Here is a 57,671-nt window from a genome sequence, read left to right as displayed (position 1 = left end):
ATCAGGATGTAGCCGATGACCCTGATGTCGAGGCCCGCGACGTCGAAGTCGAGCGCGAACGCGAAGATCGCACCGATCGCGATGATTGCGATGCTTGATCCGATACCCATGACCTGTTTCCTCGGCAGGAGACGTGACTGGTTGCGTGCCAGTGTCCCGGCGACAATACCCAAGATCTTGCACCGATGATCGTACGCCGGTCATTTTGGGTGGCGCCGTCGTACCGCCGGCCGTCAGCACCTCCATCGTCCGCAGCGGGACGCCCCATCGCACCGTGGCGCACTGCAGCGTCCGGCGCGAACAGCCCGGCGAACGCCGCTGGGCGATGCCGGCGCGGGCGAGGCGGTTGGCCGCGCCCCTCGCGGACGCTGCGGCGTCGTTGGCGATCACGTTGCCCAGCGGCGGCCCACGAGCGCCAGCGTGCCCACCCGCATGACGGTGCCGCGGGCGACGGTACGTCGCCGACGTCACTGTGAAGGCGTCATGGCGCAGGCCGTCGACCACGGGACTGGCAGGACGTCACCCGTGGTGCGCACTGTACCGCCGCGGCGGGTGGTGCAGCGAGGACGACCACGGGCGCCACGGCGACGACGGTGCTGCAATGGCGTCATCAGCCGAGTCGCGTCGCGGCGCGACGGGCCCCTGGGACCGACGTCCTGGATCTGTCGACCGGTACGGGCGGGCTGCGCGTGCCGTCCGGCCGGTCTCAGAGGCGGCGCGTAGACTGCCCTGATGGTGCTGCGCCCCTTGGTCGTCGCCTTCGACGTCAACGAGACGCTGTTCTCGCTTGATGGGGTTGGACGGGCGCTGGACGAGGTCGGCGCTGCCGACGGCACCCTCCAGCGTTGGTTCTCGCAGGTGCTGTCCGACGGCTTCGCCCTCACCTGCGCCGGTGACTTCGTGCCGTTCCGCGAACTCGCCCGGCACACGTTGGAGCGGATGCTCGATGACGACGAGGTGGCCGCGACGGTGCTCCGGCGGTTCGCGCATCTCGACCCGCATCCGGACGTGCGGCCGGCCCTGGAACGCCTGGTCGACGCTGGTGTGCCGGCGGTCACACTGACGAATGGCCATGCCGACATGACCGCGCAGCTGCTCGAGCGCGCTGGTCTGCGCCACCTCGTCGCATCGTGCCACGACGTCGGCGAGGTGCGGCGCTGGAAGCCCGCCCCGCTGCCCTACACCCACTGTGCGCAACGCAACGAGGTCACGCCCGAGCGCATGGCGATGGTCGCCGTGCACTCGTGGGACGTGCACGGCGCCCGCCGCGCAGGCCTGGTCACCGGCTACGCCAGCCGTCACGAAGGCGGCACCGTCACGGCCTTCGAGGCCGCCGATGTGAACGCGGTCGACCTGCCTGGCGTGGTCGAGGGGCTGCTCGCCCTACCGTTCCGCTGACGGGCCCGAGCTCGGAAGGGTCTGCGGGATCCGCAGATCCTCCGGTCACGCGGTCGCCGGCAACTGCGAGTCTGACGTCGACTCGCCGAGGCGTTCGAGCTCGCCGGCGATCAGCTCCGCGCGGCGGAGCTCGGCCTCCAGCACCGCTTCGAGCTCACCGAGTTGCTCAGCGACGGTGGTCAGCCGCGACGAGGCGGACAGGGAACGGGACAGGCCCCACAGCTGGTGGGTGTAGCTGAGGGCGTTGCCGAGTGATTCCCGTAGATCCTCCCGGTATTGCTCAGCGCACCTGACGGCGGCGGGCGGCCGTGGTGCGCGGTTTTCGATGCGCGTGGGCTCGATCCCGCAGCGTGGGCATGTCGGGTGCTCCTGATCGCGCTGGAACCAGTTGGGGCACGGGAACCATCGGGCGCATGACGGGCACCGGCCCCAGATCTCGGGCTTCGTCATTCGCAGACTCCCCTTCGACTTGCGTTCGATGACACGTGCAATTGGTTTGATGGGCAATGTACCTATGGACAACCACCCCGACCACCCCCAACATGGTTGTGTCACGGCTGCATTGCCGAGCGTGAGACTAGCCTAGAATGGCCACAGCGCGCAACCATAGCATTACTCAGATGATCAACTCCACGACACGGGCCGTTCGCTGATCGCGGGCAGATTGCGAATGCAGCGAACCGCTGCATCGCCGCCCACGACCGCCACCGCCCTCGCACCGGGAGTGGACAGATGACAGCATCGGGAGCATCCCCAGCAGAGCTCGGATCCCGCGATGTGACGGTGCGACGCGCCGGACGCGGGGACGTCCACGCCATCGCACAGCTGTGGGAGCGCGCCGACCTCCCGCCGTCGCCACGTGGGTTCCGCAACGAGATCGCCCGCCTCCGCCGTCGAGATCCGGAGCTCGTCATCATCGCATTGATGGATGCGCAGCTCGTCGGCGCAATCGCCGGTTCGTACGATGGCCGGACGGCCGTGCTGTCCCGACTGGCGGTGGAGGAGCGGTTCCGGCGTCGCGGCGTGGGGCGGCGATTGGTCAACGCACTGCAGCGGCAGCTGACCGAGCTCGGTGCCCACACCGACGAGCTGATCGTCCTGGACGGCAGCGATCGTGCCGATGCGTTCTGGCGCGCGCTCGGGTTCGAACGTGGCGTCACCGCTGCCTACGTGGTGCGCGAGCGGGAGTGACTCGGGTCAGACGCTGCGAGGGCTGGCCGCGAGCAGCGACCCGGCCGCCGCGTCGCCCGTCACCTCGACCTCAGCGCCGTCGCGGCCTACCGCGTACAGCAGCAGCTCGGCGACCCGACCGGTGATCGTGACATCCGCGGCGGCGTCGGTCGAGGTCGCGAACGGCAGCCTCCGCCGCGACTGGAGCCGGCGGCGCCGCCGCCCGTCGGTGAGCTCGATCACGACGTTGGCGTCGACCGAGAGCGTCCTCAACGCGAAGCGCCGCGCAGCACCCCACAGCAGGCGCTCCAGCCCGGGTCTTGGCGGTGGCGTCGACAGGCCGGCCCCGCCACGGCGGACATCCTGCTCATGGATCCAGTCCTCGACGACCTGCGTGCCCTCGAGGGGAGCGACCGTCAGCGGCCAGGGCGGACCAGCCCGCAGCGCCCCGATCAGCGCCTCCCGCCCGCGTGCCTTCCACGCGGCCCGCCGGCGATCGGTCAGGTCGGCGAACGGTCCGCCGAGGACGAGCCCGGGACCGGTCCACGGCTCACGCTCACGGACGATCAGGTGGGCGGTGATGTCAGCGGCGTCCCAGCCGGCGCACAGCGTCTCGGCCGTCCACTGCTCGAGGGTCAAGCTGGACAGAAGGTCGCACAGCTCACGGCGGCGCGTGGTGGCGGACTCGGTCATGACCTCTCTCGGATCGCTGCAGATCGACGGCGTGGCAGCGGATGGCGATGGTAGTCTGTCGCCTCGCCGCGCACTGCCGTGCGCGCCGCGGTGGAGTCGCATAGCCCGGCCTAGTGCGCCGCACTCGAAATGCGGTAGGGCGGCAACGCCCTCGTGGGTTCGAATCCCACCTCCACCACGGGGCCTGCCCGCCCGCCGCCGTTGGGACGAACCGGTGAGCACGCTGACGCACCGCATCTGGATGGACGAGGCGCTGGCCGAGGCCCGTGCCGCCGAGGCCCACGACGACGTGCCGGTGGGGGCGGTCGTGGTTCGGGACGGGCAGATCATTGCCCGCGCCCACAACGAGCGGGAGCGCCGGCAGGACCCGACCGCGCACGCCGAGATGCTGGCGTTGCGGGCAGCTGCCGAGGTGGTCGGGTCGTGGCGCCTGGAGCGCTGCGTGCTGTACGTCACGCTGGAGCCGTGTGCCATGTGCGCCGGCGCGGTCGTCCTCGCACGGGTGCCGATGCTGGTCTACGGCGCCTCCGACCCCAAGGCCGGTGCCGTTGGGTCGCTGATGGACCTCGCGCGCCACGAGCGGCTCAACCACAGCGCCACGGTCGTCAGCGGCATCCGGGCGGACGAGTGCGCCGGCGTGCTCACGCGGTTCTTCCACCGTCGGCGACGCGCCACGGCGGCGACGCCCGGCGTCGACCGCCGATGAGCGGCGAGCCCACGACCGTGTTCGAACGGGTCGGCGGCGAGGCGGCGTTCCACGCCCTTGTGGAGGACTTCTACGCGGCGGTGGAGCAGGACCCGGTGCTGCGTCCGCACTACCCCGACGACCTCGAGCCCGGCACGCGGCACTTGGGGCAGTTCCTTGCTCAGTACTTCGGTGGCGGTCCCATCTACTCGCGGCGTCACGGACACCCCCGGTTGCGCATGCGGCACGCGCCGTTCGTGATCACCGAGGTCGAGGCCCTGCGCTGGGCGCAGCTGATGGCGGGCGCGATCGGCCGTCAGGGCTGGCCCGATGACGCGGCCCGGGAGGTCCTCGCGTACGTCGCTCGCGCCGCGCCACACATGATCAACACGATCCGCGACCCCTGACCCGGACAGCCGACCTGCGGCAGTAGACTGCCCGGCAGCCGACACTGATGGCGGGGAGGGCGTCGTCGTGCAACCGCCTCCGACCATGGAGCAGGTGCGGGCCGGCGCCGACCCCGTCGTGTGGACCCACGTCAGGCGCGCGATCGCGCGTCGAGGTGCGCGACTCGATCATCTTCCGCGCCGGCGACGTCGGCCTGGGTTGGCGCATCGCCGCCCGGACGCTGGCGTCGCGGCGCTGATGTGCGGTGCGACCGGCGACCGTCGGCAGCGCGGGCTACGTCCGGCGAGAATCACATGAGCACCGGTCCGTGGTTTCCCCGACGAGAGCCACGTGTCCCGTCACAAACGCAGCGGGAGCCATGCGACCAACGGGTCCGGGCGGGAGCCCCCAGCGGTCTCGGCGCACCGACGATCGTAAGCCGATCGGCGGGCGTCGCAGAGCGGAGCCGGAGGGATTCGAACCCTCGAGGGCGTCACCGCCCTACGGCCATTCCAAGACCGCGCCATAGGCCAGACTAGGCGACGGCTCCAGCAGAACTCGGACTCGGCGGGCAGTATAGCGAGCGAGGTGGTTCACGCTTCACGGGGAGCTGCATGGCCGAGCGCACACGACCTGGACCTGGTGGGCTGGTCGTCGGTGCGCGCTGGACCTTGTTGCACGTGCATGGGGTGCCGCTGCGCGTCGGTCCGTCCCTGCTCGCCTTGATCGGGCTCTTCACATTCTGGCTCGCGCGGGACTTCATGGCCCGTCCGGCGTTCGACGGTGAGCCGGTCGGCGCGTGGACGACCGCCGCTGCGACGACGCTGCTGTTCATCGCGTGCATCTTCGCCCACGAGGTCGGCCACGCCGTCACCAGCCTCGACCGCGGCGTCGACGTGCGCAGTATCACGCTGTTCCTGCTCGGTGGCGTGACCGAGTCGGTCGGTGAACCGCGGACGGCGCGCGACGAGATAGTGATCGTCGGGATCGGCCCGCTGATCAGCCTCGTGCTCGCCGCGGTCTTCGGCCTGGTCGTGCGGATCCTGCCGGACTTCTCGACGTTCGAGCTCGTCGCCGGTTACCTCGCGTGGCTCAACGGTGCGATGGCCGTCTTCAACCTGGTGCCCGGCTACCCGCTTGATGGCGGGCGCCTGCTGCGGGCGGTGCTGTGGCTGGCGACGTCCTCCCGCAACGGCGCGACCCGGATGGCGGCAAGGGTCGGCCAGCTCTTCGCCGGGTTGCTCCTGCTGGGCGCCGTCCTGTCGGTGACTGGTGTCCCCGAGCTGCCCGTCCGACCGCTGTGGGCGGCCGCGCAGGTGCTGGCGTCATTCGGTCTGTGGGGCGGGCTGATCGGGATCTTCCTGCTGCAGTCCTCGATGCAGGCGTACGCCGCCGCCCAGCACCGCGAGGCCCTCGCGCGCCGCCGCGTCGGGGACCTCATGGGCGCCGTGCCGCCGACCGTGCCCTCCGGCGCGCGTCTCGCCGACATCGGACCGCGCCTGCAGCAGCGCCCGTCGGTCCTCTGGCCGGTCGGGCAGCCGCTGCTCGGTGGCGTGAAGCTGAACGATCTCGACGGCGTGCCCGCCCGAGACTGGGACCGGACCAGCGTCGACGACGTCGTCGTCGCCGACGTGTTCATCGACCACGACACGCCGACGGACGAGGCCCTCGACCAGCTCCTGCGATCGCGCGACCGCATGCTGATCGTGGTGCGCGACGGCGAGCCGGTCGGGCTTCTGACGACGAGCCTGCTGGCCGACGCCGTCGGGTGACCGGATGGGACGGCACGGACGTGGTGACGGGGTCACCGCCGACGCTCGGGACGTCGCTATCCCTTCCTGGCTGCGGACGTGGTTCCTGCCGTTTTCGATCGCACTGCTCGTCCTGGCTGGGTCGGTCGTCCCGCTGCCCGCATACATCGAGTTGCCCGGGTCGGCGATCGGCGTCTCCCGGTGCGTCATGATCGCCGAGCGTCCGGACGCGACCGTCGACGGCGACTTCCTGTTCACGACCGTGGCACAGCGGGACGCGACGCTGTTCGGCCTCCTGCTGGCCGGCCTGCGCGACGACCAGGGGGTCGTGAGCAAACGTGCGCTGCTGGACGGCAAACGCCGCGACCGCTATCTGGAGCGACAGCGCCAGATCTTCGTCGACGCGACCGACCGGGCGGTCGTGGTCGCGTTGCGTGCAGCGGGGCTGCCGGTCGAGGTCACCGGCTCCGGCGTCGACGTCGCCGAGGTCATCGACAACTCGCCCGCGGAGGGGGTGCTGCGCGCCGGCGACGTGATCACGGCCGTCGACGGCGCGCCGGTGATGACCGACGTCGAGCTCGTCGAGGCGATCGACGGCACGGCGCCACTGGACCTGCGCGTGCTGCGAGACGGCGAGGAGGTCGTCGAGGAGGTGGCGCCCGCCCTGCGTGACGTCGGCGGTGAGCAGCGGCCGGTGATCGGCATCCGCATCACGACCCACGCGCCGCACGTGCAGTTGCCGTTCGAGGTCGACGTCGCCTCGGGCGAGGTCGGCGGGCCCAGCGCGGGCCTGATGACCGGCCTGGCGATCTTCGACCTCGTCGACGACGACGACCTGGCCGACGGCAGGCGGATCGCCGGGACCGGGACCCTCGCGCTCGATGGCACGGTCGGCACGATCGACGGCATCGACCTCAAGGTGGCCGCGGCGGCCCGCGAGGGTGCCGACGTGTTCGTTGCGCCGGCTCCGCAGGCGGCCGAGGCTCGCGCGGCGCTACCGCGCGGCAGCCCCATGACGGTGGTCGCAGTCGACACGTTCGACGACGCCCGCACGACCCTCGCGGCCGGGTCGGCCATCGCCGCCGCCGACCACGCACCACCGGCTGCATCCTGTCGCTACCTGCCCGACGCCTGACGCCTCCGGACGAGCTCCGCACCCGGACCGGCAGGGTCACCCCCGTCGAGTCCCGTCCGGTGGGCGGTGGCCGCAGCCTCGCCGCGGCTGCTCACACCGAGCTTTGCCAGGATGTTCGACACGTGCGCACTGGTCGTCTTACGGCTGATGAACAGCACGCGGCCGATCTCCGGGTTGCTGCGGCCCTCTGCGAGCAGGCGCAGGACCTCCCGCTCCCGCGGTGTCAGCCCGAACGGGGTCGCGCCCAGGGCCTGCCCGAGGGCGATGTTCGCGCGCCGGCCAATCCGCTTCGCCTCACGGCACAGCAATGAGAGGCCGGCGGATTCGGCGTCCGTCCAAGGCCGCTCGAGCTGCGTCGCGGCGGCGTCACGGTCCTCGAACAGCAGGGCCAGTGCGTGGCGGATGCGGGTCTGCGTCGCCGCCGTGACGAAGCCGAGCGCATCGAGCCGGCGCTCCGCCTCGGCCCAGCGATCGGCGACGTCCGCGGCGCCGTGCAGGGTCGCCCACTCGGCGTCAGTGGTCGCGGTGAACGCGGTCCACAACGGGCACGCCACGGGTGGCCCCCCGCCGGCTGCCTTCCAGTCGTTCGTGGATCTCGGTCGCCGCGCCATGCGATCGTCGTCGAGCAGGGAGGCGGCGTGCAGGCCCAGTGCGTACAGCCCTCCGCCGTGGCGGCGGACGCCATCGGCGCGTTCCACCGCGTCGAGCCCGGCGCGGACCGCTGCCAGGGCGCCGGCGGGTCGTCGCGGGCCAAGGCGAGCTCGGCGACGAGCTCGCTGCGGGGCCCTCCATCTGGGAGCCCGCGGCGATGCCGTGGTGCAGCGACGCGATCACCGCGAGTGCGTCGTTGACACCATCGAGCTCGTCGGCGAGCAGCAGGGCACAGGCCTCACGCTGGCGGACGTGGACGTCGCTGATGTCGGTGCCGACCAGCGCCACAGCGTCGCGCACATGGGCCCGCGCCTCCTTGAGCCGTCCGAGACGCAGCAGGAACTCGGCCATGTTCGCGTGCAGCCATGTCCCGCGCGTCCGCAGGATCCCGCGGTCGGCGGCCCAGCGCAGGCCTTCCGCGCCGACCGCGAGGGCCTCGTCGATGCGCCCCAGGTTGAACAGCACGTCCGCCTCGTTGACGTACAGGCGTCCGCCTTCGAGCAGCCCGTGCTCCCGGGCGAGGCGGCGTGCGTCGGCGAAGGCGGCGAGCCCACCGTCGTCGTCGCCGAGGCCGGCGACGACGCCCTTGGTGATCAGGGCCTGCAGCTGTTCCCTTGCGCGCCCACCTGCGCGGCGACCTGCACCGCCTCCTCGATCGGGCCGACCGCGTGCTCCAGCCGCGGGAGGAGTGCCAGTGCGATCGCCTGGGCGCTGAGCAGGCGGGCGCGCTCGGCCGACGGCTCTGGCGGCATCAGCGCGACTGCGCGCTCGTAGGCGTCGAACACGCCGTCGCGGCCTGCGGCGTGGCGTGCCATGCCAGCCCACATCCAGGCGATGGCGGCCGTGCGCGGCGCGGCCTCGTGGTCGATGTGCTCCAGCGCCTGCCTCGCGTACCGTTCGGCGCGGGCCGAGTCGTTGTTGTGCCAGGCGGCCGCCGCCGAGTCGATGAGCACGTCGGCGAGCGTCGTCCCCGTGCGTTGCGCTGAATCGGGCACGCATGTCCACAGCTCGAGGACCTGCTCGAGATGGTGCTGCTCGTCCGCGAACGCCGCGACGCGGCGGGCGTGCGCCGCGGCGTCACGCGACGCCGTCAGCGCGCGGGCCTGATCCCGAGCGGCGAGGTGGTGCCACGCCAAGGCCGCCGTGACCCCTGCGTGGCCTGCCAGGTCCGGGCGGTCCTGGAGGATCATGGCGATCTCGGCGTGGATCGCGACCCGCTCACCGGGGAGGAGGTCGGCGTGGACCGCCTCCTGCAGCGGCGCGTGGCGGAACGCCGACTCCGTCCACGCCGACGACGAGGACCTGTGCGGCGACAGCGTCGCGCAACGCCTGCAGCAGGCGGTGCTCCGGGAGCCCGAGACGGTCGGCGGCGACGCGGGCGAGAAGCTCGTGGTCCACCTCGCGCCCGGCGGCGGCCGCGATGCGGACCACCGCCTGGGCATCGGGCGGCAGCTCGTCGACCCGCGCCACCAGCACGTCCGCCAGGGCTTCGGGGCAGTGCGCCGGTCGTGCCATCGGCGGTGGCCAGGAGCTCCTCGACGAAGAAGGGGATGCCCTCGCTGCGGGTGTGCACGTCGTCGAGCAGCGCCGTGCCCGGCAGCTCGCCGACGATCGCCGTCGCCAGCTCCGCGACCTCCGAGCGGTCCAGCGCGCGGAGCGGCACGGGCACGACCCGGGGTGCGCGCTGGAGGCGGGCCAGCAACGGCCACAGGGGATGGCGGCGTGTCAGCTCATCGGTGCGGTACGCCAGCGGCGACGCGCGGTCGGGGTGTCGGCCACCAGCCGGCGTAGGGCCTCCACAACCGCCCCGTACGGCAGCGAGGCGGCGCCGAGCTCGATGCACCGTCCGGTCACCATGCGTGCACCGGCCTCGGCGACGTGCTATGCCCACTTCTCCAGCAGACGCGTCTTGCCGATCCCCGCGTCCCCACCGACCAGGAGCGTCGTCGGGTGTCCCTGCGGTGGCTGCGGTGGATAGTCGTGCATCGGGTCCTCCGATCGCTCCGTCGGAGACCACGGTGTGTCTAGGCACCCCTGTCCCGCCTCGGGCACCTGCCCCCTTTCGGGTCGCGGTGGTGTCCCATCCGACGTCCCGCCACCCGCCGGTCGGCGTCGGACGGACGAGCATCCGCTGCTATCATCCGGGGTCCGCCGTGGTCGGTACCGGGCGGACGAGGGGTGCGGTCCCGTGCAACGTCGCACCGTGAACCTGGTCAGGGCCGGAAGGCAGCATCCATAAGCGGCTTGTGACGGGTGCTGCGGGCCAGCCGCATCCGTTCGTCCGTCCGGTAGCGACCACGGCGTGCGCCAAGGCTGATGCCGCGGCCGTCCGGCGACGCCCCACCGACGAGGTGCCATGGCCCACGTCTCGCTCTACCGCAAGTACCGGCCGCAGACCTTCGCGGAGATCGTAGGGCAGCCCCACGTCACCGAGACGCTGTCGCAGGCCATCACCGAGGACCGTCTGCACCACGCATACCTGTTCACCGGTCCACGGGGCACTGGGAAGACGTCCACCGCCCGCATCCTGGCCAAGGCGGTCAACTGCGCGCAGGGCCCCACGCCGTACCCGTGCAACGCCTGCGACCAGTGCCTGTCGATCACCGACGGGTCGAACGTCGACGTCATCGAGATCGACGCTGCCAGCCACGGCGGTGTCGACGACGTTCGCGACCTTCGTGAGCGGGTGGCCTTCGCGCCGGCCTCGGCGCGCATGAAGGTCTACATCGTCGACGAGTGCCACATGCTGTCGACGGCGGGCTGGAACGCGTTCCTCAAGACGGTCGAGGAGCCACCGGCCCACGTGCTGTTCGTGTTCGCTACGACCGAGCCCCACAAGGTGCTCGCAACGATCCTGTCGCGCACGCAGCGCTTCGACTTCCGACGCCTGTCGGCGGCCCTGCTCAGCTCCCACGTCGCCGAGATCGGTGAGCGCGAGCAGATCACCTTCGACACCGGCAGTATCGCGCTCATCGCCCGTGCCGGCGACGGCAGCGCCCGCGACACGCTGTCGGTCCTCGAGCAGGTCGTGTCGTTCACCGGGCCGAAGGTGACGATCGAGGGTGTCGCCGACGTGCTCGGCACGACCGACGACGACCTGCTGGCGGACATGGCGGCCAGCATCGCAGGCGGCGACGTCGCCTCGCTGTGCCGGCTGGTCCAACGCCTGGCCGACAGCGGCCACGACCTGCGGCAGTTCGCCCGGGACGCCACCGAGCACCTCCGGTCGCTGTTCCTGGTCCAGACCGCGCCCGACGCCGACCTGGTGCCGGGAACGCCGGAGCGGCTGGAGCGGCTGCGCGCCCAGGCCGACGCACTAGGGCAGATCGAGCTGCTGCGCGCCGTTGACCTGCTGGCGGAGTGCCAGGCGCAGATGCGGCGCGGCAACACGCGGCTGCCGCTTGAGCTGGCCCTGGCCAAGGCGGCCCTGCCCGAGGCGGCGGGCGACGCCGCCGCGTTGGGGGCGCGGCTCGACCGTCTCGAGCGACGCAGCGGGGTCGACGACGTCCCGCCCGCGCGACCGCCCGCCACCCGGTCGGCCGACGCCGACGGGGTGGCGGTCGATGCGCCGACGACGACGCAGGACCCGGCCCCCGAGTCGGTCGCGGCCCCGACGCCGTCCGCCTCGGCCACGGCGCGCGCGGTCCCGGCCGACCCGCAGGCATCCTCGCAACCCACCGCGTCGGCAGCCACGCCTGACGCAGCTGCTGCGCCGACGTCGTCCGACACATCGGCCGAGGTGTCCGCCGGCGTGTCGTCCGGTGGCGGCACCGTCGACCTCGACCTGCTCAAGCAGTCGTGGCCGGCGGTGCTCGACCGTGTCAGGCAGCAGAAGGTCCGCTGGCACGCGCTGATGTCGATGAGCCGCCCCGTCGCGGTTGACGATCAGACGGTCACGCTGGAGTTCCGCCCGGGCCACCAGTTCCACGCCGGCGAGTGCGGTGGCGCCGAGGGCCAGCGCGTCATCGGCGGCGCGATCCACGACGTGCTCGGGCTGCGGGCGCGACTGCACTGCATCGTCGCCTCCGACGATGCCGAGGCGGGACCGACCGCGCACGAGGCCGAGGCGGCCGAGGTCGCCGAACGCGAGGCGATGGAGGCGGCCGGCGACCTGCCCGACGAGGAGGAGTTGCGCCAGCAGGCCATCGAGACCCTGCGGCGCAACCTCGGCGCAACGGTCGTCGACTTCGGCGGGAGCGGTGCGGGGTAGGCTGGACGCAGCCGCGCCGGCCGCCGCGCCGGATGGCACGACCGGTAGCCGAACGGTAGGGCAGACGTCATGAACCAGATGCTGCAACAGGCGCAGGCACTGCAGCGCAAGCTCGCCAAGGCGCAGGAGGAGATCGCCGAGGTCGAGGTGACCGGTACCGCCGGCGGTGGGACCGTCAACGCGGTCGTGACCGGGACAGGCGACCTGACGAGCATCGAGATCGCACCCGAGGCCGTCGACCCGGACGACGTCGAGATGCTGCAGGACCTGGTGGTCGCGGCTGTCAACGACGGCCTGCGCCGCGCCCGCGAGCTGGAGCAGGAGAAGCTGGGCAGCCTCGCCGGCGGGCTCGGCCTGCCGCCGGGGCTGATCTGAGCGTCTACGAAGGTCCGATCCAGGACCTGATCGAGGAGCTGGGCCGGTTGCCGGGCATCGGGCCCAAGAGCGCGCAGCGCCTTGCGTTCCACCTGCTGCAGGTCGACATCGACGACGCCGAGCGGCTCGCCAACGCCATCCGCATCGTCAAGGTGAAGGTGCAGTTCTGCCAGCGCTGCTTCAACGTCAGCGAGCACGAAGAGTGTCGGATCTGTCGCGACGCCCGGCGTGACCCGACGGTGCTGTGCGTGGTCGAGGAGCCTCGCGACGTGCTGGCGATCGAGAAGACCGGCGAGTTCCGCGGACGCTACCACGTGCTGGGGGGCGCCATCTCGCCGATCGACGGCATCGGGCCCGAGCAGCTGCGGGTGCGCGAACTCGTCACCCGCATCGGCACCGAGGACATCGCCGAGGTCGTGCTGGCCACGAACCCCAACATCGAGGGCGAGGCGACCGCGAGCTACCTGTCGAAGCTGCTCAAGAGCATGGAGCTGCGGGTCAGCAGGATCGCGTCGGGCCTGCCGGTCGGCGGTGACCTGGAGTACGCCGACGAGATCACGCTCGGTCGCGCCTTCGCGGGGCGCCGGGCCCTCCAGTAGGGTCTGTCTGCCGGTCCCGGCTGGCATTCGGCCGCATCTGCATCCCGGGTCGCGGCGTTGCGGCTCGCATGTAGATGACCCGGTGTTCGTCGCTCACCACGCCGTGCGACCGCGCGGCTTCTCTGGTGCCGTGCCGTGGGCTCCCTCAGCCGCCGCTGGGAGTCGAGCGTCAGCGAGACGACCAAGCACACGACCGGTCCGAGAGCAGATCTTGGCGACGCCCACCGACGCCAAGTCACGATGTGGCGATTGGTGGCTCCCCGTGCTGCGTGAGGCAATTGAAGGTGCTGTCATGCTAGATGAAGCAGCGGCCGGCGCTGCCCGGATGTGCCCGTTCCTCTGTGTTCGGGCCTGTTGGTGCCCGCAGATCGGCGTTACCGTGCACGACGTGGTCGGTCGACGCTGCGGCGCTCGGCGAGCGTGGCGGCTGGTGAGCGAGAGGAGCCAGGCATGAGCCAGCTCGTGCGTCCGTTGGAGGAGTTCGGTCAGGACGACGTCGGCATCGTCGGGGGCAAGAACGCCTCGCTCGGTGAGATGCTGCGCAGCCTGAAGGAACAGGGTGTTCGTGTGCCTGAGGGTTTTGCGATCACGGTGGACGGCTACCGCACGTACGTCGCCGACAACGGCATCACCGAGCTGATCGCCAAGGCCGTCGACGAGCTCCGGGAGGACGAGCGGCGCGTGCGCGAGGTAGGTGACCGGCTGCGCCGCGCCGTCGGCCGTGGGCATTTCCCGGATGATCTGGCCGACGAGATCCGCAGCGCGTACGACGTGCTGTGCGAGCGCTACGAGATGGCTGAGGTGGACGTCGCGATCCGCAGCTCGGCGACCGCCGAGGATCTGCCGGACGCCAGCTTCGCCGGCCAGCAGGAGACCATGCTCAACGTCACCGGGCACGACGATGTGCTCGACGCGGTGCGGTTCTGCTACACGTCGTTGTTCACCGACCGGGCCATCGTCTACCGCGCGCGTCACGGCTTCGACGACCGCGAGGTCGCGCTGAGCGTCGCCATCCAGAAGATGGTGCGCGCCGGTCGGGCGTGCTCGGGTGTGGCGTTCACGCTGGAGCCCGACACCGGCTTCCCCGACGTGGTCGTGATCAACGGCTCGTGGGGGCTGGGTGAGCACCTGGTGCGCGGCAACGTCGAGCCCGACGAATGGGTGGTCTTCAAGCCGGCGCTCGACGGGACGACCTCGGACGGCAAACCACGGCGACCCATCATCGACCGGGTCCGTGGGTCCAAACTGTCCAAGGAGGTCTACGCCCGCGGTGAGGCTGCGGCGACGAAGGTGGTCGACACGCGCCGGCGCGAGCGGGAGTCGTTCGTGCTGTCCGACGACGAGGTACTCGAGCTCGCCCGGTGGGCGCGGGCGATCGAGCTGCACTACGGCAGGCCGATGGACATCGAGTGGGCCAAGGACGGCGAGTCCGACGAGCTGTTCGTCGTGCAGGCCCGACCCGAGACCGTGCAGTCCCGGGCCGGCGCGTCGGTGTTGACCAGCTACCGGGTCCAGACCGACGCCACTCCGGTGGTCACCGGGATCGCCGTGGGCGGCGCGGTCGCCAGCGGGACGGTCCGGCTGCTGGCCAGCCCCGATGACGCCGACGACTTCTCCGACGGCGACGTGCTGGTGACCGAGATGACCGATCCCGACTGGGGTCCACTCATGGCACGCGCGAGCGCCGTCGTGACCGACCGCGGCGGCAGGACTGCACACGCGGCGATCATCAGCCGGGAGATCGGCATCCCCGCGGTCGTCGGCACCGACGACGCGACGAGCGTGCTCACCGACGGCGACGTGGTCACCGTGTCGTGCGCGGAGGGCGACGCCGGGCTGGTCTATCCGGGCGAGATCGCCTGGACCGAGGAGACGCTCGACGTGTCCGACCTGCCCGAGACCGAGACCAAGGTGATGCTGATCCTGGCGTCACCCGGCGCCGCGATGCGCTGGTGGCAGCTGCCGTCCGACGGCGTCGGGCTGGCGCGCATGGAGTTCATCGTCAACGACCACATCCAGGTCCACCCGATGGCCCTGGTGCGCTTCGACGACGTCGAGGACAAGAAGGTGCGCACGCACATCGAGAAGCTGACGATCGGCTACGACGACCTGCGCGCCTACTTCGTGGACCGGCTTGCGCTGGGGATCGGCCGTATCGCCGCGTCCCGGTACCCCGACCCGGTCGTCGTGCGCACCAGCGACTTCAAGAGCAACGAGTACGCCGATCTGATCGGCGGGCGGCAGTTCGAGCCGGAGGAGAGCAACCCGATGCTCGGGTGGCGCGGCGCCAGCCGGTACTACACGGAGGGTTACCGCGAGGCGTTCGCGCTCGAGTGCCGTGCGCTGAAGCGCGTCCGGGAGACGATGGGTCTGGACAACGTCATCATCATGCTCCCGTTCGTGCGCACGCTCGAGGAGGCGGACGGCGTGCTGGAGGTCATGGCCGGCGAGGGTCTGCGCCGCGGCGAGGACGGGTTGAAGGTCTACGTCATGTGCGAGATCCCGGCCAACGTGCTGCTGGCCGACGAGTTCGCGGACCGGTTCGACGGGTTCTCGATCGGCAGCAACGACCTGACGCAGCTCATCCTCGGCGTCGACCGCGATTCTGGTCACCTCGCGCACCTGTTCGACGAGCGCAACCCTGCGGTGCGCAGGGCGATCAGCATGGTGATCGAGGCCGCCCACGCCAAGGGCCGCGTGGTCGGGATCTGCGGGCAGGGTCCCAGCGACCATCCGGACCTGGCCGCGTTCCTGGTCGAGTCCGGGATCGACTCGATCTCGGTCAACCCCGACGCGTTGCTCGCCACCCGCCAGAACGTCGCCAAGATCGAGACCGAGCTCGGCTGACCACCACGCCACCACCCCGAACTTCGCCACACCACCTCGGGTTTCGCTACACCACCTCGAACTCCGCGACACCACCTCGAGGTTCGCGCCCCACCTGCTGGCGCGGAGTTCGGGGTGTGGGCGGAACTCGGGGTGGTGTCAACGCGGCTGGGTGGGGGCTGCCCGGCGGTCCTGGGCGCGCAGGTGGTCGAGCACCCTCGGCAGCACGTCGGCCAGACCGGCGTCGACGCGGAGTACCGCGTCATCGTCACCGCGCGTCGGCCCACGGTTGACGATCGCGACCGGCGTACCTCGCCCGCGGGCGCGGATGATGAAGCGATACCCCGACATGACGGTCAACGACGACCCGACCACCAGCACGGCGCGGGCCGCGTCGACCATCGCGAAGCAACGGTTCACCCGGTCGCGCGGGACCGACTCTCCGAAGAACACGACGTCCGGTTTCAGCACACCGCCGCAGGTGGTGCATGCCACGACCCGGAACCCCCGCTCGGCGTCGGCGAGCAGCTCCGCGTCGCCGTCGGGTGCGATCCGGGTGGGCGTCGCCGCGAAGTCCGGGTTGGCGGCGTCCAGGCGTTGCCCGAGCTCGCGCCGTGACCGCCGCACGCCGCAGCCCAGGCAGACGGTCCGCGCGAGGTTGCCGTGCAGCTCGACGACGTTCTGGCTGCCCGCCGCACCGTGGAGCCCGTCGACGTTCTGTGTGATCAGCCCCGACGCCCAGCCGTGGTGCTCGAGCCGGGCGACGGCGAAGTGCCCGGGGTTGGGTCGGGCACGCCGGACGTGGCGCCAGCCGAGCTGGCTGCGCGCCCAGTACCGTCGTCGCGCCGTCGGGTCGGAGACGAATTCGCGGTAGGTGATCGGCGCCGTCCGCCGTTGCGCACCGGTCGGCCCGCGGTAGTCGGGGATGCCGGAGTCAGTCGAGATGCCCGCTCCACTGAGGACCACCACGTCGCCGTCGGCGACCAGCTCCGCGAGCTGCGCGATCTGCCCGTCCACACCCCGAGCTTGTCACGCAGCCCGCCGGTTCGCCGCATCGCGACGGTGCGGACGCGGTGACCGGCGCGCGGTGACCGTTGGGCGTGGAGCCCGATCAGTGCCCGATGTCCAGCACGATCCGTACCGGTGACGTCTGGGTTGTGACCACAAGGGGGCGCATGTCGTCGATGCGACCGCCCAGGCCAGCGTGCTCTCGACGTTACCCGTCTTCACGGTCTCTGTGACAGTCATGGGTGCTGGCCTGGACGCCCGACAGGCGGCGGGGACGTGGAGACCTCGACCGGCTGCTCGCCGCTGAGGTCGACGCCGGAGGCCGGCGAGGAGAGGAGTGTCACCGTGGCGTCGCCCGCGGTCCTGATGCGACGACCGGACCCCCCGACTCCGCCACGGGCGGTCGGCGTACGCCGCGCGAAAGACCGGTGCCGGGCCGTCGAACTCCCACACGACCCGGTCGAAGCCGGTGTGCGTGCCGGTGCGGACGTGGGTGAGGTACGCAACACCCGATCCCCCACAAGGGAAACCGGTCGATGTCACCGGCTCCGTCGAGGACAGGCCGGGACGGCCACCGGGCCGTCGGTCGACACGTTCGGGACGGCCACCGGGCCGTCGGTCGACGCGGTCGGGACACCGGGCCGTCGGTCGACGCGGTCGGGACGGCCACCGGGCCGTCGGTCGACACGGCGCCTGCGCTCGCGGCCGCCGTCGGCGTGGCCGCCAGCGGACGGGACGGCCACCCGGCCGTCGGTCGACACGGCACCTGTGCTCGCGGCCGTCGTCGGCGTCGGCGTGCCAGCGGTCGGGGCGCCCGACGCCTCGGTCGTGGCCCGGCGGAGCCGCCGTGGGCGGGCCGCGGGATCCGCTGAGGCGGTGGACAACCGCCCCGTTCGCCTTCACTGCCGTCCAGCCTCGCGGACCGGTGGAAACGGTGCCGCATGGTTAGCATTGTCGGGACGCCGCCGAGCCATCGCCGGCCGGCGTCGCTCGACGGTGGGTGCAGTGGATCGACCAGGGTCTGGACAGTCGTGTGATCGTAGTGCAGAAGTACGGGGGGACGTCGGTCGCCGACACCGACCGGATCCGCCGTGTGGCCCAGCGCATCGAACGCGCGGCACAGGCCGGCAACCAGGTCGTGGTGGTCGTGTCCGCGATGGGGCAGACCACCGACGAGCTGGTGCGCCAGGCCAACGAGCTCAGCCCGGCGCCGCCCGGACGTGAGCTCGACATGCTGCTCACCGCAGGCGAGCGCATCTCGATGTCGCTGCTGGCGATGGCGATCCATGCGCGCGGCCTGACCGCCCGCAGCTTCACCGGGAGTCAGGCGGGGATCATCACCGATGCCGTGCACGGGATGGCCCGCATCCTCGACATCACGCCCGGACGCATCACCGATGCACTCGACGACGGCCACGTCGTGATCGTCGCGGGCTTCCAGGGCGTGTCCCGCGACTCGAAGGACGTCACGACGCTGGGACGCGGCGGCAGCGACACGACGGCCGTCGCCCTTGCCGCGTCACTCGGCGCGCCCGTCTGCGAGATCTACACCGACGTCGACGGCGTGTACACCGCGGACCCGCGCATCGTGTCCGACGCCAGGCGCCTGCGCGAGACCTCTCACGAGGAGATGCTGGAGCTCGCCGCCTGCGGCGCGAAGGTCCTCCAGGTGCGCAGCGTCGAGTATGCGCGCAACCACGACGTCGACATCCATGTCCGCAGCTCGTTCAGCTGGCAGGACGGCACCTGGGTGCGGAAGGCATCGACCATGGAACAGCCCATCATCTCCGGCGTCGCCCACGACACCAGCGAGGGCAAGCTGGTCATCCGCGGCGTGCCCGACAAGCCCGGCGTCGCGGCACAGATCTTCACGGCCTTCGCCGACGTCAACATCAACGTCGACATGATCGTGCAGAACGTCGGCGACGACGGCACGACGGACATCTCGTGCACGCTGCCCAGCGACGAGGGGCCGCGGGCGCTCCAGCTGCTCGAGCAGGTGTCGTCGGAGATCGGCGCGCGGCACGTGAGCTTCGACGAGCAGATCGCGAAGGTCTCGCTGGTCGGGGCCGGTATGAAGACCCACCCGGGCGTGGCGGCGGCCATGTTCCGCGCCCTCAGCGACGCCGGCGTGAACATCGAGATGATCTCGACGTCGACGATCCGCATCTCGGTCGTCGTGCGCAGCGACGACGCCGAGATCGCCGTGACCGCTATCCACGAGCACTTCGGGCTCGGCGGCGAGTTCGACTCCCTGGGCGAGTCGCTCGTCCGCTAGCCCACGACAAGGACACGACCATGGGACGCACGATCGCGGTCGTCGGCGCCACCGGCGCCGTTGGCGAAGATCTCCGCCGCCTGCTCCAGCGCCGCAGCGTCGCGCACGACGACATCGTGCTCGTGGCCTCGGAACGCTCCGCGGGCCGCCGGCTGGCCTTCGGGGACCGCGAGATCACGGTCCGGGCGCTGACGGAGCCGGACATCTTCGCCGGCGTCGACATCGCGCTGTTCTCCGCTGGTGGAGGGCGGTCGCGCGAGTACGCGCCGCAGGCCGTCGCGGCTGGCGCCATCGTGGTCGACAACTCGTCGGTGTGGCGCATGGACCCCGACGTGCCGCTGGTGGTCACCGAGGTCAACCCCGAGGCCGTGGACGGCATGCGCAAGGGCATCGTGGCCAACCCCAACTGCACGACGATGGCCGCGATGCTGCCGCTGAAGGCGCTCCACGACGCCTTCGGACTGGTCGGCATGGTCGCCACCAGCTACCAGGCTGCCGGCGGCGCCGGGCAGCAGGGCATGGACGAACTGCTGGCGCAGGTGCCGACGCTGCTGGCCGAGCCGGAGCTGCTGCGCCGCGACGGCGCCGCGGCGGCGAAGCTGGTCGAGCATCGCGTTCATGCCGCGACCCTGGCGTTCAACGTCGTGCCGTGGCTGGGCTCGCGCGCCCAGGACGGCTACTCCGACGAGGAGATGAAGCTGCGCAACGAGTCCCGCAAGATCCTGGGGCTACCTGATCTGACGGTCTCGCCGACGTGCGTGCGGGTGCCGGTGATGGCCGGCCATGCGATCCAGGTGCGCGCGTCGTTCTCGTCGGAGATCGATGTCGACCGGGCCGTCGCGGCGCTGCAGGCGTTCCCGGGCCTCGAGGTGTGCGACCTGCCTACGCCGCTGGAGTGGGCGGGACGTGACGAGGTCGCCGTCGGGCGCATCCGTCGCGACCTGGCCGACCCGCACGCGTTGAACTTCTTCGTGGTCGGCGACAACCTGCTCAAGGGTGCGGCCCTGAACACGGTGCAGATCGCCGAGCTGCTGATCGAGCGAGGCATCGTGTAGCCGCGGGCGCGCCGAGGTCCTCAGCCGCTCGCGCACCGGCACGGGGTCGAACCGCACCGTGGACAGCCGTCGGCGTAGCGTCGCGCGGCCTCGTCGAGGTCCACGCCCACGAGGTCGGCCAGCGACGTCAGCCAGGCCAGCACGTCGGCGAACTCGACGAGCCGGTCGTCGTGGGTGCCGCGGAACACGGCGCGCGACAGCTCACCGCACTCCTCGACGAGCCACGCGAACGTGCGTGCGGGACCACGCGCGCGGTCGCGGGCGCCGTACGTGACGCGCATCTGCTCCTGGAACGCGGCGATGTCCATGGGCGGGCAGGGTACCGCGGACCGGTCAGGTGCCCACCTCCACCTGCTCCTCGGCGTAGGTCTTCATCTCGCCGGACTGGTAGGCGTTCCAGTAGTCGCGCAGGTCCTCTCGGATCTCAGGCGTGTAGAGGATCAACGCGAGGATGTTGGCGATTCACCGCCAGGGAGCACTCGACGAACTTCGTCGACATGCCGAAGAACGCCGCGATCACCATCCAGAAGGTCGCGCCCGGTCCGCCGAGAGACACCGCGACGGCGACGCCTGCGATGGTTGCCGAGCCCCACGGTCGCCGACAGCGCCGTCATCAGCGCCCGGAAGTGGGTCGTCTCACCGGGGTCGCTCGGATCGTAGGTGCCGCGCGTGACGTCGATCGAGTGGCGGAACCCCGGCAGGTTGATGAACCTGTTGTAGAAGATCGCGCCACCGACGAGGAGGATCACGACCAACGGACGCGGGGTCTCGCCGATCGTCGGCCCCAGAACACGACGGTCGCCGCCTGTTCGGCGAACGGTCCGAGCGCGTCGTTGATCGCCTTGTCGACGCCGGTCGACTCAGCAGCGCTCGCGGCGGGCGCCAACAGCAGCGGCCACCCGAGCGTCAGCAGCCCGGCTCTCCACGCACGGCTCATCACGCGCCCCCGTTCGCACGACTGGTGGAGTCCTTCCCCGCGGCATGCGCTCTAAAGGCCTGATCCCACAACATTGAGCGACCGGGCGCGGCCACCTGCTGAGATGGGGTGGTGTGATGGTCGGGATGCCGGGATTTGAACCCGGGGCCTCCACGTCCCGAACGTGGCGCGCTAACCAAGCTGCGCTACATCCCGTGCGCGTACAGGGTAGCCCGCCGCGACATCCGACTCAAAGCGCGTCGAAGGCCATCCGGCGGCCCACGAGGTCGAGGATGCTGGCCTCGGGACGGCAGGCGAACCGCACCGGCGCGAAGCGCGACGTGCCCAGGCCTGCGGACACGTGCAGCCACATCCGGTCGGTGTAGCGGGTCGCGCCGCGCGCCATGTCGAGCGGCAGGTCGCAGTTGGTGGTCAGCGCACCGACGAAGGGTACGCGCACCTGCCCACCGTGCGTGTGGCCGGCGAGGGCAAGGTCGAGGCCCTCCCCCGCGAAGCGGTCGATCACGTCGACGTAGGGCGCATGCACGACGCCGAGGCGCAGCGGCCCGTCGCCCGCGTGGGGTGTCCAGTCGACCTGGTCGGGACTGTCCGCGCCGATGTGCGGGTCGTCGAGGCCAACGACGTCGATGTCGCCGATCGCGGTCCGCACGGTGGTGCGCTCGTTGCGTAGCACGTGCCAGCCCGCCTCCTTGAGCCCCACCACCAGGTGCTCGGTGTCCAGCCGGACACCGGGATGCGTGCGGGTGGGGCTCACCAGGTACCGGAGCGGGTTGCGCAGCACGGGGCCGTAGCGGTCGTTGGATCCCAGCACGGCGACGGCCGGTCGGTCGGCACCCACCGCGCCCAGGAGGTCGACGGCGTCGTCGATGGCGTCCGGGTGCCCCACGATGTCGCCCGTGACGACGACGAGGTCGGGTCCGTGCGCCAGGCTCTGGTGGATGAACCGCGCCATGCGGCGATCGCCGGCAACGAGGTGGAGGTCGGACAGGTGGAGCACGCGCAGCGTCGACGCGTCAGCTCCGCGCAGCACGGGAAGCGTCCGGTGGCGCAGCACGAACCACCTGCGCTCGGCCAGCCCCCATGCAGCACCAACGACCGCGAGGGTGGCGGCGGTCTGCAGCAAGCGCTTCATATGGTCAGCCTCGGGGCGGGTCCTGCTTCGGGCCGTTGCCGGTGCCGGGCCGTTGATCCGGGAAGGGGAAGGGCCAGTCGTCCGGGATCTGGTCGTCGATGTCCGGCGGCAGTGGCACGTCCGGCGAATCGTCGGGCGGCGGTGGCTCTGGCTCCTGCAGGATACCCAGTCCATCGGACACCGAGAGCTGGATCGTGCTGCCGAGGACGACCTCGCCCCCCTCGTCGGGGCTCTGTGCGACGACGATCCCAGCTTCCGCGTCGCCGGGTACGTCAGTGACACCCACGAGGAACCCGGCGCCGGTCAGGGTCTGCGTGGCCTCGTCGACGTGCGTGCCCACGACCGACGGCACCGCAGCCGTGGGAGGCGGTGGCGGTGCAGGGAAGTCCTCGAGCGGCAGACCCAGCTCGGCCGTCGCCTCGGTCATGAACCGTTGCCAGAGCATCGTCGGGAGGCAGCCACCGGTGACCTCGCCGCACAGAGGGTGGACCAGCGTCTCGGGGATCTCGTGGCCCACCCAGGTCGCGACCGACAGCTGCGGGATGTAGCCGACGAACCACGCGTCCTTGCCGTTGGTCGTCGTCCCGGTCTTGCCGGCCGCCGGCCTACCGATCTGGCCGTGCGTGCTGGCCGTGCCGTTCTCCAGCGGTCCCCGTAGCAGGCTGGTGGCCTGGTGCGCGACGTCTTCGTCGAGCGCCCGTTCGCAGTTGCCGTTGCGCTTGCGCAGGACCTTGCCGTCGCGGTCCTTGATCAGCCGGACGGCGTGTGGCTTGCAGCGCACGCCGTCGTTGGCCAGCGTGCCGAACGCCGACGCCATCTCGCTCGGGTAGACCTCCACCGAGCCCAGGACGAGTGAGCAGACGGGATCCAGCTCGCTGTCGATGCCCATCCGGTTCGCGGTCTCGGCCAGCGCCTCGGGCCCCCCGGCGATGTCCATGAGGTGCAGGAAGTAGGTGTTGCTCGACGTCGCGGTCGCCTGGGCCATCTGTTGGAGCCCGAGATTCGCGTCACCGTAGTTCGTCACGTCGTACCGGGGGCACTGGGGCGACTGCGACGTGAAGGTCGGCTGGGAGTCGAAGGTGTGGGTGATCGGCACGTCGTGCTCGAGCGCCGTCACGAGCTCGAAGGCCTTGAAGGTGGAGCCCGGCTGGCGTCCGGTGCCGCCGAGCCCGGGCACGGCGGGGTTGATGGCGGTCTGCTTCGGACCGTCGCCGTAGCGCTTGGGGCCGACGGCGGCCGTCAGCAGGTCGCCGGACTCTGGATCGATGGCGACAATGGACGCCATCGGGTCGGTCTTGGGCTGGTCCAGCATCCCACGGATCGTGCGCTCCGCGATCCGCTGCAGACGCAGGTCGAACGTCGTGCGGATCCGTAGCCCCTCGGTGAGGACGGTGTTCCAGCGCTCCTGGGGCGTGTCGCCGAGCCGTGGATCGGCCTCGAGCTCGCGGCGCAGCACGTCGACGAGGAAGGGTGCACTGTTGCCCGCACGGTCCTTGATGCGCAGCGTGAGCTTCGCGCGACTGGCCTTCTCGGCCTGCTGCGGTGTGATCGAGCCCTGCTCGACCATCTGCTCGAGCACGACTGCCCGGCGCGCCCTGGCGTTGCCCGGATAGTCGTCCGGGTTGTTGCGCTCCGGCGCGCGGATGATGCCGGCGAGCAGCGCCGCCTGGGCGAGGTTCAGCTTGCGGACCGGCGCGCCCCAGTAGTACTCGGCGGCGGTCGCGATGCCGTACACGCCGTTGCCGAAGTAGGTGTCGTTGAGGTACATCTCGAGGATCTCGCGCTTGTCGCGCTGGCGCTCGAGCTGGCTGGCGTAGACGGCCTCGGTGATCTTGCGGTTCAACGACTGCTCGGCGCCAACGACCCGGTTCTTGACCAGCTGTTGGGTGATCGTGGAGCCACCGCTGTTGATCTCACCCGAGCTCGCGTTGCGGACCGCCGCGCGCGCGATCGCGCTCCAGTTGACACCCTCGTGCTCCCAGAACGCCTGGTCTTCGGTCGCCAGAACGGCGTTGATCAGGTGCTCGGGCACGCGTTCGAGGTCGACCGAGCGCCGGTTCTCGACCTGCAGCGTCGCCAGGCGCCGGCCCTCGCGGTCCAGCACGACGCTGCGCTCGGGAGGGTCCACAAGCTCGTCGGACAGCGGGGGCAGTCCCAGGATGCGGTCGGTCGCGGCGTCGACGGACAGCGCGAGCGCGATGAGCGCCGGCACCGTCAGTAGGAACAGCAGGACGGCGCCGAGTACGAGCATGTGGCTGCGTGCGGACGTATGTCGTCGCCGCCGCGGTGGGCGCTGCTCCGGCGGCAGTGGCGGTCGCGGAAACACAGGCTCCGCCGGCGGCGGAGCCTGTTGGCGCACGGGTGGAGGCTCGTACGTCTCGGATCGCATGCGGGTGGTCAACCGTCCGTAGGGCGCACGGTCGCGGGCAGGATCATAACGCCTGCGCGGCTGGTCCCGACGTGGCGGGATGGGCAGGATGCCGAGGCGTCAGGCGATTCCCATGTCCGGCCCGCGCACGGTTGCGGCGGCGATCAGGGGCGGCCGGCGCCGACGTAATCCGACCGGTCCGTCGAGACGACGCGGACGGTCAGGCCGGATCGCGGCGCCTCGACCATCTGTCCGTTGCCGACGTACATGGCGACGTGGTGGATCGGGCTGCCGAAGAAGAGCAGGTCGCCCGGCTGCAGCGCGCTACGCGACACGCGCGAGGTGGCGCTGTACTGCATGCTCGAGCTGTGCGGCAGCGAGACCCCGGCCCGCTGCCGAGGCGGCGCTGGTCAGCCCGGAGCAGTCGTACGAGCCCGGGCCCGAGCCGCCCCACGCGTAGGGCTTGCCGACCTGCGCCAGCCCGACTGGACGGCGGCGCCCGTGCTGCCTGAAACCGCGGGTGCGGGTGCGGGTGCGGCGGCCGGTGATCCGCTGTTGGCCTCGTCGTCGGCAGCGCGGGCGCGGGCGGCGCTCTCGAGGCGCTCGACCTCGGCGGACAGCTCGGCGACCCGGCCCTCCTCGGCCTCGACCCGCTCCCGGGTCTCGTCGCAGCTGCGCTGCGCGGCGGCATCGGCCTTCTCGGCCCGCTCGCGCACGGTCCGCAGCACGTCGCCATCGGCTGTCAACCTGTCCTGGGTCGCGGTGAACCGCTCGAAGGCCGTCGTGCGAGCCTCCTGGGCGATGTCGAGCCACGTCACACGCTCGGCGAAGTCGGTCAGGCTGTCGGCCGACGTCGGCAGCTGGGCCAGCTGCTGCCCGACGGAGCGGTCCTTGTAGAGCTGCGCGACCACCTGCGCACGTTCGTCGCGGACCGACGCCAGGCGCTTCTCGGTCTTCTCGTACCGCCTGCGGTTGTCCGCCACAGCGCCCTTGGCCGACTTGCGCTGCTCGCGGCGCAGGTTGCACTCCTCGATCTGGATCGCGAGCTCACGGCTGAGCTCGTCGAGGCGTTCCTGCGCACGGGCGAGGCGCTGCCTGGGCGTATCTGCGCCTGCAGGCTGCACCACGAGCAGCACCAGCAGGCTGCACAGTGCCATGACAGAAGTAGAACGTCCTCGCATGACCCGCCACGTAGGTGATGTGCTGGGGGACAGCACTCACGTTCCCGCATCTGGCGCGCGCCGGCACCTGTCCGCAGGGTGTCCGGCAGGGAACGTGCGGGCGTCTCAGGCGCCGTCGGTGCCGACGAGCCGTCCTGCCACCCAGCGCAGGCCCTCGACGTCGTGGACATCGCTGTCGGCCAGGGGCACCTTCACGAGCGTCCCGGGGTCGAGGCCGTGCATGGCGGCGGCGATGGCCTGGTGCTGGCGGGCCGCGACGTCACGCGCGTCGAGTGCGAGGTCGAGCAGTTCGGCGGTCGCCCGCTCGACGTCGTCGTCGCGGTCCAGCCCCGCCGCCACCTCCGCCACGCGGGCGCGGTCCGTCGTTCCCAGAGCTCCCGGTGGCGCGACGGTCACCCGGTTGACCACGACACCTGCCGTGGGCATGCCGTCGCGGGCCAGGCGGCGCAGGAAGAAGCCCGCCTCCCTCAGTGCCGGCGGCTCCGGTGAGCTCACGACGACGAAGGCGGAACTGGGTTGCTGCAGGAGGCGGTAGACCGACTGCGCACGGGTCTTGAAGCCGTCGTACATGCCCTCGAAGGACTGGAAGAAGTCGGCGAGGTCCTCGAGCACCACGGCGCCGGTGATGCGTGACGCGGCGCGCATGAACAGGCCGGTGCCGACACCGACGGCCCGCGTGGCGAAGCGGCCGGCGGTCAGTCCCGGTGTCAGGAACATCTTGAGGAACCGGCCCTCGAGGAAGTCGGTCAGACGTCGCGGGGCATCGAGGAAGTCGAGCGCGTTGCGGGTGGGCGGCGTATCGATGACGATGCAGTCGTACCTGCCGGTCTCGTGCAGGTCGTACAGCTTCTCCATCGCCATGTACTCCTGCGTGCCGGCCAGCGACGCTGATAGCTGCTGGTAGAAGCGGTTGTCGAGGATCCGCTGGACCCTGTCCGGGCTGCTCGCGTGCCGTTCGACGATCTCGTCGAACGTGCGCTTCATGTCGAGCATCATCGCGTCGAGCCCGTCGACGTCCCGGACCGACCGCGGTGCGGTGCTGAGGCGCGACAGCCCGAGCGACTGCGCGAGGCGCCGGGCGGGATCGATCGTCAGCACGATCGTGCGCCGTCCTCGGCGCGCGGCCTCGATCCCGAGCGCGGCCGCCGTGGTCGTCTTGCCCACGCCGCCGGCACCGGTGCAGACGATGACATGGCGCTCGTCGACGACGGAGGCGAGCGACGGCTGGCCGTGCGTGCTCATGCCCGTGGTTCGCCTTCGCCGCCGGCCGCCGGCGACCTGACCGTGCCGGCCGCGGCCACGGCGTCGGGATCGACGACGGCCGAGATGTGGTCGGCCAGACGTGACACCTCGGTCTCGCCGAACGACCTCGTGGGCAGGTACGGCAGCTCGAACAGGGGCATGTCGACCTGGCCGCGCAGCGCCTCGCGCATGGTGTCCTGCAGCTCGAGGCGGTGCAGGTGGCGCTCGCCGAGCCTTCGCAGCGCGGCGACCGATGCGTCGTCGTCGAGCCCGCTGCCGGCCAGGACCGCGCGCAGGGTCGCGTCGGTGATGCCGGCGTCGACGACCTTCGCGGCCGCGGGGTCTAGGCGTGGCTGCAGCACGCGGTTCGCGACGACCGGGTTCAGCCCGACGCCGAGCACGGTCAACGCCTCGGCGCTCTCGGCCGTCTCGGCCACGGGCATCTCCTCGAGCAGCGTGACGAGCTGCAGGCGCAGGCGGGTGGGGTCCAGCAGCAGGTCCATGACGGACTGCGCCTGCTCGTGGACCGGGCCGATGCGCACGAGCTCCGTGGTCGCCTCGGGCGCCCGGAGGAAGCTGACGATGCGTCCGGTGGGCGGCGCGTCGACCACGATCAGGTCGTAGACGAACCGGCCGTCGGGGTCGCGCCGCCGCTCCATCTCCTTGACCTTGCCGATCAGCAGCACGTCCTTGATGCCGGGCGCAGCGGTGGTGGCGAACTCGACAGCGGTCGAGTTGACGACCAGCTTCGACAGGCGCCGCGCGCCGTAGAACATCGCCAGGTACTCGGAGAGCGAGGCCTCGGGGTCGATCGACAGACCGAACAGGTCCTGGCGGACCTCGCGCTCGTCGAACCCCCACGGCTCGGTGTGGAACAGCCCGCGCATGGTCTGGCGTCCCTCCACCTCGACCAGGCAGGTCCGCCGGCCGGTGCGGACGCCGGCGATCGCCAGCGCAGCGGCGACGGTCGACTTGCCGACGCCACCCTTGCCGGTCACGAGCAGCACCCGGGGATCCAACAGCGCACCGGCATCCACGGGCGTGCGGGCCTTTCGGTCGTCAGGGGGCGGGTCGTGTCCAGTGTCGCGTGCCGGATGCCGGCTCGCCTCGCGACGGCGCCGGCGGGCCTCGCCGGACCCTATAGTTGAGCGGGTGACTGGCATCCGCACCCTGGTCGGCGGCCGGCTGCGGCGTCTGGTGATGCTGATCGCCATCCTCGCCGCGGTGCACACCGCCGCCGCCGCTCAGACCACCGATCCCATGATCGACATCCTGCAGGTCGATGGCGCACTCGACGGCACCATCGCCCGCTACGTCGACGACGCCCTGCAGACGGCCGCCGATGAGGGCGTCGAGGTCGTCGTCATGCAGCTGTCGACGCCGGGGACGCTCGCCGCATCCGCCGCGGACTTCGTCGAGGCGGTCCGCACGAGTGCTGTCCCAGTGGTCGTGTGGGTGGGTCCGCCGGGGTCCCGTGTGACCGGCGCCGGCGTCCAGGTCGCCCTGGCCGCCGACCTGCTGGCCGTCTCACCCGGCAGCGTGCTCGGTGGCGCGGTGCCGGCGGACCTCGGTGAGGATCCCGGGACGGCGGCGCGACAGGACAGCGCGACGGTGCTGGCGCAGCTCGCACGCACCCGCGGTCGCGACGAGGCGACGGTCACCGGCTTCGCGACCGATGATGGCGCGCTGGTGGTCGCGCCTGAAGGGCTCGACGCCCTCAGCGACGATGCGGCCCTGCCCGACGCCGTCGACCCCGGCCGTGTCACGGTCCTCGATGCACAGGAAGCGCTCGAGTCCGGTGTCGTCGACCTCGTGGCCGCCGGACTCCCGGAGTTGCTTGCGCAGCTCGACGGCCGGGAGGTAACCCGCGCGGACGGCACGGCGACGCAGCTGACCGTCGATCCGGTCACGGCCACGATCCGGTTCAACAACCAGGGGCTGCTGGGCCGGCTGCTGCACACCGTGTCGACGCCCACGCTGGCCTACCTGCTGCTCGTGGGTGGTGTGGTGGCGCTGCTGTTCGAGTGGTTCCAGCCGGGCTTCGGGGTCGCAGGCGTCAGCGGCGCCGTGCTCGCCTGCCTGGGTCTGTACGGCATGACGGTGCTGCCCACCCAGTGGTGGGCGTTCGCACTGGTGCTCGGTGGGCTGGCCCTGCTGGCCGTGGACCTCGCGCTCGCGAGCCTGGGGCCGGTGACACTGGTGGGCGTGCTCGCGCTGGCGGCCGGGTCGTGGTGGCTGTACGAGGGCCCCGCAGCCGTGCAGCTCGCGGGCGGGCTGGTCGCGGTCGTCGTGGTGTCAGCCGCGGTCTTCTTCGTCTTCATCATGACGACGGTGCTGCGCGCGCAGGGGGTGCAGCACCGCGCGGGCATGCAGGCCGCCATGGGGCGCACTGGCGTCGTGCGGTCGGTCCTGAACCCGCAGGGTCACGTGTTCGTGGGAGGCGTCCTGTGGCGCGCCCAGGCACCAGACGACGTGGGGCAGGTGCGCACCGGAACCTCCGTCAGGGTGACCGGGGTGGCCGACGAGCTGACCCTGCTCGTCGAGCCGGTCGAGCGTGTCGAGGCCGAGCAGCCCCAGTCTCCCGCCCACCAGTCCTGACCGCCCTCCGCCTGACATCGGCGTGACACCTGGCCACCGGGGCACACGGTACCATTGCGGATCGCAAGGGCCCGATTCCGCGTAGTAATTTGACTACGAAGCGTTAGGTCACGGGTGTTGGGCGCCGCAGGTGCGACCGGTGCCGGCGGTGCGCTACGGTCGCGGCTGTTCCGCCGGTCCGACGAACAGGCACACGCCATGCAACAGTGGGAGTACGCCACGGCGCCGCTGATCACCCACGCCCTCCAGGAGATCCTCAACAACTGGGGCGACGAGGGCTACGAACTGGTGACCGTCGTCGACAACGTCGCCTACTTCAAGCGCCCGAAGCAGTGACCGCCGAGGGCGGCACCGCGTCGCCGACGCAGCGGCTGGCCGAGCTGGGCGTCACGGTCCCCGAGGCTCCAGCTCCGGCCGCCGCCTACGTCGGCCACGTCCGTGCCGGCGATCTGATCCACACGGCCGGGCAGCTGCCACTGCACGATGGCGCCCTGCTGGCACAGGGCCCGGTCGGCGACGCGGTCGACCTCACGACCGCCCAGCGGTGCGCGCGGCAGTGCGCCGTGAACGTGCTGGCACAGGTCCGCGCCGCGGGATGTGACCTCGACGCGGTCCGGCGCATCCTCAAGCTGACCGTGTTCGTGGCCAGCGCCCCCGGCTTCACCGACCAGCACCTCGTGGCCAACGGCGCGTCGGAGTTCCTCGGCGAGGTCTTCGGCGATGCCGGCCGCCATGCACGGTCGGCCGTCGGCGTCGCGGAGCTGCCGATGGGCAGCCCGGTCGAGATCGAGGCCATCGTCGACGTCGGGGCGGGCTGACCTCCGCCGTCATCGGCGTCATGGGCGGGCTGACCTCCGCCGTCATCGGGCCGGCGTCACGTGCTGCGGGAGGCAGGCCCGGCGAGGTGGCCGATCTCGGGGTGCCGCCCGCCGGCGGGGCGGGGTGTCGTCGATGACGCTTCCGGCCGACCCGACGCGCGGCGGCCCCGCGACCTGTGCGCCCCCGCCGGGCCTGTCGCTCCATTGACAGGCCACCTCCGATCCCAGGACTGGCGAAAGGCGCGCGCATGGACCTTGGTGGAGCCGTCCGAGCCTGGCAAGGCTGGTGCGCGGGTGCATCGTGGCACTGCTCATCGTCGGCCTGTGGTGGTCCACGGGGATGGCCCGCGGGCAACCGGCCGACGTCGGCTACGTCGTCGATCTGCCCGGGCAGCTGCTCACCGGGGGTGCCCACCGACGTCAGGTCACAGCGCTGGGGACGTCGCCGAGGACGCCAGCGTCCAGCTCGAGGTCGACGGTGAGGCCCTGGATCTGACGTTCGAGGACGGGGTCGCGGTCGCCGAGGTCACGGCCGGAAGCGGCGAGCCGACCTTCAAGGCCTCGAGGACGGCTCCGCCGTCGACTTCTCGACCGATCCCGACGGGTCGGATCCGGCCGACGAGGCGACGACCGGGACGATTCCCGGATGGACGTCGCTTCTGCCGCCGTTCATCGCCATCGCGATCGCGCTCGTGTTCCGGCAGGTCATCCCGCGCTGCTGGTCGGCGTGTGGATAGGCGCGTGGGGCACCTACGGGTTCTCCATACGGAACCTGTGGGACGACCTGCTCGACGTCCCGAACGTCTGGGTGCTCGACGCGCTCGCCCCGCCGGACGGCGACTCAGGCACATGGCGATCGTGGTCTTCACGATGCTCATCGGCGGGCTGGTCGGCATCATCTCCCGCAACGTGGAACAGCGGGCATCGTGCGAACCGTCACGTCGTGGGCCCCGGACCGGCGACGCGGGCAGGTCGCCACGTCGGTGCTGGGCATGGTGATCTTCTTCGACGACTACGCCAACACGCTGGTCATCGGCAACGCGCCGCGACCCGTGACCGACCGCCTGCAGATCCTGCGCCACCGTGGTGAGGCGGACCTGATCGTGGTCGGCAGCCGTGGCCTGGGCGGGTTCGCCGGCCTGCTCCTGGGATCCGTCAGCCACCAGGTGGCGCGGACGTCCCGGTCGCAGTGATCCCCAGGCACGTCACGGTCGACGCTGGCGGCGACGGCACGCGCGCGGTGGTTGTCGGTGTCGACGGGTCGGACGCCTCGGTGCAGGCGCTGTGGTGGGCGGTCGACGAGGCGCGGCTGGGCGAGGTGACGCTCACGGCGGTCTACGTGTACCGGTCGCTGCGCGAGGCCGCGCCGTTCGACGCTTCTCCGGCATCGAGAAGCAGCAGCTGGACGAGCTTGAGTCCCACGCCAGCGGCACTGCGCTCGACAAGCTCGACACGTTGCTCGCCGACGCGGGCGATACGTCGGGCGTCACCATCGAGCGGCACGTCGAGTCGGGCTCACCCACCAAGGTGCTCACCGCCGACGCCGCCGACGCGCGCACGCTGCTGGTGGTCGGCAGCCGCGGCCGCGGCGGCTTCCGGGGCCCGCTGCTCGGGTCGGTCAGCCAGCAGTGCCTCCACCACGCCCGCGGTCCGGTGTTGGGCACCCCCGCCGACCGCTGGCCACCACCCCGAAGTCTGGCACACCACCTTGTGTGCCGGACTTCGAGGTGTGGGCAGTAGTTTGCGCAGAGCACGACGTTCGCGCCCCACCTCGAGGTCTGCGCTCGACGTCGAAGTCCGCTCCCGGCACCGACGACGCGCCGATCGTCCCCCGAGCGGGACCTCGAGACACCCTCGGCACGTGTCAGGCGATTCGGTTGGGGCTGCGCGCCCCGGTCGCCAGCGGTGGGCGGCGGTCGAACCACGGGCGCGCGGCCTCGAGCTGCCCCGCGAGCCGCAGCAGGGTGGCCTCATCACCGAAGCGGCCGGCGAACTGTACGCCCACGGGCAGCCCGTCAGGCGTCCAGTGCAGCGGCACCGACATCGCCGGCTGTCCCGTGATGTTGAACAGCGGCAGGCTCGGGATGGCGGCGAGCACTCGCTGGGCCAGCTGCTGGAACACGGCCAGCAGGGCGGGGCGCACGGGCGCGCGGCGCAGCGCTCTGAGCACGCGCTCCTCCGCGGGCGTGGGGTCGAGCGCGCGGTGACGCATCGGCGGCTCGGCCAGCGTCGCGGTCAGGATCGCGTCGATGCGCTCGTCGACAAGCTGCGCCGCGACGGTGCGCCCCACGGCGCGGACGTGGTTGAGCGCCGCCGCCGTCTCCCGGCCGGTCAACCTGCCCCCGACGAGGCCCAGCACCCATGTCGTCAGCTCGTACTGCGCAGCACGCGGCGCGCGCTGCCGGTTCAGCCGGGCGACGTCGTCGAGCGACGCGGCGGTCGAGGCGGCCAGCAGGACCAGCATCGCCTCGACCGTGGCCATGCGGTCGATGTTCAACCGGAGCGGCACGACCTCGTGCCCGAGGTCGCCGACGAGGTCGGTGGCGGACACGACCGCTGCGCGGCACTGGGGATGGATGTCGTCGTGGAAGATCCCGCCGTCGACCACGCCGATGCGCAGCGTTCCCGGGTCGGTGCCGACCTCATCGGCGAACGGGCGCTCCGGCGACGGCGCCGCGTAAGGGTCCCCCTGCTCGGGGCCGTGCGTCGCGTCCAGCAGGACCGCCGAGTCACGAACCGAGCGGGTCAGGGCGTGGCTGACGCTGAGACCGAACAGGCCGTCGGCGCCGACCGGACCGCTCGGCGTGCGCGCCCGCGTCGGTTTGAGGCCGAACAGGCCGCAGTGACTCGCGGGGATCCTGATCGACCCGCCGCCGTCCGACGCCGAGGCTGCGGGGACCATCCGCGATGCGACGGCCGCGCCTGAACCGCCAGACGATCCGCCCGCCGACCGCGTGGGATCCCACGGGTTCGCGCAGATGCCGTGCAGGTCCGGCTCGGTCACCGGGGTGATGCCGAACTCGGGCACGTTGGTCATCCCGAGCGGGACCAGGCCTGCCGCCTCGAGGCGTTGGACGAGCGTGGCGCTGTATGCGGGGATGTAGGACCGCATCGCGCGTGAGCCGCCGGTCATGCGCACCCCGGACCACGCGTGGTTCAGGTCCTTGAGCAGGAACGGCACGCCCCGCAGGGGCCCGTCGGGCGGCCCGGCGTCGATCGCGCGGCGCGCGCGGTCGAACGCGGTCGTGACCACGGCGTTGACGACGGGGTTGTGGCGCTCGATGCGTGCGATGGCGGCGTCGAGCAGCTCGTGCGGGGTCACCTCCCCGTCGCGGACGGCGGCGGCCAGGCCGACCGCGTCGTGCTGCTCGTACTCGACGAAGGTGTCCATCGGGCCCCACGCTACCTGGCGCGACGGTGGCTCCCGGGGCGTCGCTCAGATGAACGTGCGGGTGTCTCCCTGGCGGCGCGTGACACCGCGCCGATCGAGCTCTTCGAGCAGCGGAAGCACGTACTTGCGGCTGGTGCCGAGCACCTGGCGTGCCTCCGAAGCCGTCAGCGGGCCGTCGACAGCGGCGGACCGTAGAAGGGCCGTCGCGTCCTCGATCGCCGTGGCGGTCATCGCGATGTCCGGCGCCAGCCGCACCACCTGCCCCGACGACTCCATCTCGGTCCACAGCGGACGCGAGACGCCGGCGGAGGCGGCCGCGTCGCTGAGCGACGGTGGGGCGAAGGGCCTGGCGTCCAGTGCCGCGAGCAGCGCGTCACGGGCGCGCTGCTGGTCCTCGTCGAGCGCGACGCGGTGGTCGGGAAGCCGCAGGCCCGCCGCCTCGCGTGTCACCAGCCCGGCGCCCTCACACCAGATCACCACGTCGTCCATCACCGATCCCGGGCAGCCCTGCTCGGCCACCGCCCGATCGACGACGGCACGTGGTGCGGTGCGGGCCAGTGGGTGGGTGGTGTGGTGGGCGGTGAGCGCGTCGCGGATCGCGTCCGCCCACCGCCGCAGGTGATCGGCGTCGACGTAGTGGTCGCCGAGCACCTCGACGTCCGAGGGCGGATGGGCGGGCGAGGTACCCGTGACGGCATGTGCGTCGCTGATCGCCGCGGCACCGCGCTCGGCGGTGTGCAGGGCGAGCAGCCGGTCCCGGTCGTCGAGCGCCTCGAGCCGGGCCGCCAGCTGCGCCACGCGCACCTGCCGCCGCGGGCCGCGTGGCCGCCGCGGTGGAGCGGGGTCGAGCACCGGCCCGCCGGCCACCGTCACTCCGCGGCCGACCTCACGTAGGACCAGGCGGTCGCCTGCCTCGATCGCGCAGGCGCCCCGCAGCTCGATGCGCACCGGACCCGAGGCGGGACCGACGATCTGACGGTCCGCCAGCGGCCACACCCGTGCGACGTGCTCCGAGGATCCGATGTGGACGTGCCATGCTCCTGTCGAGCGGACCTGATGCCCTGGCAGCACGCGCAGCCACGCGTCGAAGGTGCGGGTCGTGCGCCACTGGTCCGGTCGCACGAGCGCCGCTCCGCGCTCCGCGTCCGCACGGTCGACACCCGCGAGGTTCACCGCGACGCGGCTGCCCGGTCCGACCGTCGTGCGGTCCGTGTCCAGGCTCTGCAGCGACCGCGCCCTGCCACGGGCTCCGCCGGGCAGCACCGCCAGCTCGTCGCCGACCTGCAGCGTGCCGCCGCCAAGGGTGCCCGTGACGACCGTGCCGGCCCCGCGGATCGTGAAGGCCCGATCGATCCACAGCCGTGGACGTCCCCGATCCGCCGCGGCGCCGACCCGGTCGCAGACGTCGCGCATGGCGTCCCGCAGATCGTCGAGCCCCTCGCCGGTGAGCGCGCTGGTGCGCACGATCGGGCAGCCGGCCAGCGTTGTGCGCTCCAGCCCCTCGAGCACCTCGAGCTCGGCGAGCTCGACCAGCTCGTCGTCGACGGTGTCAATCTTGGTCAGCGCGACGACGCCGTGGCGCACGCCAAGTAGGTCGAGGATCTGCAGGTGCTCACGGCTCTGTGGCATCCAGCCCTCGTTGGCGGCCACCACCAGCAGCGCCACCTCGATCGGGCCGGCGCCCGCCAGCATGTTGCCGATGAACCGCTCGTGCCCGGGAAGGTCGACGAACGCGATCGTGTGATCGTCGTCGAGGTCGAACCATGCGAAGCCCAAGTCGATCGTGAGGCCCCGCCGGCGCTCCTCGGCGTAGCGGTCCGGCTGCATGTCGGTCAGTGCTGAGACCAGGCTGGACTTGCCGTGGTCGACATGACCGGCAGTGCAGATGACGTGCATCACGACTCCTCCGTGGTACCGGGGTCCGCCGACCCCGTCAGCAGCTGGCGCACCTCCGGCAGGTGGTCGTCGTCGACGATGGCGCTGACCCTGTCCCCGGGACGCAGCTCGGTCGACCCGTCCGGCAAGATCAGGTCACCGTCGCGGTGCACGCTGGTCAGCAGCGTGTGGCGTGGCCACGCGACCGACCGGATCTGCCGTCCCGTCGCCGGGCTGGCGTCGGTCACGCGGACCTCGACGAAGTTGGTCCCGACCAGATCGCGCAGCCGGCGCAGCTCGGTGCGGTGCTGGGAGACCAACGAGCGTGTGACCGCCTGGCGGTAGGCGGTGACGAGGTCGGAGCGGCGGATCAGCCCGACGAGCTGCCGGTGGTCGTGGGCGGCCACGACCGGTAGGCGGCCGACGTCGATCATCGCCATGCGCCGGAGTGCCAGGAAGACGGGATCCTGCGGCGTAACCGTCAGCATCTGGTGGGTGCAGACCTGACCGACCGTGAGGCCGTCGTCACCGGCGTCCCCGACGGCCACATCCGTCAACGTGCACACGCCGACCAGCCGGCGGTCCGCGTCGAGCACAGGGAAGCCGTGGTGCCCGGTCCGGCGGAACTCGGCGCGGGCCTCGGGCAGGGTCATGTCGGCGGTGAGCATGTCGGGGTCGGTCGTCATGACCTCGCTGACGCGCACCGTCTGCATCAGGTCGACGTCCTCAGGCTCGCCGTAGACGATGCCGCGCTTGGCCAGTGGCCAGGTGTAGACCGACTCGGGCTGGATGCGGTCCGCGATGAACGTCGCCAGGCCGGCCGCGAGCATCAGCGGCAGCACCAGCTCGTAGTCGCTGGTCAGCTCGAAGGCGATGACGATCGCGGTCAGCGGCGCGCGTGCCGCGGCGGCGAACACGGCCGCCATGCCGACGAGGGCGAAGGCGCCGGGCTGTACACCCGCATCGGGTAGCAGCTCGGCGGCCACGTGCCCGACAGCCCCGCCGACCGCGGCGCCGCAGAAGATCGTGGGAGCAAACGTGCCGACCGCGTTGCCGCTGCCGATCGACAGGCAGGTGGCGACCAGCTTGGCGAAGGCCAGGATCAGCAGCAGGCCGACCGCCGCGTAGCTGGCGCCGATCTCTGCGTCGAGCATCCGCTGGATGGGGTCGCGGATGCCGTCGATCGGTGGGAGGTTGTCACCCGTGCCGAGCACCTCCGGCACGGCGAGCGCGATGAGACCAACCCCGAGCCCGCCGAGCCCCAACTTCAGGGGGCGCCAGATCTGCAGCCGCGCGAAGACACGCTTGGCCAGGTCCTCGCCGTAGAGGAAGGCGATGCCGAACAGGGCCGCGGCGACGCCGAGCACCGCGTACAGGCCCAGCTCGCGCGCGTCCGAGAACGTGTACAGCGTCGCCGGCTCATAGATGATCCCGGGACCGATGATCTCCCGCGTGGTGACGGAGCCCACCACCGACGCCACGACGACCGCCTGCAGGACCGACGCGCGGAAGCGGCCGATGATGAGCTCGATCGCGAACAGCATCCCGCCGATCGGGGCGTTGAACGAGGCGCCGATGCCTGCCGCGGCGCCGGCCGCGACGAGGGTCCGCATGCGCTCTTCACCGACAGCGAACAGCCGTCCGAGCAGCGACCCGACGCTCCCGCCGATCAGCACGATCGGTCCCTCGCGTCCGCCCGAGGCGCCCGTGCCCAGTGCGATGCCCGACGCGGCGACACCCGCGAACGGCACGCGTCCGCGAAACCGACCACCGTGGGTCGCGACCGTCGTCATCACCTGGATGACGCCGCTGCCGCTGCTCTCGGGCGCCACGTAGGTCACGATCAGGCCGACGACCAACGCTCCCACGGTGGGCACCAGCAGGACCAGTGGCCACGAGGCGTGTGTGCCGAACGCCACCCGCTGGACGACCGCGATGACGCCGATCAGCGCCGCAGCCAGCAGGCCGGTGCCCAGGCCCACCGCGACGGCCAGCGAGATCATCAGGGGCTCGCCCTGCAGGTGGGGCACCGTCTGGCGCCGGGTCCTGCGGATCCAGTCACCGGTGGTCTCCCCGGGCTGGCGGCGCAGGCGCGACACCGTGGTCCGGGTCGCGCCGCGCTGAGTGTCCTCGCCGGATTCGTTCACCGGAGTGTCCGGCGTCATCGGTCCGCGTGCCCACCCGCCGCGGCCACGCGCTCGGCGAGCAGCGCCTCGTTACCAGGATCGACGGTGCGCAGGTCCACCATGACGGCGTCGTCCGCGACGCGGACCACGACCGGAGGCCGTCCGCCACGCAGCCGGTCGGCGACCTCGGTGGGTCCGTCGACGGTGATCCTGACGACGGGTCCGGTGAGCACGGCGTCTGGTGCCGCCCCACCGCCGGGGAGCCCCGCGTCGTCCACGACCGTGGCAGCCACACCCCGTGCCGTAAGCGCATCGACAAGTCGTCCACAGCGGGACGCCAGCTCGTCGTCGCCGGCGTGCAGCATGCGCCAGACGGGGATCTCGGCGCTCCGGTCCCGCAGGTGCAGCTCGAGGGTCGCCTGCAGGGCGGCGATCCGCAGCTTGTCCAGGCGCAGCGCCCGTGCCAGGGGATGCCGGTGGCAGCGTTCGATCAGCTCGGCGCTGCCGAACAGCAGACCGGCCTGGGGTCCACCGAGCAGCTTGTCGCAGCTGCACAGCACGAGGTCGGCGCCGTCACGCAGGGCGTCGGCGACGGCGGGCTCACCGGCCAGCGCACCGGACGATCCGTGGAGCAGTCCCGAACCGGTGTCGTACAGCAGTGGGATCCGGCGCTTGGCGGCGACCGCGGCCAGCTCCGGCAGCGTCGGCTGCGCGACGAACCCGACGATCCGGTAGTTCGAGGGATGGAGGGTCAGGATGGCGGCCGCGTCGTCGGCCGCGAGGTAGTCGTCGGCGCGGGTCCTGTTGGTCGTGCCGACCTCGACCAGGCGCGCGCCGGACGCTGCCATGATGTCCGGCAGCCGGAACGAGCCACCGATCTCGATGAGCTCACCACGCGACACCACGACGCCCCGGCCGTTGGCGAGCGCAGCCAGCGTGAGCACCAGGGCGGCGGCTGCGTTGTTGACGGCGAACGCCGCCTCCGCTCCTGTCAGCTCGCACAGCAGGGGTTCGAGCCGGCTGGTGCGTGATCCTCGGCGGCCCGTCGCGACGTCGTACTCCAGGTCGCAGTAGCCGGCGGCCTCGAGCAGGGCGTTGCGGGCGGCGGCGGCCAGCGGCGCGCGCCCGAGGTTGGTGTGGACGACGACGCCGGTGGCGTTGATCACCGGTTGGAGCGGTGCTGGACGCCGACGCGCGATGTGGTCGCCGGCCGCGGCCAGCAGGTCGCTCGTTGTCGCGGCCGGGCCGCCGTCGCGCACCACTCCGCGTGCGGTGTCGACGACCGCCCGCAGCGCCTCGGTGACGCCTGCGCGACCGTGCTCGGCGACCAGGTCCGCCGCCGCAGCCAGCAGCTGGTCGATGCTCGGCAGCCGACGCATCCGGGCGTGCAGACCGGTGTCGTGCCGGCCCGGTGCCTGATCATGGTCGCTGCCTGAGGTCTGGTCGCGTGACCTACCGCTGTCGCTGCCTGAGGCCTGGTCGCGTGACCTACCGCTATCGCTGCCTGAGGTCATGCCGCTCTCTGGATGTTTTGTCGGGGGGTCATCGCCCTACGATTGCCAGCATGACAGATGTCGGCGACCGGGGTGCGGTGCAGTCGCTCGACGCGATCACGACGCGGGTGCGGGCTGCCAACCCGTCCCACATGACGCTGACCGGCACCAACACCTACCTCATCGGCGATCCCACGGACGGCGACCTCGTGGTCGTCGATCCCGGTCCCACCCTGCCCGACCACCGGCGTGCGATCGAGGCCGCGGCCGCTGATCGCCGGGGACAGATCACCGGCATGGTCATCACCCATCACCATCCCGATCACGCCGAGGCGGTCGGCTGGGCCGTCGAGTGGGGCGTCGACGCGCTGGCGTTCGATCCCGCGCGCATCGCAGGCACGCACGCGCTCAGCGACGGCGACACGGTCGTCGCGGGCACGGTCGAAGTCGTCGCGCACCACCACCCCGGGCACACGGCGGACCACCTGTGCCTCCAGGTGCCGGCGACCGGAGCCGTGCTGACCGGTGACCACGTGCTGGGCGAGGGCACGACGGTCATCGCGTGGCCGGACGGCGAGCTGGGGCAGTACCTCGCATCGCTGCGAGCGCTGCGCGCGTTGCACCCACTGGTGCTGTACCCGGGCCATGGCGAGGTCATCGACGATCCGGCGGCCCGCATCGACGCCCTCCTCGCGCACCGGCGGGAGCGCACGCGACAGATCACCGCCGCAGTGGCTGACGCGCCCGTCACCGTCGATGCGATCGTCGCGGTCGTGTATCCCGACCTTCCCGGCGGGCTCCGCTCGGCGGCCGCCCGCAGTGTCAAGGCGCACCTCGCCGATCTCGAGCGCGGCGGTCGCGTCGTGCGCGACGGGGGTGGCTGGCGTGGCGCGTAGGCGGCCGGCGACGGTGGACACGTCCGATCCCATGTCGACCGGCGTGATGATCGGCCTGACCGTCCTCATCCTCGGGACTCTGGGGGTGCTGTACGTGGTCAACACCCGGGATGTGCAGTCGCTGTCGGCCCCCGCACCGGCATCGGAGGCGGCGACAGGTACCACGGTGCCCGTGGCGCCGGACGAGCTGGGCTCGACACCCGCCGGACAGGACGTCGACGGCGACGGCGACACCGCCGCCGACAGCGAGTCGGCCGTCGACGGTGACGCGCCGACCACCGGCACGGCCGGCGACGGCGGCACGGGCATCGCTGACGATGCCGGTGGCACGGGAGGCGCGATGCCCGGTCGCGAGGACGGTCGCGGCCTGTTCAGCCCTGACGATCCCGGGCGCGTGCCGACGATCACGGTGAGCTCGACGCCCAGGGACGTGCACGTCGTGCAGGTGGACCTCGACGGCGACGGGGTGAACGAGCGCGTGTGGGCTGCCATTGTGCGCGACCAGACGGAGACGCGCGTGGAGCAGGTCGTCGACGGCAGGTGGACGCCCATGGAGGCGCATTCGGGCCCCGCAGCGGACCGCCTGGTCGAGCTCCGGGTCAGGGACCTGACCGGTGACGGCCGGCCCGAGGTCTACACGCGGCAGTGGGTCGCCACCCAGGGTGAGAGCCTGACGATCTGGTCGTACCGCGACGGGGCCCTGGCCCGGATGCGGATGTCGGGCGGGTGCTACAACAACGCGAACACGGTCGGCATCACCGGCGCCCTCGTCGAGGAGGTCGATGAGGACGGCGCCACGATCGCGGCCATCTGCAGGGACGACGGCCTCCCACCGCAGCAGTGGTCATCTGCGATCTACGTGTGGCGCGACGGCCGTTGGCTCTTCGGCCGTCAGCAGGGCCGCTATGTGGGACGGTCCCCGTGAGCGTCGAGAGGGCGGCGAGCGGGCGACCTGCGTGACCACGCGGGTGTGCTGCGACGGTTGCGGATGCGAGACGTGGGAATCCTTGGGCTTTCCGAAGTAGTGAACCGGTTCACGAGCACAGGAGGCGACGGCATGTCGATCGACCTGCCAGCCGCGCGCAGCGTCACTGAGGACCCGACCCAGCAGCAGTTGCGATCGTGGGTCGACCAGATGACGAACGCGACACTGACCCACTACGGCAACTACAGCGTCCAGACGCGGGTCACCGCTCGCTCCGCGGGATCGACCTTCATCGTGACCGATGAGCCGGAGGTCACCTCCAAGCAGACGATGTCCCGTGTCGCCTACGATGCCCTGGCCGAGGCGCAGGACGCGCACATCGCCGGGTGCGACATGATCCACGTCCGCGGATACATCGGGCCTGAGGGCTCACCGTTCCGCGTCCCCGCGCAGCTGTTCATTGAGCGCACCGCCGCCAACATCCCCGCAATGCAACAGCAGCTGTACTTCCCGCCCGATGCGGACTGGGACACCGCGGAGGCGTTCACGGTCATCTACACACCCAGGATGCCGACGCCGGATTACCCCGACGACCGCGTGATCGCGATCGACCTGGAGCACTGGGTGACGCGCGTGAGCGGGGCGGACTACTTCGGCGAGTCCAAGATGGGCTCGCTGCGGATGTGGAACGAGTGGGCGTACCGGCGCGGCGGCCTGGCGATGCACTCCGGCGCCAAGGTCATCCCGACGCCCGACGGCGACCGCGTCGCGCTGATCGTCGGCCTGTCGGGCACGGGGAAGACGACCACCACGTTCACCCGGCAGAACCAGTCCCTGCCGGTCCAGGACGACTTCGTGGCCCTCGCGCCGGGGGGCGCCGTCCACTCGACCGAGAACGGGTGCTTCGCAAAGACGTTCAGTCTCGACCCCGAGTACGAGCCCACGATCCACCGGGCGCTGACGACTGAGCGCAGCTGGCTCGAGAACGTGGCCGTCGCCGACGACGGGTCGGTCGACTTCGCCGACGCGAGCCACACGAAGAACGGGCGTGGGACCTTCGGGCTGGCCGACATCCCCCACTTCGATCCGCGCAAGCTCGGCCGTGCCGACTTCCTGCTGATCCTCAACCGCAACGATGACATCGTGCCTGCCGTCACGCGTATGACCTCGATCGACCAGGCGGTGGCGTACTTCATGCTCGGGGAGACCCGTGGGACATCGGCCGGTGGCGCGGCGGAGGCGGGCAAGGCTCTTCGCGTGCCCGGCACGAACCCGTTCTTCCTGCAGCACGACTACATGCAGGGCAACCGCCTCGGCCAGCTCATCGAATCGATGGACTACGACTTCGGCGTGTACGTGCTGAACACCGGCGAGATCGGCGGTGCTGACGACCCGGAGGGTGGCACGCCCGTCGAGATCGTGCACTCCTCGGCGATCGTCAAGGCGATCGCGGAGGACACGATCCGCTGGGCGCCCGACCCCGACTTCGGCTACTGGACCGCCGAGGAGGTCCCCGGCATCGACGACGACGCGCTGCTCAACCCGCGGCTGCGGTACTCCAGGCAGGGTCGCGAGGAGGCCTACACGGCCCGCGTCGGTCAGCTCAAGCGGGAGCGCTCCGCGTACCTCGAGCAGCATGCCGGGCTCGACGAGACGATCCGGGCCGCCCTGGGCTGATCCAAACGCAGCCAGGCGCGCGGGCGGCAGGTGCACGCCCGTCCGCGTGCTCCCTCATCACCGCACGGCCAGGGCCCTGATGCCGGGTAGGCCGACGTCGATCGTCGTCGCCTGTCGCTGGCCGGCTCGCCACGCGCGCAGGTCGGATTCGGACACGAAGATCAGCCACCTGCTGTCGGGCGACCACGCCAGCGGCGTGTTGAACGGCGTCCGCGCCGATCCCTTTGCCCGGTAGGCCTCTGTGCCGGTCGTGGTGTCGATGACCGAGACAGTCGCGTCCCCCAGCCCGCGGCTGCTCTGGTACAGCGGCAGCGCGAGCCAGCGTCCGTCCGGTGAGAAGGCACCTGTCGGCAGACCGAAGAACCCCGCCGGCAGCACCGCCGGGTCCAGCGCCGTCCGCACCTGGTCGGGGTCGTCGACCGTTCCGATGTTGACCGCGCAGGACAGGTCGTCGGCGCATTGCAGCCACGCGAGCCGGCGGCCGTCCGACGCGACGGCCATGCCGCGCGCGAGCAGGCGTCGCTGCCCGTCTGCGGCGACGAATGTGATCGCGCCCGGCGTGCCGACCACCAGGCCGTCAGCGGTGCCCACCAGCGGCTCGGCGATCGCGGGCAGCTGGACCTGGTTCAGCACCGTGCCGTCGAGACCGATCCGGCTGGCTGTGCCGGTGACGAACGGAGTGACGCTGTCGAACACCCACACTGAGCCGTCGTCGACGGTCGGGACGGCGCGGTGGCCGGCGGCGATCCGCGTGGGGCGCACCGACGTGCGCGGCAGGAGGACGACGTTGTTGTCAGCGTCGACCACGATGTCGTCTCCGACGACGAACAGAGTCTCGGACAGTGACGCCGGCGCGGGGTGGCGCACGGCGATCCTGCGCAGATCGCCGGCGTCGCTGTCGAGCAGGTACAGGCCGTTGTCGTCCGCGGCGATGATCGTCAGCCCCGCGGGCGGTCCGGGCAGCAGTGGTCCGGAGCCGGGTGCCTGCGTCGTCGTCTCGATCGGTGCGAACCGCTCGGGGACGAAGTCGCGGGGATCGACGGGATTGGTCAGCGTGGCATCGGCCGGCGCGCTCGTCGGGCCGACCGAGAGTCCCGCTGGTCGCTCCCGTGGCATCGCCAGCACCGCGGCGCCGACCACGACGGCGACCGTCGCGGCCACCGGCCACCAGCGTCGTCGACCGGGGCGCGGCGGCTGCTCCCAGCCTGCCGTCACGGGACGGTCGTCATCCGTCACGACACCAGCCTAGGAGGACGGCCCACGCCGGACAGCATCCATTGGCCGAACGTACATGTATCTGCCCGGGCGAAGCCGGTCCGCCAGCCATTCGCGGAACCAGGCCCCGCGAAGTTGCCCGGATAGTGCGCAGGCGCCCACCGTTGCGTGACGTAACCGACACCCGCTGGATCAACAATGGCGGTCGCTGGTCGTGAGGAAGGAACCGTAACCTGTGCGATCAGCTGACCGTGGACACGCGACGACGCCGCGCGCCTGCGTGGAATCAACAGGGGCGCGGCGTCGTCAAGGACGGTGCCGGGTCCGCGACGCGACGGTCAGCGCTTGTACACGGTCGGCGCGCGTCCGGGCCCGCTGTGGTCGGGATCGGCGCCCTGATCTGTGACGTCGCCGGCCTCGACCTCCTCGGCGATGATCCTGCGGACGACCGCAGCCGACGCGCCGCTGCGCTCCTGCAGGTCCTTGACGGTGAACGTGCCGGTCGGGATGGCGGCGCGGACCTCATCAGCGCTCACCCGGGTCCGCGCGGACGTCCGCCCTGACGAGGCCGACCGGCTGCCACCGCGGCGTCTTCCGCCTCCCGACACACCGCGGAATCCGGCGCGACGCAGCACGGCGGGCTGCACGCCCTCGGCCAGGAAGGCCTCCGCACTGATGCCGGTGCGCTCGGCCCAGGCACGCGCGTGCTCGACGAACGCGTCCTCGTAGCTCTCCAGCGACGGGGTCTCGATGTCGAGCAGCTGCTGGCGCAGCTGCAGGCGCTCGAGCTCGTCAGTGGACTCCTCGAGCTTCGCGTTCAGCGAGGCGATGGCGTCCTCGTCACGTAGTGCGCCGGGGTTGCGGATCGACAGGAGATAGTCACGAACTGCTGATTCCTGCGTGCTTGCCATGTGTCATCATGCTTTCGTTCGTTGGCGCTTCCTGACGGATCAGCGACAGCCAAAAGATCCAGTGGCAATAAAAGGTAGCACAACGACGTAAAGATAGCGACAAAGGAGAGGAACTACCTGCCCCAGCTGTTGATTCAGTAGTACTTCGGCTGGCGCAACCGTTCGTTTGCGGAACCAGGCACCGCAGACTTTCCTGGGCGTCCGGACGGCGGTGACGGAGGACGTGCGGGCCAGACTGCCCAGGAACCTGCCCGACGACACTAGCGTGCGTTGAAGTAACGAGCCTCAGGGTGGTGCACGACGAACGCATCGGTCGACTGCTCCGGATGCAGCTGGAAGGTCTCCGACAGCACGACGCCGATCCGCTCGGCGCCGAGCAGCTCGACCAGCGGCGCGCGCATCTCCAGGTCGGGGCACGCGGCGTAGCCGAACGAGTAGCGTGACCCCTGGTAGCCCTGCCTGAACAGCTCGCGCGGCGTGGCGGCATCGGCGTCGGCGATGTCGAGCTCGGCACGGACGCGCGCGTGCCAGTGCTCCGCCAGCGCCTCGGCCGTCTCGACGCCGAGACCGTGCAGATACAGGTACTCGGTGTAGCGATCGGCGGCGAACAACTCGGATGCGCGCCGGGTGACACGGTCGCCCACCGTCACACACTGCAGCGCGATGACGTCGCGCTCACCGGAGTCGACCGGGCGGAAGAAGTCGGCGATGCACAGGCGGCGCGACGACGACTGGCGGGGGAACGACCAGCGCGCCACGACCGTGTCCGAGTCCGGGGCGTCGTAGATCACGACGTCGTCGCCGTCGCCGTTGCACGCGAAGTAGCCGTAGACGACCTGCGGCGCGAGCAGCGACTCGGTGCGGGCGAGCTCGAGCGTCTGGCGCAGGGCCGCGGTGGCCGGGACCGTGTCGTCGCGGCCGAAGCCCCACTGGTTGCGGAACAGCGCCGTGGTGTTGAGCAGGGGCAGGATCTCGTCCAGCGGGACGCCGCGATGGACCCGCGTGCCCCAGAAGGGTGGCATCGGCACCGGCACGTCCGTGGCGACGGCGGAGCGGCCGCCGGTCGGGGTCCGGGCCCTGGTGGGTCGCGCACTGGGGCGTGCGGGTTGGTCCGGCGCTCCGCGTCCCCAGTCAGGCGGCGGCTCGCCGGCCGCGTGGTGGCTCACCAGCTCGTCCATGATCGACAGCCCGGCGAACGCGTCGCGACAGTAGAACAACGGTCCCGTGTAGCGGCCGCGCAGGTCATCCTCGACGTAGGACCGGGTCAGTGCGGCACCGCCCAGCATGATCGGGTAGTGGTCCAGACCGCGCCGCGTCAGCTCCTCCAGGTCGTCCCGCATCACGACGGTGGACTTGACGAGCAGGCCGGAGAGGCCGATCGCGTCGGCCGAGAACTGCTCGGCGGCGTCGATGATCGCGTCGATGGGCTGCTTGATGCCGAGATTGCGCACCTCGTAGCCGTTGTTGGTCAGGATGATGTCGACCAGGTTCTTGCCGATGTCGTGCACGTCACCCTTGACGGTCGCGAGCACGACGCGGGCCTTGCCGCGGCTGTCGGCCTTCTCCAGGTGTGGCTCGAGGTGGCGGACGGCCGACTTCATGGTCTCGGCGGACTGCAGGACGAACGGCAGCTGCATCTGCCCGGCGCCGAACAGGTCGCCGACCGTCTTCATGCCGGCCAGCAGATGGGTGTTGATGATGTCCAGCGCCGCGATGTCGGCCGCCATTGCAGCTTCGAGGTCGGCCGGCATCCCATCGCGGTCACCGTCGACGATCCGCCGCTGCAGGCGCTCCTCGAGAGGCAGGGACTCGACGTCGTCGCGGGCGCTCCGCGCCTCGGTGACGCCCTCGAAGTGGGCCATCAGCCCGTGGAGCGGGTCGTAGTCGCCGTAGCGCCGGTCGAAGACCAGGTCCTCGCACAACCGGCGCGCCTCCTCCTCGATCTGGTGCAACGGCAGGATCTTTCCGGGGTGCACGATGGCGGCGTCGAGCCCGCGCTGCACGGCCTGATGCAGGAACACCGAGTTCAGCGTCTGTCGCGCGGCGGGTGACAGCCCGAAGCTGATGTTGGACACGCCGAGCACCGTGTGGCACCCCGGGATCTCCTCCTTGACGCGCTCGATCGCCTCGAGCGTCGCCATGCCGTCCTGCCGGAGCTCCTCCTGACCCGATCCGAGCGGGAACGTCAGCGTGTCGAAGATCAGGTCCGAGGTCGACAGGCCGAAGTCGTCCACGGCGATGTCGGCCAGCCTCCGGCAGACCTCGACCTTCCAGTCGGCGGTGCGCGCCTGGCCCCGCTCGTCGATGGCCAGCGCGACCAGCGCCGCGCCGAACTGGCGTGCCAGACCGAACAGCCGGTCGGCCTTGCGGCGGCCGTCCTCGAGGTTGACCGAGTTGATGACCGCCCGACCCCCCAGCCTGCGCAGGCCGGCGGCGATGACGTCGACCTCGGTCGAGTCGAGGACGAGCGGCAGGGTCGAGCGCGTCGCGAGCCGGTCGGTGACCTGCGCCATGTCGGCGACACCGTCCCGGCCCACGTAGTCGATGCAGACGTCGAGCGTGTGGGCGCCGCTGCGGACCTGGTCCTTGGCCATCTCCGTGATGCCGTCCCAGTCCTCTGCCAGCAGCAGTTCGCGGAACTTCTTGGAACCGTTGGCGTTCAGCCGTTCGCCGATGATGTGGAACGACGTGTCCTGGTGCAGCGCTGCCGCGCTGTACAGCGAGGCGACGCTCGGTGTGCCGGTCGGGTGGCGCTCGGCGGCGGTCAGTGCCCGGCAGCGCTCGACGACCTGCTGCATGTGCTCCGGCGTCGTCCCGCAGCAACCACCGACGATCTGCACCCCGAAGTCGGTGATGAATTCGGCGTGGGCCTCGGCGAGTTCGTTGGGGGTGAGCGCGTAGTGCGGCTCGCCGTCGACCATCTGCGGGATCCCCGCGTTGGGGATCATGAGGATCGGCAGCGGGCTGTGTCGCGAGAGGTGCCGCAGTGGCTCGCGCATGTCGGCCGGCCCGGTGGCGCAGTTCAGGCCCAGTGCGTCAATGCCCATAGGGGTCAGTGCCGTCACGGCGGCGCTGATGTCGCTGCCCAGCAGCATGGTGCCGAGTCCCTGCTCGATCGTGACGGCGCACAGCAGCGGCACCGTCACGCCCTCGGCGTCCATGGCCTGATGGCTCGCCCAGATCGCCGCCTTCGCCTGCAGCAGGTCGTAGCACGTCTCCACCAGCAGCACCTGCGCGCCCCCCGCGAGCAGGCCGCGGGCCTGCCGCTCGTAGCCGGCGACGGCCGCGTCGTAGGAGATGTGGTCCGCCGCCGTCTCATCCTTGGCGAGGGACAGGGTGGGGGAACGGGTCCCCGGCCCGATCGAGCCGATCACCCACGGCCCCGCGTCACGGCCGGTGCGCACGTCGGCGCACGCCTGCGCCGCGATCTCGGCCGCGCGGTGGTTCAGCTCCTCACAGTCGTCGCCGAGGCCGTACTCGTCGAGGACCCACGGCGCCCCGCCGAACGTGTTGGTCTCGACGGCGTCACAGCCGGTCGTCAGGAAGCTGGTGTGGACGTCGGCGACGATGTCCGGACGCGTGCGCACCAGCACCTCGTTGCAGCCGTCGAGGCCGCCGAAGTCCTCCGTCGACAGGTCCTGCTGCTGCAGCGACGTGCCCATCGCCCCGTCCAGAACGAGGACGCGCCGCCGCATCGTGTCGAGGAATGTGTCGTGCATTGTCGACTGTGGTCCGGTCGAGGGCTCGGTGTCATCACGCCACCCGTGATCCCGCCAGTGACGTGACCACTCATCGTACGCACGCTGCGCGGATCTCTCCGCGGCCGGCATGCAACAACGTTGCTTGGCGGCGCTCAGGGGCCGGTCGGTCGTCGACACCGCCGGTGACGAGGCGGCGCGGCTCACACGCCGTGGCCGTGCCGGGCGATGCGGATGCGTCCCCCTGCCAGCCGGATCCCGTCGGACATCGCGACGACCGGCTGCAGGTCCAGCTCATCGATCTCGTCGACCGCCTCCACGAGCGCGTTGACGCGGAACAGCACGTTGCGCAGGGCGTCCAGGTCGACGGGCGGCGCGCCAGTGTCGCCGATGAGCAGCGGGAAGCCGCGCAGCTCAGCGAGCATGTCGTCGACGTCGTGTTCGGTGACCGGATGCAGGCGGATCCGGACGTCGGCGAGCAGGTCGACGAGTGCACCGCCGATGCCGACGAGCAGCACCGATCCGAACATCGGGTCGTGACGGACGCCGACGACCATCGTGACGCCGTCGTCGCGGGCCGCGCCGTCCTCGGAGATGGTCAATCCCACGGTCCCCAGCAGCTCGTGGATCTGCGCGTCGCTCAGGTCGCGATCGTCGCTGTCGGCCAGCGCATTCTCGACGATCGACCGGGCGGCGTCGACGTCGGCGTCGGTCACCTCGACCACGTGGCCGAGCGGGCGGCGCCGCCACTCGGCGTACTGTGCGACGTGACCCAGCGCCCGCGCGGCGTCCTCCGGGAAGGCGAACGTGGGCACACCCCTCCGGGCGCCGTCGCCGGTGTCGTCGGTCACCGCCATGACGACGCTGACCATCGGCGTCGAATCGTCGATGTCGGCGCGGGCCGCTGCGATCTCCTTCGCGATGTCACCCGCACGGGTGCCGATGGGTGGCACGAAGACCGACAGCACGAGGTCGACGGCCGGATCGTCGGCAACGGCGCGCAGGGCGTCGCCGTACACCGGTGCAGGCGTCGCCGGGCTGATGTCGACCGGGTTGTCGATCCGGGTCGACACCGGCAGCAGCTCCTCCAGCCGGTCGCGGGTCGCCTGCGAGAGCTCACTGATCTCGAGGCCCGCCGCGTCGCAGGCATCGGCGGCAAGCGTCCCCGGACCTCTGCCGTTGCTGATGATCCCCACCCGCCGCCCAACGGGCAGCGCCTGGGCCGACAGCACCGACGCGACGTCGAACAGCTCCGCGAGCGTGCGTGTGCGGATGACGCCGGCCTGCGCGAACAGCGCGTCGACGGCGGCGTCGTCGGCGTAGGCCGCCCGGCCGCCGGCCGCTCGGCGCTCGCTGGCGGTGCTGCGCCCCGCCTTGACGACGACGATCGGCGTCGAGCGGCCGACGCGCCTGGCGATCCGACCGAACTTCTCTGGGTTCCCGAACGACTCGAGGTACAGCAGGATCACGTCGGTCGCGTTGTCGGACTCCCAGAACTGCAGGAGGTCGTTGCCCGAGATGTCGGACTTGGCCCCGACGCTGACGAAGCTCGACAGCCCGAGGCCGAGCGCACGCGCGCGGGCGAGGACGGCCAGGCCGAGCGCACCTGACTGGCTGAGGAATGCCAGGCCCCCCGGGTCGGGGAACGCGTCGGAGACGGTCGCGTTCATGCGCACGTCGTCGGTCGCGTTGAGCACGCCCATGCTCGCCGGCCCGACGACGCGGATGCCGTGTGACCGCGCGACGTCGAGCAGGTCGGCTCCGCCGAGGTCGGCGCCCGGGGCCGTGATGATCACGGCGGCCCGGCTGCCCGCCCGCGCGGCGGCGATGACCACATCGACGACCGCGGCGGGCGGGACGCACACGATCACGGTGTCGGGCACCTGCGGGCAGTCGTCGACCGTCGCGTACGCCGGCTCGCCCTGCACCTCCTCGGCGTGCGGGTTGACCGCGAACAGCGTCCCGCGGTACCGCCGACGCAGGTTGGCGAAGACCATGCCGCCCAGCTTGTCGGTGTCCCGGGACGCGCCGATCACCGCGACGGTGTCCGGCATCAGAACCGCCCGCATCGCCTCCACCGCGGCCCAACGGTCCCGCTCGTCCGCGCTGCGCAGGAACGCATCCGACGGCACGGCGCGGAAGCTGGTCTCGACGGCCCCGTCCACGTTGGTGAAGACCGGCTCGAGGCCCGCGGCGGTCAGCACCTCCCGCATCCGCCGGTTGTCGCGCAGGAAGCTGCCCTTGAAGTTCGTGACCCCGAGGTCCTGGGCCGGTGTGAGCAGGCCGCGCAGGAGGACCGTCCCCACACCATTGCCCTGCTCGGCGTCCTCGACGAGGACCGCGAACTCCGCGGCGTGCCGATCGTAGGGCAGGCGGTCGAACCGCGACACGCCGATCAGCCGGTCACCGCGTGCGGCGACCAACGCGAAGCGGTCCTCGTAGTCGACCTCGGTGAAGTGCCGCATCTGCTCGCGCTCCATCCGGCGTGGCGCGAAGAAGCGCAGCCGGATGGTGTCCATCGAAAGGCGCGACCACATCTCCATCATCGCGTCGAGGTCGTCCGGACGGATGGGGCGGATGCGCACGGTCCGGCCGTCGCGCAGGGCGACGTCGTGGACGTAGCGCGCGAGATCCAGAGGCATCGGTCGTCGTGGTCCCGGTGTCGGTCGGCAGTACGACCCTAGCCGTGCGATACGGCCCGGCCCATGGCCGACCGCTGCGTCGTAGCGTGTGGACCGTGTTCAGACGCAGACGGATGCCCGCTCACCTGTCCGCGCCATGGGCGGCCTTCGCCGCGCAGGCTCAGCGGGTCGAGGACGCGCGGCAGGCGCTGCTCGGCTGCCTGCCGGTCGGCCGGGTCGACCCCGTGCCGATCCCGGTCGGGCTGGACCTGCTGCGCGACGAGTTGCGGGCCGTGGAAGGCGAGGTCGGCGCGTGGCACGTCGCGGAGGTCGAGCCGCAGTGGCGGGCCTGTCGCGCGGCGATCACCGAGGCGCTCGCGCACATCGAGCCCACGCGGGCGACGGCGCTGGGGACCGACGAGCTCGAGGTGCTGCTCGAAGCCGTCACCGACGTGATCGAGCCCCTCGACGTCTGGCAGGACGCCGAGCGGCACTGGCGGTCCCTGCGGACGCGCGGGTGAGCGGGTCGTCCGGCGGGCGCGGCGGAGTTGCTCAGGCGTCCGGGTCGGGCGCCCGCCTCAGCCGCTTGCGCTCGCTGCGACGGCGTTTGCGCTCACGCCGCCGGCGGCGCTCGGCGCGCGGGACGCGCGTGGGGATGCGCCGGCGGCGCGGCCGCAGCGCATCGTCGAGCAGGTTGCGCAGGCGTCCCACCGCGGCCTCGCGGTTGCGTGCCTGCGAGCGGAACTCACCAGCCTGCAGCACGAGCACGCCGTCGGTCGTCAGCCTGGACGCCAGCGCTGCGGTGACGCGATCCTTCTGGGCTCGGTCCAGGGACCGGCTGCCAGCCACGTCGAAGCGCAGCTCCACCTTCGTCGCGCTGGTGTTGACGTGCTGTCCGCCCGGCCCGCCCGCCCGCACGAAGCTGACATCCAGCTCGTCGGCGGTGATCGTGGTGCCGTCGGCCAGCACCAGATCGTCGCTCACGGTGGGCTCCGGTGCTCGGACCGGTCCACCGTAGGGTGGCCCGATGCGCCTGGCGACCCGCGACCGTGAGATCGTCGGGCTCGCGCTGCCTGCCATGGCCGCGCTGGCGGCCGATCCGCTGCTCAGCCTGGTCGACACCGCGCTCGTCGGACGGCTCGGCGCGGTGCCGCTGGCCGGCCTCGGCGTCAGCGTCGCGCTGTTCACGCTGGCGTTCTTCGGCTTCAACGTCCTGACCTACGGCACGACAGCCGAGGTCGCGCGCCTGCGCGGCGCCGGACGGCCTCAGGAGGCCGCGACCTACGCGTTGCAGGCTCTGTGGCTGGCCGTCTCGCTCGGCGTGGCGGTCACCATCGCGTTCGAAGTGGCGGCCCCCCTGCTGGTGCGCCTCATGGGCGCCGAGGGTGAGGTCGCAGGCGCCGCGGAGGTCTACCTGCGCATCCGTGCGCTGGCGTCGGTGCCCGTGCTGGTCGTGCTCGTGGGTCACGGTGCCTTCCGCGGCAGCATGGACATGCGCACGCCGCTGTGGATCACGATCACCGTCAACCTCGGCAACGCCGTGCTGAGCTGGGTACTGATCTACCCGCTCGACATGGGGATCGCCGGCGCGGCGATGGGCACGCTGATCGCCCAGACCGTCGGAGCCGCGACCTTCCTCGTGCTCGGGCGACGGCGTCTGGCTCCGCCGGCGCTGCGCGTCGAGCCGGCCGCGATGCGCCGCATCGTCGGCATCTCGCGCGACCTGTTCCTGCGGACCGCCGCGCTGCTGTCGGGCCTGCTGATCTCGACGGCGGTGGCGACGCGCATGGGCACCGTCGAGGTGGCCGCGCACCAGATCGCGCGCGAGCTGTGGACGATGCTGGCGCTCGTGCAGGACGGCTTCGCGATCGCGGGGCAGGCGATGATCGCGACCGCGCTCGGCGCCGGCCTCGTCGCCGATGCCCGCGGCACCGCCCTGCGCCTGCTGGCGTGGGGGACCGGCTTCGGCTTCCTCGTCGGTGCGGTCTACCTGCTCGCGGCCGACGTGTTGCCCGCCGTGTTCACCACCGACGCGGACGTGCTGGCCGCCGCGCGGGCCGTCTGGGGTCTGGTGGCGCTGCTGCAGCCGATCGGCGGCGTGGTGTTCGTGCTGGACGGCATCCTCATGGGGGCCGCGGACTTCCGTTTCCTGTGGTGGTCGACCGCGCTCGCGTCACTGGGTGGCCTCGTCCCCGTCTGCCTGCTGTCGCTGCACTTCGGCTGGGGGCTGCCGGGCATCTGGGTCGGCATGGTCGTCATGATGGTCACGCGCGCGGCGCTGACGGTGTGGCGCCTGCGCTCGGGCGCCTGGGCGGTCGTGGCGGACCGCTGACGTCGGGCCGTCAGCCCCGCCGGCGGCGACGGGCGGCCGCCAGGCTGCGACGCAGTGCCACGAGCGGAACGGCGCCGGCGACGATCACGGCCGCGCCCGCGAGTGCGGCCGTGGCGAACCCCACGGCGATGGCGTCGGCAACGGCCGCCGAGGTGACGTCGGTCGTACCCGCCAGCAGGTCGCGGACCCGCTCGATGTCGCCGATGCGCCGGGCCACCACCACCAGGATGGTCGCCCCACCGAGCGCCGCCCCGACCGTGATGCCCTGGTTGCGCAGGAACTGGTGGGCAGCGGTGGCGCGGCCCAGCTCATCGTCGCCTGCGACCGCCCGCAGCAGCGTGAGCGCGGCGTTGGTGGCCGCACCCACGCCGATGCCCTGCACGGTGAGCGCCACGAAGACCATCCACAGCGGGGCGTCGACGGCCGCGAGCGCCGCGACGACGAAGGCAGCCGGTGCCGCGACGGCGAAGCTGCCGGCCACGACCGTCGATTCGGCGACACGGTCGAGCAACTTGGATCCGGCGTTCGCCCCGGTCGTCCAGCCGACGGTGAAGAACAGCACCGACCAGGCGGTCAGCGCCGTACCGGCACCGCGCCCACCCTGGACGTACAGCGGGACGAAGGACGCGACCGCGATGGCGCCCGTGAGCAGCAGCGAGATCGACCACGCCAGCGGACCGAACGGAGCGTCCAGCACGTGTCGGGGGCGGATGACGGCGGCGTCGCGCCCGCGCGCCCGTCGCACGTACACCCAGCCGACCGCGACGGCGACGATGCCGGCCGCGAGGGATCCGGGGCCCAGCGCATCCACGCCGATGAGCAGCAGCGCGGTGAAGACGGCGACCAGTCCGAGGCCGACGACGTCGGGCGGGGTCCGTTGCGCGGTGCCGTGGTCCGGCAGCGCCCGCCAGCCGGCGAGCAGCGCGACCAGGCCCAGCGGCAGGTTGACCAGGAAGATCCAGCGCCAGGACCCTACCGTCAGCATCGCGGCCGCCAGCGCCGGCGCGGCGACACCCATCACGCCCCAGACGGTCGAGTTGAGCGCGAAGGCGCGTCCCACCAGCTCCCGCGGGAAGACCAGCCCGACGGCTGCGAGCCCCACCGCGATCGTGGCGCCGGCCCCCGCCCCATGGACCAGGCGCGCCGCGATCATCCACGGCATCGACCCGGCCAGCCCCGCGGCGACGCCGCCGATCGTGAACAACGCGACCGCGACGCGGAACACCCGGGACGCACCGATGCCGTCGATCAGTGCGCCGGTCGCGACCGTCGCCACACCGGATGTCAGACCGAAGGCGGTGATGACCCAGGGCAGAAGGTCGACGCTGCCCAGGTCGGCGGCGACCTGCGGCAGCGCCGCGCTGACGGCTAGCCCCTCGAACGCCGCCAGCGCGACCGTCAACAGGATCGCCGTCGCCGCGGCGCGCCGTTCGGGCGCGAAGACGTCGCGCACGGTGGCAGCCGGTGGTGTCGAGGCGGCCGGAGGATCGGGCTCTGGCACGGTGGGATCTGCTCGCAGCGGTCGTCGGGGCCGGGCCCTGCAGGCGCGGGTGGCGTCACCAGGATGGCGCTCAGCGCGTCCGCCTGCCCCGTCGCTGATGCGGCCTCCATCGGGCCCCTCACCGTGTGCCGCCGATGCGCGTCAGGCCGATCACCCTGTGCGGCCGACGGCCCCACGCCGACGTGCGGCGGTCGGCGAGCCGTCAGGCGCGGATGACCACCGACTTCTGCTCCGTGTAGTAGCCGAGCGCTTCGATGCCGTGCTCCTTGCCGTAGCCACTCTGCTTGACGCCGCCGAACGGGAGCTCGTCGTACACCTTGGTCGCGGCGTTGATCCACGTGTAGCCGGCCTCGATGCGCTCGGCGGCCGCCATGGCCGCTGAGAGGTTGCTCGTCCACACCGACGAGCCGAGCCCGAACGGTGATGCGTTGGCGCGGTCGATCGCCTCGTCGAGGCCGGAGACCGCCCACACGGGCAGCACCGGCCCGAACGTCTCCTCGGTCGACACGCGGGAGTCGTGCGAGGGCTCGTACACGACGGTCGGCTCGTGGTACCAGCCATCGTCGTATGCCTCGCCCTCGGGGACGCCACCGCCCGCCAACACCTCACCGCCGGATGCCACGGCGTCGGCGAGTTGGGCGGCGATCAGGTCCCGCCCCTCGGCGGCGTGCATCGGACCGATCTGGGTCCCCTTCGCCATGCCGGGGCCGACGACGAGCTTGGCCGCCTTGCGACCCAGCCCGTCAGCGACGCGCTCGGCGACGGCATCGTCGGCGTACACCCGTTTGACGGCCAGACAGGCCTGGCCGCAGTTGAAGAACCGGCCCATCGACGCAGCGCTGATGGCGGCGTCGACGTCGGCGTCCGCGCAGACGATCAGCGGGTCGGACCCGCCGAGCTCCAGCGTCACGCGCTTGAGGTCGTCGGCGGCGCTGGCCATGATCTGCTTGCCGACCGGCGTCGACCCCGTGAAGGCCACCTTGCGGATCCCAGGGTGGGTCACCAGCGCGGCGCCCGTCACCTCGCCGGTGCCGCAGACGACGTTGAACACTCCGGCCGGCAGACCGGCCTCGTGCGCGATGGCGGCGAGGCGCAGCGTCACGAGGGGAGTCGTCTCGTCGGGCTTTGCGACGACCGTGTTGCCTGTCACCAGTGCGGGACCGAGCTTGTTGGCCAGCAGCGTCGTGGGGAAGTTCCATGGCACGATCGCCGCGACGACGCCGACGGGACGGGCGAGCACCATGCCACGTGTGTCGGGGTCGAGGTCGGTGACGGCGCTGCCGCGGATGTTCAGGGCCAGGCCCGCGTAGTGCCGTAGGGTCTCGGCGCAGCGGTGGAGCTCGAGGTGCGACTCGCGCAGCGGCTTGCCCTGCTCCGCGGTCAGCAGCGGCGCCAGCTCGCCGGCGTGGGCGTCGATCGCGTCGGCGACACCCGCGAGGATCCTGCCCCGGCGGCCCGCCGGCGTGCCCGCCCACTCCGGCGCCGCGTACTGCGCGGCCGCGATGGCCCGGTCGACGCCGTCGGCGCCCGCCTCCACGACGGTGTCGACGATCTGTCCGGTGGCTGGGTCGATGATCACGAGCTCGTCGCCCGCCTGTTCGGTGCTGGCTCCGGCGAGGAACGGGTGCTGCACGGCTGGCCCTTCAGTCGGGTGGCTGCGGCGTAGACTAACCGGTCAGTCAGGACCGTCAAGATGCTGTGTCGCCGTCGACGCTACCGAGTACGGCGACGACTGACGGGCAGACGGGGATTGCGACCGGTGCGTCAGCTCCGGATCGGGAGCACGCTCAGCGGGTCGACATCCGACCGGCGACGCTGACCTCGAAGTGCAGGTGTGAACCGGTTGACGACCCGGTCGTGCCGACGCGGCCGATCACGTGGCCGCGCTCGACCGTGTCGCCGATGGAAACGAGCAGCTCGGACTGGTGGGCCGACCGGGTCCGCTGCGCGTCGTGGGCGACCTCGACCGTATTGCCGTCGCCGCCCTTCCAGCCGGCGAACGCCACCCTGCGTCCTGGGCGGCGCGGATCGGTGTCCCGGTCGGTGCCGCGACGTCGATGCCGCGGCGCATGCGCCCATGCCGGGGACCGTACGTCGACGCGAGCCGTCCCTCGATCGGCCATTCCAGCGGGTCGACGTCGGTCGCCGACCGCATCCGGGGACGGCTCGGTCAGCAGTGCATCGTAAGCGCTGGCGGCCCGCTGCAACGTGATCCGGTGAGCCTTCACGTCGGCGGTGAGTTGCTGCGGTCTCGGCGCGCTCGAGGCCGATGCAGATCCGGCAAGCAGGTCCGAGCATCTTGATGCGAGCACGGCGCCGACCAGCGATCGGCGCTTCGCAGTGCGGTGGTCACGGTGGTCGTCCTTGTTCGGTCAACACGGAACGGATCCACCCAATTGGGTCGATCCGTTCCTCGCTCATTGTGCGTGCGTCGCCGGCCAGGGCGCCCTTTCGCTGGCCGTGCGTACGCAAGCCGACGATGATACGTGCGTGCGGGCGTCCGCAGCGCCCGG

General features: G+C 71.6%; 49 protein-coding genes, 3 tRNA genes, 1 other RNA gene and 1 pseudogene (1 of these 54 running past the window's edge). 24 read left to right on the top strand and 30 right to left on the bottom strand.

The window, feature by feature from the left end; genetic code table 11:
- Positions 1-110, bottom strand: partial view of a DUF6458 family protein gene (locus tag VK923_13135; protein ID HSJ45617.1) — the start only. It extends 127 nt beyond the left edge of the window; the window shows 110 of its 237 coding nt (coding positions 1-110); it begins with the start codon at positions 108-110; its stop codon lies off the left edge, out of view.
- 622 nt (positions 111-732) lie between these two features.
- On the opposite strand from VK923_13135, the gene VK923_13130 reads away from it, so the two are divergent.
- Positions 733-1,398, top strand: a complete 666-nt coding sequence (locus VK923_13130; protein ID HSJ45616.1) for a haloacid dehalogenase type II — start codon at positions 733-735, stop codon at positions 1,396-1,398.
- Between the two features lie 45 nt (positions 1,399-1,443).
- Here the strand turns inward: VK923_13130 and VK923_13125 are convergent, their stop codons facing one another.
- Positions 1,444-1,848, bottom strand: coding sequence for a hypothetical protein (locus tag VK923_13125; protein ID HSJ45615.1), 405 nt, complete (start codon positions 1,846-1,848; stop codon positions 1,444-1,446).
- A 282-nt stretch (positions 1,849-2,130) separates the two neighbouring features.
- Between VK923_13125 and VK923_13120 the strand changes: the two genes are divergently transcribed.
- Positions 2,131-2,589, top strand: a complete 459-nt coding sequence (locus VK923_13120; GenBank protein ID HSJ45614.1) for a GNAT family N-acetyltransferase — start codon at positions 2,131-2,133, stop codon at positions 2,587-2,589.
- 6 nt (positions 2,590-2,595) lie between these two features.
- On the opposite strand, the gene VK923_13115 is transcribed toward VK923_13120, so the two are convergent.
- Positions 2,596-3,261 (bottom strand): maleylpyruvate isomerase family mycothiol-dependent enzyme, encoded by a 666-nt coding sequence (locus tag VK923_13115; protein ID HSJ45613.1) that lies wholly within the window; start codon positions 3,259-3,261, stop codon positions 2,596-2,598.
- A gap of 89 nt (positions 3,262-3,350) precedes the next feature.
- On the opposite strand from VK923_13115, the gene VK923_13110 reads away from it, so the two are divergent.
- From VK923_13110 to VK923_13100, 3 genes are all read left to right on the top strand, one after another.
- Positions 3,351-3,439 (top strand) — tRNA-Ser (locus VK923_13110).
- Between the two features lie 36 nt (positions 3,440-3,475).
- A complete protein-coding gene (tadA, locus tag VK923_13105; protein ID HSJ45612.1) occupies positions 3,476-3,967 on the top strand; it encodes a tRNA adenosine(34) deaminase TadA in 492 nt (163 codons plus the stop codon).
- On the top strand, positions 3,964-4,353 hold the full coding sequence (locus VK923_13100; GenBank protein ID HSJ45611.1) for a globin: 390 nt from the start codon (positions 3,964-3,966) through the stop codon (positions 4,351-4,353). Before tadA ends, VK923_13100 begins: the two co-directional genes overlap by 4 nt.
- A gap of 441 nt (positions 4,354-4,794) precedes the next feature.
- Here the strand turns inward: VK923_13100 and VK923_13095 are convergent.
- A tRNA-Ser gene (locus tag VK923_13095) sits at positions 4,795-4,883 on the bottom strand.
- Between the two features lie 64 nt (positions 4,884-4,947).
- On the opposite strand from VK923_13095, the gene VK923_13090 reads away from it, so the two are divergent.
- Entirely contained in the window at positions 4,948-6,105 is a 1,158-nt protein-coding gene (locus VK923_13090; GenBank protein HSJ45610.1) for a site-2 protease family protein, read from the top strand.
- Positions 6,106-6,109: 4 nt separating this feature from the next.
- A complete protein-coding gene (locus VK923_13085) occupies positions 6,110-7,219 on the top strand; it encodes a PDZ domain-containing protein (protein HSJ45609.1) in 1,110 nt (369 codons plus the stop codon).
- Here the strand turns inward: VK923_13085 and VK923_13080 are convergent.
- From VK923_13080 to VK923_13065, 4 genes are all read right to left on the bottom strand, one after another.
- Positions 7,201-7,761: a response regulator transcription factor gene (locus VK923_13080; protein HSJ45608.1), complete on the bottom strand. Its 561-nt coding sequence runs from the start codon at positions 7,759-7,761 to the stop codon at positions 7,201-7,203. The two genes, VK923_13085 and VK923_13080, sit on opposite strands and share 19 nt — an antisense overlap.
- Complete coding sequence (locus VK923_13075) at positions 7,733-8,335, bottom strand: hypothetical protein (protein HSJ45607.1); 603 nt, start codon at positions 8,333-8,335, stop codon at positions 7,733-7,735. The genes VK923_13080 and VK923_13075 overlap by 29 nt, the downstream gene beginning before the upstream one ends.
- 128 nt (positions 8,336-8,463) lie before the next feature.
- Positions 8,464-9,060, bottom strand: a complete 597-nt coding sequence (locus VK923_13070; protein HSJ45606.1) for a hypothetical protein — start codon at positions 9,058-9,060, stop codon at positions 8,464-8,466.
- A 28-nt stretch (positions 9,061-9,088) separates the two neighbouring features.
- Positions 9,089-9,385, bottom strand: coding sequence for a hypothetical protein (locus VK923_13065; GenBank protein HSJ45605.1), 297 nt, complete (start codon positions 9,383-9,385; stop codon positions 9,089-9,091).
- A 662-nt stretch (positions 9,386-10,047) separates the two neighbouring features.
- Between VK923_13065 and ffs the strand changes: the two genes are divergently transcribed.
- The 5 genes from ffs (at position 10,048) to ppsA (ending at position 15,901) form a co-directional block, all read left to right on the top strand.
- Positions 10,048-10,147, top strand: an RNA gene (gene ffs / locus VK923_13060) — signal recognition particle sRNA small type.
- Positions 10,148-10,226: 79 nt separating this feature from the next.
- Positions 10,227-12,080, top strand: coding sequence for a DNA polymerase III subunit gamma/tau (gene dnaX / locus VK923_13055; protein HSJ45604.1), 1,854 nt, complete (start codon positions 10,227-10,229; stop codon positions 12,078-12,080).
- Positions 12,081-12,149: 69 nt separating this feature from the next.
- A complete protein-coding gene (locus VK923_13050; protein ID HSJ45603.1) occupies positions 12,150-12,455 on the top strand; it encodes a YbaB/EbfC family nucleoid-associated protein in 306 nt (101 codons plus the stop codon).
- A complete protein-coding gene (recR, locus tag VK923_13045) occupies positions 12,452-13,054 on the top strand; it encodes a recombination mediator RecR (protein HSJ45602.1) in 603 nt (200 codons plus the stop codon). The genes VK923_13050 and recR overlap by 4 nt, the downstream gene beginning before the upstream one ends.
- A 450-nt stretch (positions 13,055-13,504) precedes the next feature.
- The gene (gene ppsA, locus VK923_13040) at positions 13,505-15,901 is read left to right on the top strand and encodes a phosphoenolpyruvate synthase (GenBank protein HSJ45601.1); all 2,397 of its coding nucleotides are present in this window, start codon (positions 13,505-13,507) and stop codon (positions 15,899-15,901) included.
- Between the two features lie 138 nt (positions 15,902-16,039).
- Here the strand turns inward: ppsA and VK923_13035 are convergent, their stop codons facing one another.
- Complete coding sequence (locus tag VK923_13035; GenBank protein ID HSJ45600.1) at positions 16,040-16,897, bottom strand: NAD-dependent protein deacetylase; 858 nt, start codon at positions 16,895-16,897, stop codon at positions 16,040-16,042.
- Positions 16,898-17,921: 1,024 nt separating this feature from the next.
- Between VK923_13035 and VK923_13030 the strand changes: the two genes are divergently transcribed.
- Both VK923_13030 and VK923_13025 read left to right on the top strand, forming a co-directional pair.
- Positions 17,922-19,166 (top strand): aspartate kinase, encoded by a 1,245-nt coding sequence (locus VK923_13030; protein ID HSJ45599.1) that lies wholly within the window; start codon positions 17,922-17,924, stop codon positions 19,164-19,166.
- 20 nt (positions 19,167-19,186) lie between these two features.
- On the top strand, positions 19,187-20,221 hold the full coding sequence (locus VK923_13025; GenBank protein HSJ45598.1) for an aspartate-semialdehyde dehydrogenase: 1,035 nt from the start codon (positions 19,187-19,189) through the stop codon (positions 20,219-20,221).
- A 20-nt stretch (positions 20,222-20,241) separates the two neighbouring features.
- On the opposite strand, the gene VK923_13020 is transcribed toward VK923_13025, so the two are convergent.
- From VK923_13020 to VK923_12980, 9 genes and pseudogenes are all read right to left on the bottom strand, one after another.
- Complete coding sequence (locus VK923_13020; GenBank protein HSJ45597.1) at positions 20,242-20,529, bottom strand: MazG nucleotide pyrophosphohydrolase domain-containing protein; 288 nt, start codon at positions 20,527-20,529, stop codon at positions 20,242-20,244.
- Between the two features lie 437 nt (positions 20,530-20,966).
- The gene (locus VK923_13015; protein HSJ45596.1) at positions 20,967-21,158 is read right to left on the bottom strand and encodes a hypothetical protein; all 192 of its coding nucleotides are present in this window, start codon (positions 21,156-21,158) and stop codon (positions 20,967-20,969) included.
- Between the two features lie 117 nt (positions 21,159-21,275).
- Positions 21,276-21,353: transfer RNA gene (locus VK923_13010), tRNA-Pro, on the bottom strand.
- A gap of 34 nt (positions 21,354-21,387) precedes the next feature.
- Positions 21,388-22,290 (bottom strand): metallophosphoesterase, encoded by a 903-nt coding sequence (locus VK923_13005; GenBank protein HSJ45595.1) that lies wholly within the window; start codon positions 22,288-22,290, stop codon positions 21,388-21,390.
- 4 nt (positions 22,291-22,294) lie between these two features.
- On the bottom strand, positions 22,295-24,541 hold the full coding sequence (locus tag VK923_13000; GenBank protein HSJ45594.1) for a transglycosylase domain-containing protein: 2,247 nt from the start codon (positions 24,539-24,541) through the stop codon (positions 22,295-22,297).
- 281 nt (positions 24,542-24,822) lie between these two features.
- A pseudogene (locus VK923_12995) lies at positions 24,823-25,038 on the bottom strand (NlpC/P60 family protein).
- Between the two features lie 30 nt (positions 25,039-25,068).
- The gene (locus tag VK923_12990; protein ID HSJ45593.1) at positions 25,069-25,815 is read right to left on the bottom strand and encodes a hypothetical protein; all 747 of its coding nucleotides are present in this window, start codon (positions 25,813-25,815) and stop codon (positions 25,069-25,071) included.
- Positions 25,816-25,944: 129 nt separating this feature from the next.
- Complete coding sequence (locus VK923_12985; GenBank protein ID HSJ45592.1) at positions 25,945-27,081, bottom strand: ArsA family ATPase; 1,137 nt, start codon at positions 27,079-27,081, stop codon at positions 25,945-25,947.
- On the bottom strand, positions 27,078-28,118 hold the full coding sequence (locus tag VK923_12980) for an ArsA-related P-loop ATPase (protein HSJ45591.1): 1,041 nt from the start codon (positions 28,116-28,118) through the stop codon (positions 27,078-27,080). The genes VK923_12985 and VK923_12980 overlap by 4 nt, the downstream gene beginning before the upstream one ends.
- Positions 28,119-28,233: 115 nt before the next feature.
- Between VK923_12980 and VK923_12975 the strand changes: the two genes are divergently transcribed.
- The 5 genes from VK923_12975 (at position 28,234) to VK923_12955 (ending at position 32,237) form a co-directional block, all read left to right on the top strand.
- Positions 28,234-29,679 (top strand): NfeD family protein, encoded by a 1,446-nt coding sequence (locus VK923_12975; protein ID HSJ45590.1) that lies wholly within the window; start codon positions 28,234-28,236, stop codon positions 29,677-29,679.
- Between the two features lie 117 nt (positions 29,680-29,796).
- Entirely contained in the window at positions 29,797-30,015 is a 219-nt protein-coding gene (locus VK923_12970) for a hypothetical protein (GenBank protein HSJ45589.1), read from the top strand.
- Positions 30,012-30,497, top strand: coding sequence for a RidA family protein (locus VK923_12965; protein HSJ45588.1), 486 nt, complete (start codon positions 30,012-30,014; stop codon positions 30,495-30,497). The genes VK923_12970 and VK923_12965 overlap by 4 nt, the downstream gene beginning before the upstream one ends.
- A gap of 926 nt (positions 30,498-31,423) precedes the next feature.
- The gene (locus tag VK923_12960) at positions 31,424-31,690 is read left to right on the top strand and encodes a universal stress protein (protein ID HSJ45587.1); all 267 of its coding nucleotides are present in this window, start codon (positions 31,424-31,426) and stop codon (positions 31,688-31,690) included.
- 94 nt (positions 31,691-31,784) lie between these two features.
- Positions 31,785-32,237 carry a universal stress protein gene (locus tag VK923_12955; protein ID HSJ45586.1) on the top strand — a complete coding sequence of 151 codons (453 nt, stop codon included), beginning with the start codon at positions 31,785-31,787 and terminating at the stop codon, positions 32,235-32,237.
- A gap of 124 nt (positions 32,238-32,361) precedes the next feature.
- Here VK923_12955 and VK923_12950 read toward each other — a convergent pair whose 3' ends face one another.
- From VK923_12950 to selA, 4 genes are read right to left on the bottom strand one after another with little or no spacing between them, the layout of a single operon-like run.
- Complete coding sequence (locus VK923_12950) at positions 32,362-33,888, bottom strand: amidase (GenBank protein ID HSJ45585.1); 1,527 nt, start codon at positions 33,886-33,888, stop codon at positions 32,362-32,364.
- Between the two features lie 45 nt (positions 33,889-33,933).
- A complete protein-coding gene (selB, locus tag VK923_12945; protein HSJ45584.1) occupies positions 33,934-35,784 on the bottom strand; it encodes a selenocysteine-specific translation elongation factor in 1,851 nt (616 codons plus the stop codon).
- Entirely contained in the window at positions 35,784-37,910 is a 2,127-nt protein-coding gene (locus VK923_12940; protein HSJ45583.1) for a chloride channel protein, read from the bottom strand. The genes selB and VK923_12940 overlap by 1 nt, the downstream gene beginning before the upstream one ends.
- A gap of 14 nt (positions 37,911-37,924) precedes the next feature.
- A complete protein-coding gene (gene selA, locus VK923_12935; protein HSJ45582.1) occupies positions 37,925-39,268 on the bottom strand; it encodes an L-seryl-tRNA(Sec) selenium transferase in 1,344 nt (447 codons plus the stop codon).
- Positions 39,269-39,453: 185 nt separating this feature from the next.
- Between selA and VK923_12930 the strand changes: the two genes are divergently transcribed.
- The 3 genes from VK923_12930 to VK923_12920 all read left to right on the top strand — a co-directional run bounded on the left by VK923_12930 (position 39,454) and on the right by VK923_12920 (position 42,880).
- The gene (locus VK923_12930; GenBank protein ID HSJ45581.1) at positions 39,454-40,278 is read left to right on the top strand and encodes an MBL fold metallo-hydrolase; all 825 of its coding nucleotides are present in this window, start codon (positions 39,454-39,456) and stop codon (positions 40,276-40,278) included.
- A 31-nt stretch (positions 40,279-40,309) separates the two neighbouring features.
- On the top strand, positions 40,310-41,203 hold the full coding sequence (locus tag VK923_12925) for a VCBS repeat-containing protein (protein HSJ45580.1): 894 nt from the start codon (positions 40,310-40,312) through the stop codon (positions 41,201-41,203).
- A gap of 132 nt (positions 41,204-41,335) precedes the next feature.
- On the top strand, positions 41,336-42,880 hold the full coding sequence (locus VK923_12920; protein ID HSJ45579.1) for a phosphoenolpyruvate carboxykinase (ATP): 1,545 nt from the start codon (positions 41,336-41,338) through the stop codon (positions 42,878-42,880).
- Between the two features lie 57 nt (positions 42,881-42,937).
- On the opposite strand, the gene VK923_12915 is transcribed toward VK923_12920, so the two are convergent.
- The 4 genes from VK923_12915 to VK923_12900 form a co-directional block, all read right to left on the bottom strand.
- Positions 42,938-44,116 carry a hypothetical protein gene (locus tag VK923_12915; protein HSJ45578.1) on the bottom strand — a complete coding sequence of 393 codons (1,179 nt, stop codon included), beginning with the start codon at positions 44,114-44,116 and terminating at the stop codon, positions 42,938-42,940.
- A 317-nt stretch (positions 44,117-44,433) separates the two neighbouring features.
- The gene (locus VK923_12910; GenBank protein HSJ45577.1) at positions 44,434-45,006 is read right to left on the bottom strand and encodes a hypothetical protein; all 573 of its coding nucleotides are present in this window, start codon (positions 45,004-45,006) and stop codon (positions 44,434-44,436) included.
- A gap of 260 nt (positions 45,007-45,266) precedes the next feature.
- The gene (gene metH / locus VK923_12905) at positions 45,267-48,725 is read right to left on the bottom strand and encodes a methionine synthase (GenBank protein HSJ45576.1); all 3,459 of its coding nucleotides are present in this window, start codon (positions 48,723-48,725) and stop codon (positions 45,267-45,269) included.
- A gap of 182 nt (positions 48,726-48,907) precedes the next feature.
- On the bottom strand, positions 48,908-51,346 hold the full coding sequence (locus tag VK923_12900; protein ID HSJ45575.1) for a GNAT family N-acetyltransferase: 2,439 nt from the start codon (positions 51,344-51,346) through the stop codon (positions 48,908-48,910).
- Positions 51,347-51,459: 113 nt separating this feature from the next.
- Between VK923_12900 and VK923_12895 the strand changes: the two genes are divergently transcribed.
- The gene (locus tag VK923_12895) at positions 51,460-51,846 is read left to right on the top strand and encodes a hypothetical protein (protein ID HSJ45574.1); all 387 of its coding nucleotides are present in this window, start codon (positions 51,460-51,462) and stop codon (positions 51,844-51,846) included.
- Positions 51,847-51,877: 31 nt separating this feature from the next.
- Here the strand turns inward: VK923_12895 and arfB are convergent, their stop codons facing one another.
- The gene (gene arfB / locus VK923_12890; protein HSJ45573.1) at positions 51,878-52,309 is read right to left on the bottom strand and encodes an alternative ribosome rescue aminoacyl-tRNA hydrolase ArfB; all 432 of its coding nucleotides are present in this window, start codon (positions 52,307-52,309) and stop codon (positions 51,878-51,880) included.
- A gap of 43 nt (positions 52,310-52,352) precedes the next feature.
- Between arfB and VK923_12885 the strand changes: the two genes are divergently transcribed.
- The gene (locus VK923_12885; protein ID HSJ45572.1) at positions 52,353-53,657 is read left to right on the top strand and encodes an MATE family efflux transporter; all 1,305 of its coding nucleotides are present in this window, start codon (positions 52,353-52,355) and stop codon (positions 53,655-53,657) included.
- A gap of 10 nt (positions 53,658-53,667) precedes the next feature.
- On the opposite strand, the gene VK923_12880 is transcribed toward VK923_12885, so the two are convergent.
- The 3 genes from VK923_12880 to VK923_12870 form a co-directional block, all read right to left on the bottom strand.
- The gene (locus tag VK923_12880) at positions 53,668-55,158 is read right to left on the bottom strand and encodes an MFS transporter (protein HSJ45571.1); all 1,491 of its coding nucleotides are present in this window, start codon (positions 55,156-55,158) and stop codon (positions 53,668-53,670) included.
- 202 nt (positions 55,159-55,360) lie between these two features.
- Positions 55,361-56,791, bottom strand: a complete 1,431-nt coding sequence (locus VK923_12875) for an aldehyde dehydrogenase family protein (GenBank protein ID HSJ45570.1) — start codon at positions 56,789-56,791, stop codon at positions 55,361-55,363.
- A 154-nt stretch (positions 56,792-56,945) separates the two neighbouring features.
- Positions 56,946-57,164, bottom strand: a complete 219-nt coding sequence (locus VK923_12870; GenBank protein ID HSJ45569.1) for a M23 family metallopeptidase — start codon at positions 57,162-57,164, stop codon at positions 56,946-56,948.
- Positions 57,165-57,671: the final 507 nt, after the last annotated feature.

The sequence above is a fragment of the Euzebyales bacterium genome, from assembly GCA_035461305.1.
Classification (GTDB): Bacteria; Actinomycetota; Nitriliruptoria; order Euzebyales; family JAHELV01; genus JAHELV01.
This window is presented reverse-complemented; position numbering and strand designations above follow the sequence as displayed.

Bases quoted from the DNA above. Each gene is read 5' to 3' on its own strand.
- VK923_13130 (HSJ45616.1), top strand. From the start codon at position 733: ATGGTGCTGCGCCCCTTGGTCGTCGCCTTCGACGTCAACGAGACGCTG.
- VK923_13125 (HSJ45615.1), bottom strand. From the start codon at position 1,848: ATGACGAAGCCCGAGATCTGGGGCCGGTGCCCGTCATGCGCCCGATGG.
- VK923_13120 (HSJ45614.1), top strand. From the start codon at position 2,131: ATGACAGCATCGGGAGCATCCCCAGCAGAGCTCGGATCCCGCGATGTG.
- VK923_13115 (HSJ45613.1), bottom strand. From the start codon at position 3,261: ATGACCGAGTCCGCCACCACGCGCCGCCGTGAGCTGTGCGACCTTCTG.
- VK923_13100 (HSJ45611.1), top strand. From the start codon at position 3,964: ATGAGCGGCGAGCCCACGACCGTGTTCGAACGGGTCGGCGGCGAGGCG.
- VK923_13090 (HSJ45610.1), top strand. From the start codon at position 4,948: ATGGCCGAGCGCACACGACCTGGACCTGGTGGGCTGGTCGTCGGTGCG.
- VK923_13085 (HSJ45609.1), top strand. From the start codon at position 6,110: ATGGGACGGCACGGACGTGGTGACGGGGTCACCGCCGACGCTCGGGAC.
- VK923_13070 (HSJ45606.1), bottom strand. From the start codon at position 9,060: ATGATCCTCCAGGACCGCCCGGACCTGGCAGGCCACGCAGGGGTCACG.
- VK923_13065 (HSJ45605.1), bottom strand. From the start codon at position 9,385: ATGGCACGACCGGCGCACTGCCCCGAAGCCCTGGCGGACGTGCTGGTG.
- dnaX (HSJ45604.1), top strand. From the start codon at position 10,227: ATGGCCCACGTCTCGCTCTACCGCAAGTACCGGCCGCAGACCTTCGCG.
- VK923_13050 (HSJ45603.1), top strand. From the start codon at position 12,150: ATGAACCAGATGCTGCAACAGGCGCAGGCACTGCAGCGCAAGCTCGCC.
- ppsA (HSJ45601.1), top strand. From the start codon at position 13,505: ATGAGCCAGCTCGTGCGTCCGTTGGAGGAGTTCGGTCAGGACGACGTC.
- VK923_13025 (HSJ45598.1), top strand. From the start codon at position 19,187: ATGGGACGCACGATCGCGGTCGTCGGCGCCACCGGCGCCGTTGGCGAA.
- VK923_13020 (HSJ45597.1), bottom strand. From the start codon at position 20,529: ATGGACATCGCCGCGTTCCAGGAGCAGATGCGCGTCACGTACGGCGCC.
- VK923_13015 (HSJ45596.1), bottom strand. From the start codon at position 21,158: ATGAGCCGTGCGTGGAGAGCCGGGCTGCTGACGCTCGGGTGGCCGCTG.
- VK923_13005 (HSJ45595.1), bottom strand. From the start codon at position 22,290: ATGAAGCGCTTGCTGCAGACCGCCGCCACCCTCGCGGTCGTTGGTGCT.
- VK923_13000 (HSJ45594.1), bottom strand. From the start codon at position 24,541: ATGCTCGTACTCGGCGCCGTCCTGCTGTTCCTACTGACGGTGCCGGCG.
- VK923_12990 (HSJ45593.1), bottom strand. From the start codon at position 25,815: ATGGCACTGTGCAGCCTGCTGGTGCTGCTCGTGGTGCAGCCTGCAGGC.
- VK923_12985 (HSJ45592.1), bottom strand. From the start codon at position 27,081: ATGAGCACGCACGGCCAGCCGTCGCTCGCCTCCGTCGTCGACGAGCGC.
- VK923_12950 (HSJ45585.1), bottom strand. From the start codon at position 33,888: ATGGACACCTTCGTCGAGTACGAGCAGCACGACGCGGTCGGCCTGGCC.
- selB (HSJ45584.1), bottom strand. From the start codon at position 35,784: ATGCACGTCATCTGCACTGCCGGTCATGTCGACCACGGCAAGTCCAGC.
- selA (HSJ45582.1), bottom strand. From the start codon at position 39,268: ATGCGTCGGCTGCCGAGCATCGACCAGCTGCTGGCTGCGGCGGCGGAC.
- VK923_12930 (HSJ45581.1), top strand. From the start codon at position 39,454: ATGACAGATGTCGGCGACCGGGGTGCGGTGCAGTCGCTCGACGCGATC.
- VK923_12925 (HSJ45580.1), top strand. From the start codon at position 40,310: ATGTCGACCGGCGTGATGATCGGCCTGACCGTCCTCATCCTCGGGACT.
- VK923_12920 (HSJ45579.1), top strand. From the start codon at position 41,336: ATGTCGATCGACCTGCCAGCCGCGCGCAGCGTCACTGAGGACCCGACC.
- VK923_12910 (HSJ45577.1), bottom strand. From the start codon at position 45,006: ATGGCAAGCACGCAGGAATCAGCAGTTCGTGACTATCTCCTGTCGATC.
- metH (HSJ45576.1), bottom strand. From the start codon at position 48,725: ATGCACGACACATTCCTCGACACGATGCGGCGGCGCGTCCTCGTTCTG.
- VK923_12900 (HSJ45575.1), bottom strand. From the start codon at position 51,346: ATGCCTCTGGATCTCGCGCGCTACGTCCACGACGTCGCCCTGCGCGAC.
- VK923_12895 (HSJ45574.1), top strand. From the start codon at position 51,460: ATGCCCGCTCACCTGTCCGCGCCATGGGCGGCCTTCGCCGCGCAGGCT.
- VK923_12885 (HSJ45572.1), top strand. From the start codon at position 52,353: ATGCGCCTGGCGACCCGCGACCGTGAGATCGTCGGGCTCGCGCTGCCT.